Source organism: Marinobacter vulgaris (assembly GCF_003344045.1).
GTDB lineage: Bacteria > Pseudomonadota > Gammaproteobacteria > Pseudomonadales > Oleiphilaceae > Marinobacter > Marinobacter vulgaris.
Genome location: NZ_QFWX01000004.1, coordinates 1 through 57,671 on the forward strand (window position 1 = coordinate 1; position 57,671 = coordinate 57,671).

Sequence of the window (57,671 nt, forward strand, 5' to 3'; positions counted from 1 at the left end):
AGGCATGCCACCGGTGATTGCGGAAGAAAAACTTAAAATACTGTCCGGGATTAGTTGACCACTACAGGGGGAGTTCCGTTTAAGGAGGATTAACTTTCGCCGCGTTTCTTCTGTAAAACTTGCTTATCCACGGAAGCCACCACATCTTCCATCATCGAATGTACTACCTCAGACAACCGATCTTTCCCATTACAGTCATCGCAAGACACGCCAAATACAATCAGAGAGGCATCGCTCCGGGCATTTACAAAGCCTCGAACCTGAGCCAGCTTTGCCCTCAAATCGTCTGTCTCCCAAAACCCTTCAACATAATAGGTGTAGGCCAGATGAATCACGTCGCCTGTTATCCGATGGCGAAGGGTAATACCCTTCATGGGAGCGCCGTCGGGTCCGGACAAAGTGAAGAACGCTTCAGGATGCCATTCTTCGCGGTCGTAAACCCGATTCGAGTACTGAATAAGCTCGGCCGATTCTCGCTGGTAATCATAGCTGTAGACCGCTGCAAAAAGAGACTCATCAAAGCCCGACTGATCCGTGGCAAGACTCCTGTCGAAAAGTGTCTGGACATACACCCGGTCCGGATTCCGCACTCTTGGGCGCCAGCCTTCAAGATTCTTGGAAAAAAGCGGTGCGAAACGTTCACCGTCCAGCTCAATGTTCAGTGCCATAGGTTCTGACTTAACAGCGCCATCCGAAGATGGCAGAACAAACCAAACCATTAGTGGTAGAAGCGCAGTAATAGCAATGCCAACTTTCAGTCGCGCCGAGCTGCCACCCGAGTGAGCCTCGGACTCATTTACACCACCTTCAGCATCCGTAGCCCTCTCACCTTTTGAATTCTCAAGCCGACGGCCAATCAGAAACAGCGGCACCAGTGTTGCAGCAAATACCCACCAGCCAAAACTGTCATGATCTTCAATCAGGCCGGTTTGCATGTCGGTCTCGTAACCCATGTAAATGATCACGAATACCCTCACCCAGTTAGCAAAAAGCGCAAGGAATACACTCGTGGCAAACAGAATGACACGTGCACGAAGTGTGCGTAGATTCAGTTCGCCGTAAATGAGTGACAGTGACTGGCCCACCAGCAAGTACCGCAAACCTGAACAGCCATGAGCTATTTCAAAGGTTCCCACACCGATGAGATAAACAAACACACCCTCAACTTCAAACTCAATGTTGAACAGGCCGAGTAGCAGCTGATTAATCTCAACGGTTATCAGCTGCAGAGTCCAGGCCAGAAAATCCCATACCGGCATGGCGAAGAACACAAGCCCTACGGGCGCAATAAACCACCGCACCTGTTTCCATCCCAACAGAACGGCCAGAGCGCCTAGAATAAGAGGAACCACCATCAAGTGCTGCAGAGCCTGCACCCGCAACAGGTCACCAAGCCCATAAGCCAGCAGAGCCAGCATAAAAGGGACCAGCCAAAACGGGTAAAAACCAGGTACAGGAGTGCGCAGCCTTACAACACGAAACACCAGGACAACTGAAACCAGCAGCAAAAGAAAACCGTGGGAATAGGACTCATCAAACTTTAACCAGCGGCTAAAGATACCCTCAAGGGTAGGCCAAAGGAGAAAAATAAGCGAAGCAAAAACAATGACAAAAGGAAACCAGTCCCAGCCAATCCTACCGCTTCGAAGCTTTGTTTCGCCCATATTCACAATCCTTATGAGTTATGTAATTCCCCGATTATTGTGCCTGCATGTGGCGGTTTTTGCTACGCAGGCTCACAGACCGACCCGGCGGTTAAACGTTCTTGCCATTAGTGGTGGGCTGGCAGACTGAATAGCATACAGAAGCTTGAGGAAAGGACCACGAACAACCTGAAAAGTTGAAAAGTTCACAACCTCCCCGTGAAAATGAGACTTGTAGAACTGTTTTTTGCCAGTCCCCGCCAGCAGGTCGTAATTGCGGGTCGTCTTATCGCTGAAAGCCTCTTCAATGGCAAAGCCAAGATGAAGATAGCCGAGTGACACCTTCGCGTTGAAAGACTCATCGTACCCCGCCTGGAGATTGAAGCGGCAACCACCGACCACAATATCGTATAAAACCGATACACAACAGCCATTAAACCGAACAACACTTAAGACGGGTTTACCACCACACAGATGCAGTCTTTGCAGCAGTAACCGGTGGAATCTCAGTGCCTCTCTTTCGAAAGCCGCCTTCCCCCAGCGCCGGTGGTGAAAGGCGTTGAGAAGTTTAAAGAAATCCCCGTCACGATCAGTATCATGGACCGAGAAATTCAGTTCTCCGTGTTTATCCAGGTAGGTCCTGCGATTATAGGCTTTCAGGCGGGTATTTTTCCCAAGGGCGTTCAACCAGTCAGTAAAACGACCCGTGGTATCAACGCAAACACCTTCGTCGACGGTGCGCTGAATAATCCGGTAGCCAACGTGTTCATCGAGACCCGCGCGCCTGAAATGCTCCAGCTGCTTCGGCGGCACATCAGTAAAAATTAACTCATCCCAGCCCAGTTGTGCCAAAGCAGACAGGAGAATAGCGCCGACTGAATCTTCATATCCGCGGCGGGCAATAATACCGCAATATTCCGTCCTCACCGTGGGCGCAAGCCGCCACGCATTGCCCAGCATGTACATTCTTGTGACTCGAATCCCGGCCGACGTAACAAGTACCCGCCGGCTAAAGGGGCCAATGCCCACAAGCCCATCGTTTTCATCGAAGACAGCAAGCAGTACCAACTCCATACCCAACAGCTGTGACCAGGTCTGCCACCAGCTAAAAAGCCACGGCCAACTCATGAACAGTGGGTTGGCATCAGATTCCGCCAGGCAGGTATTCCAGTCCTCCGCCATGCTGGCAAAACGGGCTTCGGAAAAACGCTCAACCCTCATTATCAAGTACGCTCCAAAGTCGCTGCACCTGGCAAATTCTCAGCCGTGCAAAAATCACCAGCAGCCTGAAGAAATTCACCGTCGGAGTCACCTGCCATAATAAACCATGGCGAAGGTTGATCAGGGCTCGATTTACCCGCCTCATAAATATAAAAGCGCGGCCGGTCTCTCAGCTGGACAAAGCCCTCGGCAAGAAACGCACTGGCAAGTTCCGAATCTGAGGTCGCTGAAACCACCTGGTTGGCGTGGGGCCAGCACCGTAGGGCAGCACGAACAACAGCCCGCTTGAGTGGCAGATCCCGGGCTGGCCCGCAGTAATCTACAATGCGCAGAGTGCCCCGGCTGAACCTTACAACCAGTATCGCCGCCAGCACCTCACCACGCCATGCCAGGACGAACGCGTAGCGGCTCAAAGGATGTTGCTGAAAGCGCCAGTCAAGGTAGGCAAAGTCCCTTTGAACAACCCGGCCATACTCCGTATAGCAACGGTTCCAGAGCTCATCAACCAGCGTCCTTCCCGGCAATGCTGAACGTGCCTCAATTTTGACACCGGAAGAGCCAGGACCATAAAAAAAGCCTCGCCCAAAGCGATTCAACCATTGAAGCCCGGTCAACAACCAGCTGCGAATGCCTGAACGGCGGCGCAACATCCTGTAAGTTCTCACCGAATCATCCGGTACCCAGCCCAAGTGGCGAAGAACGTCACTCGCGCGATCGCTGATACCGAATGCCATTATTAACGGCGCCTTCTGATGAAGTTCGTGCTTTATCTCACTGCCAAGCCCCTGACCGCGCCACTGCTCAGCCAGGTAAAAATCACAGCTCCACAACGCAGGTATGTCTTTACCCTTGTCTGAAATACAAACAGCCATTACCCCGTTAAAACCGACAACCTTATCGGCGCCGTCAACGAGTACAACAGGCCTGAAGGGAAATCCAAACGGGTTGGATTCAAACTGCCAGTTCCACAATTGCTTTTTGTAGGGTACGTCTTTGAACAGTTCCAATACGCCATCGCGGTATTTTGTATCCCAGGGAACACAGCGAGGAGAACTACTACCGACAAAGGCCGGATCAGGCACGGTGGCATCAGTGGTCATTTGCGGGGCACCAGCACACGATACAGTGCTCTCCACACTACCGAATCCATCGGTGCATTCCGATAAGCCATGACAACAGAGCTCACAGCCTTTCTTCGTTCACCAACACTGGCAAAATACCGCGCCTTGCGGCAGTAAAACCGTGCCAAGCCCCAGCGCCGTTCAGCCGGGTCAATTACATCACCAAATTGTTCCAGAAACCGCTTGATAATGAGCTCATTTGCGGCGAATCGTCGGTGTTTATCGGAAGATATCTGGTCAGGCATTACGCGGTAAGAGGCAACAATGCCCGGCTCATAACGAAAGCGATACCGTGCCGAAAAGCGGAGCCAGAGATCGTAATCATCAGCCACACCAATTGAGGTATCGAAAACACCCATTTCATCAAAACACCTGCGCCTCACCAGGGCCGTCGTAATACTCACGCTGTTGTCAGCCAGCAGATGAGGCGAAATAAAGCCAGAGTAACGTTTCATATTTTTAGAACTGGTCACCCTGCCCTGCTCGTTAATGATCGCTTCATCGCCATGGACAATATCAGCCTCCGGTTCCGTGTCAAAAACAGCCAATTGCTTCTCCAGTTTCCAGGGAGACCATAGATCATCCGAATCCAGAAAGGCGATGAACTCTCCCTCGGCCAGGCCAAGCGCGATATTCCGTGCATGGCTCTGGCCCCTATTCTCCTGATGCAAATAACGAACACGTGAATCGACGAGAAAAGGCTCAATGACAGAGCAGGTGTCATCCGTGGAGCCGTCGTCAACCACTATCAACTCAAAATCAGAAAATGACTGACCGAGAACGCTGGAAATGGCGTCTGGAAGAAATTTTGCACGATTGTAGGTAGGAGTAATCACACTGACGCATGTCATAGTTACGGGACCTGGATACACTAAAAGCTTCCTGACACTCACCTGAGCTGCATGAAATCCTCAGCCCATGTCTTGACATGCAGCCCCGCCAGAGCCTGAACGGGGTCGTTGGAATCCAGGGACGTTTCCAGCAACTCAAAGGCCTCTGAACCTAGAAGCGACCTTAATGGGGTTTCGTGGGCCTGGATTCTTTGTTGGCGAAACTTATCTGATTGTACAACGTTCCTCCACACAGGCCAGGGTCCATCATTCACAACCCGAGCATTGAATCTCCGCTTTAATCCCCTCATTCGTTTTTTGAAATTCTCGATGCCCCACAAAAGAGGTCCATTAATGCGATACCCAAAATAAGGAAATGTTCCTTTAGAGTTTGGAATAGACCAGCATTTCAAAAAGCTCTCCTTAAAGGCGAGGTGAAAAACCCTTCTGTTCAACTTCCATCCAACTGGCGTCTGAACAGACCACTCGAATACGGAACCGTCAGCAAATGGTTCGAAGCTTGCAAAAAGCCTACGATTGATAAAAAAATTAGCAAAATTCGTGTTCATGGAGGCGGGGTACAAGGCATGATATTCCTGCCAGGACACGCCATATTTTTTCTTGGCATCCAGGTTATGGCGATGCCTTCTGGCAAACACCGGATCGTGAAAAGCACCTGTTTTTAGCAGATTTTTAGTGCCCCTGTATTGCCAGAACTCCTTGTCATAATCTTTTACAATACCAAAGCCGGACACCTTCCTTACCTTCGCTGCTTTGCAAAACGCATCAGCAGCCAGCCCGCCCATAAAGACTTTTCCGCTATCATCAAACTGTTCGAAGCCATTAAAATGAGCATGATAGAAAAAATTATGGGACTCGGAAACTCGAACGGAACTGAGAATGTTATCCATATAATGAGTGGGAGGTCTTTCGACCAATTCCCACTCACAACCCGCTTTATCACACACAGTCTTTGCAATACGGGCTTCGGCATTGAAGGAATCACACACGGTATATGCCCTTACTTTAGCCGGATCATCCAGCGTACACAGCAATGCCCGTGAGTCCTCCCCACCACTAAAGAGAATATTAAGACACCCACCGCTGTAGGAATAAATCCTGTCTTCCGCCTCTTTAACAAGGTTGAACAGATGATCGGCCGACTCCTCAATCGAGCTATACCTGCAAACATCCAGTTTTTGTACAGTAAAATCTTTCAGAATCTCAAAACCATCCGCCGTGACCCGCTTCCACGACGATGGATCTACCTGAAAAATATCTTTATAAAAGGTAAAAGGGAATGTGACAGTCTGAAACGCAAGGAAGTCCGCTACTGAAACGGCGTCAATGGCATTGTCGCTCGGCCATGACCTGGCAAGAACATCAACATGGGAAGAAAACCACAATTCATTAAAACCTGAATTGTCCGGATTTAGGTTAGAATAATATATAGGCACCAGCCCGACTTTATCATTAAAGATCGAGACACTATTACTTATCTTGTCAAATACAACTATCTGGAATCCGCCTAAAAATGCGTTCGGATCGTGATCATTTTCCGCTATCAAATAGTTTAAAGCCTGGGCCGTTAAGTCTGAACGGCGGAAGGATTTCAAATCGGATCGGTCCGCCCGCAATAACGGGGCACCCAGGACCAAAACAAAATAATTATCATCTTCAAAAGGTTCGAATCCCGGATATGGAGATCCGCCAAAAGCAACCCACCAACCACCAATTCTTTTTACAACAGTGTCTGTGTCACTATCTTTTGAATATTTTTTAAACGAATCTACCACCCTGCCTTCGTCAATCATTCCATTTGTAATCAGGTAATCCATCAAGGCGTCCTCTACATCAAAAGACTGTATATTTCTGATATCTTTTTGACATTTGCATCAATACTGAAGCTTTCATTGACCCGACGATAAGCATTTTTTGCCAGATAGCACCTCTTGTCGGTATCGTTAATAAGGTCAATCAGAGTTGAAGCCAGAACCTCTGGGTCTGAAGGCGCTATCAAGACACCCGTCACCTCGTGTTCCAGGATTTCACTCGCCCCCCCACCCCTGGTTGCTATCACCGGCTTTTCGAGCGCCATAGCCTCAATAATCACCCGGCCGAAAGGCTCCGGATCGGTAGAGGCATGAACAACAATATCCATATTGGCCATGTAATTTTTAACAAACGGCGTGTACCCGGTAAACAAGACACGATCTGAAAGCCCATAGTCTGAAATTTTTGCTTTCAGGCTTTCTTCGTAAACCGTATTCGACGTTTCAAAAGCGCCAACAAAGACACAGAAAACATCCTGATCTCTATCAACAATGGCTTTCAGTGCCTCGATAAGAATATGCTGACCTTTCCAGGGCTTTATATTACCAACAAGTCCTACAATCACTCTGCCTTCTTTGCGCTCCAGGCCAGTGCACTTACCCTTCTCGTACGCCCCGGCTCGAAAACTCTGAACATCTATTCCGTTGTAAACCAGTTCAAAGTTATTTCCCGCACATCCAGAGGATCTTAGAGAATCGCGTACATATTTCGATATGCACACCACCCTATCCACCGTATTCGCAAGATAAATCTCTGATCGATCCAGCCGGTTTCTTGCGCCCCTCTGGTGGGCTACACAGGGTATCCGGGCGCGCTTGGCAGCGGACACCCACTCGATCGAAAACGGATTATTATTGAGATGCACCAACGATATATCGTTTTTACAAAGCCATTTCTTGTACTTTGAGCCATCCAACACCAGGAATTTCAGTAGGGTCAAAAACGAATTGGTGAGCCTGAATATTGATGATTTTTTATACTTTGATCCGAAAAGCCTGACTTTTTTAGTGCGCCCGAAAAAGTGTACATCGCAACCAATTTTTTTCAGCTCCTCAGCCACATGATTTTGCTCGTAAAAAACGACAACTGGCTCGACCCCCTTCGACATCAGCCCGACGATCATTTGATACAATGAATGGTGAGAGCCCCCGATCGTCCCCTCCACGCTTCTTTCCACGAACAACACCCGCAGCGCTTTTGCCATTACTGGCGATACCCCTTATTGAAGTGTTCTCAGCCACTGCTGGAACATCAGAACCCCCCAGAGTTGAAAACTGTAATCTTCCCGCCCTGAAATATGCTCGCTCCAGAACCATCTGACTGTTTCCACGTTCCAGAATCCTTCCTCTTTTAATTTCGCCGGTTCCAACAATTCCTCCGCCCAATCCCGAAGAGCTCCCCGCAACCAGGCAGCAATCGGAACCGCAAAACCCTGCTTTGGTCTGTCAATCAGTTCTCTGGGCACGTGGCGGTATAGCACAGATCGCAGCACCTGCTTACCAACACCGTTATCCATATTCAGCGAAGTAGGCAGGCCCAGAGCAAACTCCACAACCCGGTGATCCAGCAAGGGCACCCGGGTTTCCAGGCTGCAGGCCATCGCCGCCCGGTCGACCTTGACCAATATATCATCGGGAAGATACCAGTTCAGATCTCGCCACATCAGTGTTTTAAGGGATTCATCGGGAATTGATGACGGCAAACTCGATGTAAGCGAGTAAGCGGGCTCGGCGCCCTTGATAAGAGCCGTTTCCGGAAATGACCAGAGGGACACCCTCTGCCGATAGAACTCCGACAACGAGCCAGCATCAGCAAGAGCTCCCAATGACTCCAGCCGCTTGCGAACAGCCATTGCACTTCGGCGCCTTTGCGAGGGAACCAGGGCGCGGGTGAGGTGCGATGTCGGAACCGAAGGAAGTTTTGAAAGAGAGTCTCTAACGCGCGCTTTCAGCGTATGGCGGTTCCGCCATGCTGAAAGCGTTGAGGGATAACGGGTATAACCACAAAACAATTCGTCTCCACCGTCTCCAGAGAGGGCGACGGTAACGTGTTCCCGGGTAATCTTGCTGACCAGGTACGTGGGAATCTGTGAAGAATCGGCAAAGGGTTCATCGTATATCTGTGCAAGCCGGGGAATGACCTCCAGAGCATCCTGTTCTGTGGCATAGAATTCCGTGTGCTCCGTGCCCAGGTGCCTTGCAACTGCCGCTGCATGCTCCGCTTCATTAAAACCCTCTTCCCGAAATCCGATGCTGAACGTGCGCACAGGTTGCTTAGACTGCTTTTGCATCAGCGCCACCACTGTGGACGAATCGATGCCACCTGACAGAAAAGCGCCAAGGGGAACGTCCGAAACCATCTGCTCCCCCACAACCTCGGTCAAGAGCGACTCGAGGCGCTCCGACGCGGAATCGAAGCTCCAGTCAGACGACTCCGCAAACTGATCTTCCAGCTTCCAGTACCTCTGCGGCACTGGCCAAACATCGGCTACAAGCCCATCCAGGTCAAACGTAACCATTGACGCGGGCTGTAACTTACGGATGCCCACATAGATAGAAAACGGCGCAGGGATCAGATTGTGTCGCAACAGAAAAGGTAGCGCATCCCGGTTTATCTCACCTTGCCAATCGGGATGATGTGCCAAAGGCTTTAACTCGGAACCAAAAAGCAGGGTTCCCCCCTGCCATCCGTAATACAGAGGTTTCTCACCCATCCTGTCCCGTGCCAAGATTAACTGTTTCTCGGCACGGTCAACGAGAGCAAAGGCGAACATTCCGGCGAACCGATCAAGTGAGCCGGCAATACCCCAGTATTCAAAAGCAGCGAGCATTACCTCAGTATCAGAATGCCCCACAAATTCTGCACCCAAGGCAAGTAATTCCAGCTTCAGAGATTCGAAATTATAGATTTCGCCGTTAAAGGCAATAACGTACCGCCCGCTGGACGAAAGCATGGGCTGGGCGCCTTGGGGAGAAAGGTCCTGAATAGCGAGGCGGCGGTGAACCAGCGCCACACCGACATCCTTATCTTGCCAAAACCCCTCTGCGTCTGGTCCCCGGTGATAAAGAGCATGAGACATCTCACCAAGTATCGCCTCTTTGCTATTGCAACATTCGACTTCCGTAACGAATCCAGAAAATCCACACAAACTACGAACTCCTGATACAAATAGATCTGGCGCCATCGGAGATGGTAGGCTCAAATCTCTGGTCCCTTAAGCCATAAGCATATAGGATATCACTGAGGAAGATAAGCCTGATTCTGGGCCTACAAGAAGTAACCAGGGATGATAAGACCACAAATGACGACCAAACCAAACCAATCGAGCTTGAACATCGGTATACTGCCATATGACATGCAAGCTAACCGCTACATCGAGAAAAACCGGTTGATTCTAGAAAAACTTGGAACCATCCTTCCGGTTCCTCATCCCGCCAAATTACTGAAAACCCTGTTACTGAATGTATTTCGTACAGGAAAACTAAAGCCTTTTGACGTTCTAATTTTAAACTGGCGAGAAAACGCTTTAAGATCAGAAAATAATTCCATAACTTTTAAAACTATATTCGAATATATCTCGACTATGGTACTGCACAGATTGTCGTGCAAAAAATTGATTTACGTTGCACATAACAGGTTTCCACATAATATAGATAAGAAACAACAGACCACTGCCAAAAAAATTATTAAATTTGGTTATAGTCTATCCGACTTAATTGTTGTTCACTCCTTCCCAGAGGCTGATCCAGGAAAAAAGATTCACTACGTACCACACCCATTATACGACATTAACCACGATAACGAGATCCTAAACCCACCTCTGTTTATGGGCGAATTTTATGTCATTATTGGGCGCATTCAACAATACAAAAATCTCGAAAAGGTTATTATAAATTGGCCAAAAAATAAATCACTTTTAATACTTGGACCATGCGATAATAAAAATTACCTTAAATATATTAAAAATCTCATCAAAAATAAAGATATAATTATTGAGGCTAAATTTCATAGTGAAAATTATCTTAAAAAATGTATCGAAAAATCGAAAGGTGTCATAGTAAGCAATGACAATGAAAGTATGTATGTCAGTGGCAGTTTCTTTTTCGCGATTTCTTGTCACTCCAAAGTTTTTGCGCTTGACTCACCATTCTATCGCTGGATAAATGACACCCCGCTATCGCCTTGTATCTTTTCTTTTTCAAGCATTGATAAATTAATAAAAGCCATTGAAAACCAGCCTGAATTGGCTAAGGGACAATGTGAATGCATACACCAGCTAGCTTCACCATTATTCGGTGATGACATAATCGAAGATTCGTGGCGCAGAATAATTTACAATTAATAGTAACGGATATTTAAAATAGGTGGTATCGTAATGTATCGAAAAAAACTCTCTGGCTTTATAGAACAACTATATTACTTAGTATCAATATGTTGGGGATATTTTTTAAAAAATAATGATCGAAAAACTCATGCAATCATACTTCCGCCAGCTGGTTCCGGCAGTCTGGGAGATCAAGCTATGGTCAATGCCTTAACGAGCAACTTAATTGAAAATGGATTTCAGTCACTTCAGGTCGTTCGCTTTTCCGAACATGACAACTGGGGTAGAGCTGAGATTTTTTTTGACAAAGAGCTAACCTGGCCAAGACGTAATATTTTTACTTGGATGACTTTCGCTAGAAACCTCTCGAAAAGTTCTCATTTTATTACAGTAGGTGCCGATATTCTCGACGGGAAATATGGCGCTATAAAACCCCGACGAATGCTGAAGTTGAACAGCCTTGCCCGTAAGCTTGGCCTTGATGCCAGAATTTGTGGCTTCAGTTTTAACGAAAACCCAAATCAATCGATTATTGATGGCTTCGTTAAAATGGATAAATCTGTGTTGTGTTTTCTAAGAGATCCTATATCATCCTCTCGATTTGAAAAGCTTACACATAGAAAAGCGGAAGAATGCGCTGATCTAGCTTTTTTACTCCAGCCAACTAGAACTGCAATAACAGACAAGGTCAGTAAGTGGATTCTGAATGAAAGAGAGGCGGGACGAACTGTCATGGCAGTCAATTTAAATTATCTACCATTCAGTTTCTGTGAAAACTCCGATCTTGAAGAATTCGTTATTTTGGATAAAATTTCTCTAAACATTAATGAATTACTCAAAAACTTTGAAGACCTGTCCATAGTATTCGTTCCCCACGACTATCGCGGAAAAAATAGTGACCTTTGGTTTGCATCGGAAATTTATTCTCGACTGTCTCCACATTTAATCAACCGGTCATTTTTGCTGCAAGATACAATTGATGCATCAGAAATAAAGTCGATTGCAGGTATGGTTGATTGCGCTGTAACTGGACGAATGCACTTTTTAATTGCTTTACTTGGACAGAAGACCCCCGCGATTAGTCTCACCTATCAAGGTAAGTTCGACGGACTCTATAAGTATTTTGATCTCGAAGGCCTTACAATGGATATTAGAAAATCGCTAGAGCCCGATTACTTTTTGGAATCCGTTAACAATTTATTGGAACATCGCCTATTTTATAAGGAAAAGATCCAATCACATCTTCCTAATGTACTGAACTTAAGCAGTAGCCAACTGCCTAATACCATAAATTAACAGTAGTGGTACCTATATAAAACCATGTGTTTTTTATGTAGAAACTTTTCTTATTTATTTTTATTTAAAAGCTACCTGATAATTTTCTTGACTACCATTATATAATAGGAAAATGGCTCAAGTATTGGTTGTCTCTGCTTTAGAAAAATTAAAAATATTTTAATAAACTTAAAACATCCCAAGCTTAGTGCTCTTTTTAGAATAGATAGTCCGCCCATTCTTTTATCCCCAAGCTTTCTTTCCTGAAGAAAAGAATTATAACGGATGTGGTTTTCCAATCTTATATTGTAATGAACCTCGTCCCGCTTAGAACTCAAGCTACCTGGCCGACCTTGTCGAACGATGTACACTGTTTCATCACAAGCATCAATACGATCAGCGCATAAACCAAGTCTCAGTGAACAAACAAGGTCATTGGCTACGATTGTTTCATCGAATTCGATCTGGTGCTCTACAAACAAGGATCTACGAATCATCTTGCTCCAGGGAGAATGAAATCGATATCTGATCCAGTCGGATTTATAGTCCAGAAAGCTATCAACTAATTTTTCATAAGATTTGTGGCGAGTACCCGCCTGATCATTCCAATCGTGCTTGCTCTTAGGGCGGAAATAAATAATGTCAGATCGGCTATCAAAAAATCTTTCGAAGACACAGAAAGCATTTCCAGTGAACCAGTCATCCGAATCAGCGAATACCAACCATTCTCCCCGCGACTTCGATACACCGATGTTACGAGCTGTACCTGGCCCGTCACCTGGACGATCATTTCTATAGATTTTCAGATTTCTTTTATAACACTCATTCTCGTTAAACGGTTTCTCGCTGCGATCATCGATCAGAATAATTTCATATTCAGGAGTGTCAGGAATCGTACCCAGCAATTCAAGCAGAGTTTCTCCCGAATCTTTGTAAGGGATTATTATTGACAGTTTAATCATTTTCTATCGATTGGTAATGGTAAATTCAATGACTCTTATTATTGAGATTGTTTGTTTTAATTTTCTCTTGTTGCTCACAGCATCCCGGCTTTCAGTGCTTCTTCTGAAGAAGCTTATAATCTTTACGCAACTGCACCAGTCTCTTCGGACTTCCAACACCAGCAGGGTGCCCGCCCAGCCTCGTATTTATCTGCCACCCCAATGGGTATTTTATCACCTCTTTTGAACCTTCTGTTTTATGAGCATCTTCTGTCGAGGTTTCCCGGCTCAAGATCTGCCCAAAGGCTATGGCAAGGCCGCCAAAGAGGTACCAATAGTACTGGGAAAGCCCCCAGTAGTTGAGACTGTATACCGCATACATCCAAAATAAAGCGATAAGGGCCCGATTCAGATTCCAGTAAAATCGAGTACTGACTTCAGTCGCCATATCCCTGAGCAATTGCTGATTTCGCTTGAACCGTTGATAGATTTTTATGATAAATCTCAAAAACAAGACGAAACCTATTAGACCTATCTCTATCAGCAGCTCGCCATACATATTATGGCTGGCCTGGGTACTTCCCCACGTGTTTGCCTTTACTTCCGGTGTTGTGCCGACACCATGCCCAACAATAGGCCTCTTCATGCCAAGTTTGAACTCAGCTATCGTCCCATCAATTCGACCTTGAGTAGTAGCACCACCAGCAGTATCTGAGGAAAATATAGAGATATATCGATCTTTTTGAATAGGTTCCATAACAGACCAGCCGGCAAAACCTATTCCGATAGCTACCAATATCAATACAAATTTATGTGATGAGTCTTTAAAGATGATCCAGCCAACAACGAGTAGCGCAAGAAATGCCCCTCTCGACATTGTCAGAATAAGAGCGTAGAGCAGTAAGGGCACCAAAATTAAGTATAATACTTTTGCGTACCATCGCCCCGTAAATAACAGATAGTGTAAAAAAGGAGCCGCTGTAGCAATTACGAATCCCAATTCATTGGGGTTGATAACGTCTGTTGGCGCCCCAGCTAGTCTACCAGCAAATTCCCCACCGCCTATGTAGGTAGAGTCTCCCCAGTAACCCTGGGTGATGTTCAGGTACAAGGGCTCAAGCACACGGATAACCTGGCAGCCTACGAACACCCAAAGGAACAGCACCAGGCGCCTTCTGGAATCAATAATCAGGGCGGTAAAAAACAGGAACACAATTGCCTTGATGAATTCGGGGAGATTGTGCCTTATAACGCTGCCCTGGTATTCAACCAGGGGCCATGAAAGCACCATGTATCCAAGCAACACCAAAACAGCCTGAAATATAGGATCACGGGTTTTACCCTTCAACCTTTCACGCTGGACAAACAAAAGGCCAGCAATCAACGCAACCAACAACAATGTCGGGCGAATTGCGCCATAGCCGGGTATCCGGTTAGAGAGATGGAGAAAGAAATTGACGAGAAAGAAAAGATAAACCCAAAATACACCATCAGTAACACCAACGGAGCTTTGGGTTCCGTAGTTCGAATTCGGGACTGATTGCTGCTGCCGAGACATCAGTAATGCACCCTTGCCTGACCACGTAGGTAATGGCCGATCAACTCTACTCCGGAAACAGCCTTGCAGAACTGGAACCAATTATTCCCACTGGAGTGCCTGCGTAAAGCAAATCGGTGTTTCATGCCTGCAGCGTCCGAGAAGGCAGCCACGGCACAACGAAATCCGTTCTTCTCAACCTGTTTCATCAAATCTGCAGAAAAATCGTCTGGCATGCCGTTTGGATAACAGAAAGAGAAAGGTTCCCGTCCAAGCTCCTCTGCCAGCCGCGCCCGGCAATCTCTGATTTCCAGCTCAGCGTGGGAGCTATTGACCTGCCCCAACGTGGGATGGGTCACGGTATGCCCGCCAATCTCGATACCGGCCGCCTGCAGTTCCCGGAGTTGCTCCCAGGTACAGGCGGCAAAACGTTCTGGCGCATTTTCAGGTAATTCCAGGCCCCAGGCGTCCGCCAGCGCCGCAATCACTTCGTGCTTTTCAGCGTCTGGTACTGCAAGCAGAAAACTAATAAGCCGCTTCCAGATCTTGGGAGAATTTGTTTTCAGTTCATTTTCTTCAATTCGTAACCCTTGCCACTGAAACACAGAATTATTCTCGCCGGCATGTTCCAGAATCCAGCTTATTTTGTCTGGCCACAACCAGAGGTCACCGCTTACAAAGCCTGTTGTAACAAACAGAGTGGCCGGTACCGAATGTTCGCGAAGAACGGGCCATGCGATATCGTAGAAATCCCGGTAGCCATCATCTACGGTGATCACTATGGCATTGCGGGGAACTCGTTGTTCGGACTCAAGGTAGCCACACAAGGTCTCCAGAGTCATCGGCTGGTAATAACGCCTGATATGAGCCACCTGCTTTCTGAAGTTTTCCCGTGAGGCTTCCCCCCCTGCCGGTGCTTCCGTAAAGCGGTGATACATCAGGATCCGGGGCTGCCTGGCTGTCAGCAACCGTGCCGCACTGTAAAGTCCATACTTCCCGGCTGCTCTGACAACTTTTGATGCAGTACTCATCCAATACTCTCCCCGGTGGTCTCATTCTCAAACCACCCTGATCGCCGGGCAAGTATGCCGCGATACAGTGACTCGTGCGCCTCTATCATTTTTGCCATGCTGAAGTCTTTTTCAGCATTGCACCTGGCTCGCTCGCCCATGGACTTCCTCAGCTCCGGATCCTCAGCCAGTTTCCTTACGGCCATGGCGAGGGACTGCGTGTCTCCGACTGGATAAACAAACCCATCTTCGCCGTGGGTGACCGCTTCCGGATTTCCCCCAACCCCGCTACACACCACCGGCAGTCCGGCACGTTTATACTCTACGATTGCATTGGAGAACCCTTCGGATTCTGAACACAGTATAGCGATATCCAGAGAGGCAAGGCAGCCAGCTACGTTATCAGTGCTGCCCACAAGGTGAAGGCGCCCCTCAACACCCTTTTCCCTGGCCCTGCGGCCCAACTCTGCTCCGTCGCCTGCCCCAATCACCACTAGATTCAAATCCGGAACAGCATCGCGCAGCAATGCCAGGCAATCTACTGCGTCTTCAATGCGCTTGATGGGCCTTATGTTGGCAACCAGCCCCATCAGCAAACACCCCTCCCTTTGAAGTCTTTCAAGCTCAGTGGCTTGGGGACTCATAACGGGGCTGGCTGATCCCGGTTCAGGAAAGCCGTTGTAAATAACGTGGACATCCTGTTCGGCAAAGCCTTCTGCCGCTGCTGTAACTGCCCGCACGGCTCGACTGTTTGTAACAACACCTTCGGTAAAGCGCCCGGTCAGACGCAACGTGCGTTTCAGCGTGGGCGTGTACCAGTACCCCATATCCCGGCGCGACAAAAGCGTGCGAATACCGAACAGACGGAAAACCGGTGGACAGATAATAGAGGGATCATTGAAAAATACGTGGGCGAGGCGGTATCCGCGCTGGCGAAAACGGCGGGCAAGCCGCATCAATGCCAGCCAGGTGGCAGGTGAAGCCAGTGATCGACGCCCCAGGACCGTATATTCGCAGGGAAAACCGTGTTCCCGGAGCCAGGGTGAATCTTCAAACACCAACAGATGGGGCGCAAATTCGGACCGATTCAGCCCCCCTACGAGGGCATGAAGCTGACCTTCCGTCCCCGCGTGGGGATTACGGAAATAATCGATCACATATAACAACGGGGTAACGCTCATCCATGAATCCCTGTTTTCAACAACTATTGGATGTAATTAATCAGTGGACCGGTTCCCGGCCCATTAAAACTCCGATTGCCCTTGCCGGGTCACTCACCCCGGCTATCAGCAAGTACCTTAACGCCTTCAGGTGTTGGTGCTGCTTCAGGTAAATCCTGCCAAGGCGATAATTGAGCACTGCCCTGCGCCGCCTTATGGTGGCCCTTTTGTAGGGGAACCGGGCGGCAGCCCTGTGTAAAATCTCAAACCCGTTCTGCCACCTCGTCATCTCACCGTTGGCACTGATGGTGGCGTCGTGCTTCCGGTAATAAAAGCAGGTATGGCCCGAATACACCATACGGGTCTGCTCTACCACCCGCAGAAGGAAGTCGTGGTCCTGTGCCGCACGAAACGTCTCCTCGAGAGCGCCAGCCTGCTCTACAACACTGCGCCTGAACATACATAGTCCCGGAGATACCACGTAACAGTCCAGCAGAAGCCTGTCCGGCTCACTATACTCCACGTGGTCTTCATCAAACAGTGGGTACAGTTCCCTCCCGTTTATATCAATGGCGTGCCCCTGACCGTACACAATACCCACTGAGGCATCCGCATCCATGATTTCTGCGTGGTGCTCAAGAGCCCCGGGGGCGAGCAGATCGTCGCTATCAATGATAACAATATAGTCCCCCCGGGCTTCGCTGAGGCCGAGATTGACCGAGGCGGCCTGTCCCTTGTTCGCGTTGCCGGGATGAGCCAACAGCCGCAACCGGGGATCACTGTGGCTGGCAAGCCATTCCCGGGTGCCATCCTCAGACCCATCATCCACGACAAGGTATTCAATATCCGCGAGACTCTGATCCAGCACAGATGCAACTGTTATTGGAATCAGGTCCTTACGGTTATATGCAGGCGTTATTATCGAAACCTTTGGTTTCATGGCGTATCCTTCAATCCTTTGACGAGCTGATCAAATAACAAGGTAGCATGATGAGACGTGAAGTTTTGAAAATACTACCAAATTTATATGATAGTCTCACAAGTCAAAGGATCACTTCGCCGCTTTAATGCCTTACGCTAATTTCAAGCAACATCGGCGCTACACGGATGGACACTCATGGTACAAGCACCGGCCCCTGAATCCACTACAAACGACCTGGTTATTTACATATTTTCATTCAACCGGGGGAGGTTTTTGGACAATTGCCTCAAATCAGTTGCTGCCTGTGCTGAGGGAATACCGGTTACGGTCATCGATGATAAGAGCGACGACCGGAATACCCGGGGAATACTTGCAAAGTATCGTTCCCGGCTGAAGGTAATCACCGCCGGCGAAGCCGAGATTTCAGAGCACAAAACCGGCGGGCTCTATAATAATATGCGCTTCGCGTTCCAGGACGCCCGGGAATCAGGCAAACGTTTTGTACTGTTTCTGCAGGATGACATGCAGCTGGTGCGCCCTATCTTGCCCAGGGACATTACGGGGGCAGCGGCCTTTTTCGAAGCCAACCCCAATACAGCAGAGCTTCATACCTGTTTCATGAAGCGGTTTTTTGCAAACCGGGATGAGCAACTGGCCGAGCTGGACGCCACTGGAGAAGCGTACCTCAGGCCATCAAACTATCCAGGCTTCTCGGGATTCTCCGCTGTCGGGCTATTCGACATCGAACGGGTCAGGCAACTGTTCGGGGAGCTCCAGCAGGGTGAGTACGCCAACAACGAGTTTGCCCAGAAAAACGGCATACAAATGGGCATTTCCACGCGGCCCTTCATGATGTGGCTGCCGTACCCAATTTCGCATCGGGGGAAGACGCGCAACCTCCCACTGCAGCTCGTAGAGTCATTTGCTGGCTGTGGCTTTTATCCCTATGAGATCATGACCGACACAGCTGTTGACGAACTTCTCGAACGCCCTTTGGAGCAGCACCCCTATGCTGAAGACTGGCTGGACTGCGGGCCGTTGAAACAGACTCCTGTGTGGAGCTTTGCCGGGGGATTGTCCAACCTGATCGCCCGCGGTGGCCTGCGAGGGCGGCTGGGTCAGTGGCTTTACCGCTTAAGACACCAGGGATCATAGGGCTCAGGCAGAGGGCTCGCCCGACGCCATGGCGCTGAACTCAGCATTGTCCCGAACCAGTTCGTCGAATCGGCCCTCGCCGACCACTTGACCATCCGACATCAGGTAAATTCGATCACATTCCCGCACCGTTGAGAGCCTGTGGGCAATCAGCACAATTGTTTTCTGGCTTGCCAGCTTATCGACCGCTTCCATCACCGCTTTTTCTGTCTGGTTGTCCAGGGCACTTGTGGCCTCGTCCAGTATCAATACGTCGGGGTCATGATAGAGCGCCCTGGCGATTCCTATCCGCTGGCGCTGACCTCCGGAGAGGCGCACCCCACGTTCACCCACTTCCGTGTCGTATCCCTCAGGCAATCGTGTTGTAATAAAATCATGGAGGTTGGCCAACCTGGCCGCACGAATAACCGAATCACGGTCAATCTCATTCGGTTTTAGACCAAAGGCAATGTTGGCTGCAATGGTTTCGTCGGCAAGAAAGATGTGCTGGGGCACATAACCGATGGAGCGCTGCCACTGTCGCACGTTCTCCGGAGTAATTTTCACACCGTCTACAAACATGTTGCCAGAAGTTGGCGCAAGCAGCCCAAGTATCACATCAACAGTTGTGGTCTTCCCAGACCCGCTGGATCCAACCAGACCAATACGCTCTTTGGCGCCTATAGTCACTGAAACCCCTTTGAGCGCCATTTCAGAGGCGGCCGGATAGCCATATTCGATGCCCTTTAGCTTTATGCATTGCTTGAGTTCCGGAAAACGACTCCTGGGCTCCTGAAGACGGCTGTCTGAAACGGACTCCAGCGAGCGTATTTCAGCAATCAGGCCATCCAGTGCCGCGCTGTTTGACCTCATGGAGGTAATGTGCCGGAAGATCTGTTGCAGTGCCGGCAACAGACGGTAGGCTGCAAAGGCAAAGGCAGACAAAACGGGCAGCGCCCCGGACATGGAACCATAAGCCTGCTTCAGGTATAGAAGAACACCCACCACACCGCCAAATACCACCGCCTGCATGAAATGTCCCGGGAGCATATTGACCACCGACGCTTTAATCTCCTCATTGGCAGTTTTGAATGAGGACGGCATAAAGCGTTCCAGCATATTCTGCTCAAGGCAGCCGACTTTCACTTCCTTGACGCCACCCAGCGTTTCCTGTGTTACCCGGTAACGCTCGAGATTAGCGAGATACCGGCGCCTGCCAAAGCGGTAAAGAGGACGACGAACAACCATGTAGATAACCACATAGGCGCCAACCAATACCGCCGTCGACGAAACCGCCAAAACCGGGTCGATAATCAGCAGCACGACAATCAGGGCAGTTACCACGATTGTCTGGGCCACCAATTGGATCGCGGGAAGAAGGGATTTGGAAATAACCTGATTAACTTCAGAAAGTATGGTCGTCGCTAGCTTCGACGTGTGACGGCTCAAAAACCACTCATAGGGCTGCGAGAGATACCCTTTGAGCAGTCGGCTGCCGACGGAGTGCACGCGCATTTTAGAAAAGCGAATCTGGACCCACTGATTCAATGCTTTCAACACCAGGGAGGTAAAAAACACCCCCAAAAAGAGGAAGCCCATTGCAATGGTGAAAGCTTCAACACTCTCCATACCCGACCAGGCGTAAGCTCTCGCCAGCCAGACGTTTTCATTAACCACGGAGGGGTCGGACAGGACAGATATGAACGGAATGATAGAGGCAACACCACCCGCCTCAAAAAATGCCCCGATAACAATGAGAACAAACATCCAGAATGAGGTTCTTCGTTCCCGTGAAGAGAGAATACTGAAAAGTTTTCGAAACGTACTTCGCATTCGACCATCCCTGAATCTGAATCTTTGCAAATTTTCCGCTCTGTATGGCCCGGCAGTAGCACGCCATTAGCCCACATTCACTTACGAGCCCTACATAAGCTTCCCATCATACACGTGCTGGTACAGGTTCCGAAGTTCTGAGGCAGGACGGGAGATTTGAAAACATTCAACGGCGTGTTCTTGAAAAGCAATGAATTCGGCTTTGCGAGTCTTTAGATTTTTAAGATCGTCAGCAATTGCCTTGGCCAGCGAACCACTATCGCTGGGAGCGACAACTGAAGCAGGCGTTCCCTCCAATACCTCTCGCAGACCAACGCAATGCGTACCCACCATCGGCACACCAGCTGCAAGGGCTTCCATTGCCAACAGACCACAGGCCTCCCAACGCGAAGGCATAGCAACCAAATCTACTCCTTTAAACGCAGCAGGCATGTTGTGCGTTTGAGGCAGTTGGTGAAAATAATGATCGAGGCCTTCTTTCTCAAGATACGCGTAGTCCTCTCTTATGAAGCCACCCCAACCAAACGTAACAACATGCGGGAGGGGCTCAACGAGTCTTTTTTCAACAATAGCCTGCATGGCATCGACAAGAGTCCGGAAACCTTTTTGCCCCATAAAGCGGCCAAAAAAACCTATCAAGGGCGTCTCTGGCTGCAATCCCAATTCACTCTTCAGATTTCTTGTTTCGCCGTCCCTGAAATACTCTGTATCAACCCCGTGAAGAATGCTGTGTACCCTTTCATCCTGAATTTCCGGGAAGAATTCCAGCAAATTAGCCCGTGCATCATCAGTAACCGTATGAATGGCGCTGATGCGGCGAAAAACACTGCTCATGACCCGGCGCTTTAGGCTTCCCTTCCAACCCGAAAACTGCGATGCCAGAAAAACATCGTGGGCTGTCATCAAATGAGATACTGGTAAGCCGGCCCTGGCAATCTCGGTGAGAACTCCGGCAGAAAATCCATGGGAGTGCACGAAATCAAAACGGCCAGATTTCAGTAACGCACGGACCTGCCGTACGAATCCAACGTGTCCAGAAGCGGCCTCAATCAACGTAAGCCTCCCCGGCGGTAAATAATCCTCGATAAACTGATCCAGGCCTTCGGCAGGGGCTACCAATGTCAGTGAACAATCCTGAAAATACGGCTGGCCGTATATATATCTGAAAAACGAGCGAATGCCTCCCCCTGGCTGGAGTGCGGTCATTAAGATTTTCATTGAGTTTTCCCTAGGGAAGGTCTGAATAATCGCTAATTTTTGCCGATATTGGTTTGAGCCGGCAAAAATTCGAAATTTCAGACACTATTCTCCCTTTATTTGTGTGTTTTTTACCCGTTTCCCGCCAGTTTATCGGAAAACAGGCGCACTAGCCCTACGCCAGCATGTATTTTTTCACCAATCAGCAGGTTGCTGAACGCGGCTAGCAAATGCAGCCGGTTATTGTTCTTTACAAGGCCGTGATAGCGGACCTTGCTATAACCGAAGACCTGCTTAATGTACCGGAAGGGATGCTCTACTTTGGCACGTACACTGGCTTTGATTTTCTCGGCTTTCAGCTTATCGGCATCCAGCTTTTTCCAGGTGCCAGGTCGTTTGGCAATGAACCAGGAGACGTCTTCGCGGTGCTTATGCTCATCCCGCATTTGAATGCCAAGGTACCCGGCATCGCCGAAAACCCGCTGCTCCTCTCCATGCAGCAGCTTGTCAGTGGGCACGATGTCGTGAACGTTGGCAGCGGTGGTATCGATGCTATGAATCAGTCGCAATGTGTTGTCTACACCGATGTCCATCTTCATGCCGAAGTGCCACTCGTTGCCTTTCCAAGTCTGGTGCATTTCCGGCGGTCCGCCGATGTGGTCGCGCTTGCCAGTTTGGTTCTTGGTGGAGCTGGGAGCAGGGATAATGGTGGCATCAACAATGCTGCCTTCGCGCAGCATCAGGCCGTTTTTCTCCAGATGTTTGTTCAGCTCTTTAAACAGCGCCTTGCCAAGACCGTGCTGCTCCAGGAAATGTCGGAAGTCGAGAATGGTGGTTTCGTCCGGCAAGCGGTCCAGCTTCAGACCGGCGAAGTGCCGCATGGATTCGATCTCGTACAGAGCATCTTCCATCGCCGGGTCGCTCAGGTTATAGAACTGCATGCAGTGAACTCGCAGCATGGCAGACAACGGATAGGGAACACGGCCATTCTGGCCCTTAGGGCAATAACGGGCTACCTTCTTCTCCAACTGCTTCCAGGCAATCAGCTTGTCCATCCGTTCCAGAAAGATCTCGCGGCGTGTCTTGCGTTTCTTGTTTTGGTACTCGGCTACGGAGAAGGTGATCTGATCCATGGCGGCAATGAATCCTATGCAGTTGGCGATGGCAATATTGTCGCTGATTTCGAGACTTATTCAGAGTCTCCCTAGTAAATTAAATAAAAATAATTTTATAATTAATACACAAAATTTAAGTGTATAATTTATATTAGCTAGCTTCATCATGCAGGACTCGATGATTGTGTTCTGACTAAACAGTTACCTATGATAGAGTCCGGCCTTAGATATCTATCATAGTATTCAATGTTTTTTTTCGACATGATCGAGGCAAACTCCGGTTGATTCAATAGCCTACTGCAGGCATCTATACACTCATGGATCGATTCATATTCTAAATAGTGATGTCCGGAAGAGAAGTCACCGGGAAGCTCAGCACTAATTTTAGATGAAACTATACATTTACCCGCAGCAATATATTCAGCAAATTTCCACCCCATCGAATTTAACAGGCCTGGAGAATTAATCACAACTAGAGATTTTTTCATTACCTCTATGTAAGATTTTCGCCTACTAGGCAACGAAGTTATTAAATCAGGATAAAGCTCAACTGCTTCTTTTGTTGGCTGAAGACCACCTATAAATTTATTTCCAAATTCTTTTTTTAAAGCGCTAATTAAATCAACGCGCTCTTTATTAACATTTTTAAAATCCTGTTTGTTTTCCGACGCAATGTATTTTTCAGGCCATAGTCGACACTGAAAAAGTATGCTTGGCTCCGCAGCCCTATCTGGTTCTGCCTCGATATTTGGAAAAGGAACATAGTTATTTCTTTTTTTAAAATACTCATATTTCAACAAATCAAAAATATTTTCAGCATGAAAGCGATTTTTTTTATAAAAAGGATTAAACGGCCTGCTAATAAACTCTAATAATACTCTCTCGAGAACTCTATTTCCGTTACATAGCAAAGCTTGATAATTTAAACCAAATGGAAGAACCCTTTCTCGATATTTTAGTGGAAGCTCTGCAATAAAATCCTTTTGAAAACTTCTCTTAAAATAAAAATCGATTTCATTAAAGCTTTCCAATAGTGAAATTTTTGGTGAGTCTTGCATATCAAATATACAACGCTTGTATTTATTATCCAAAAAACTTCGAACATCTAGTGCGAGAAACTGTCTATTGCCACGAGTTTTTGTCGTGCTTCGCCCAGTTCTTAGCTTCAGATCTATTTCTCCATACGTATGTAAAAGGAATAACCCACTGTATATCTGATGTAAATGTGTGCCATTAGAGTCTACATAGACAACGACTTCATATTTCATAGATTTTTCTTCCCCTTTAAAAAGGTGCTTAGTCTATTAACGACGTCTTTTCACACGTCACCGCTGAAAACCTATGGCTATTTCTTCAATAACTAAGTTTATCGATCAACCTTAGTTTAAGGCAAACGTGCCGGCAACCACTGAAGTGGTCTCGAAATTTGGACAGGTGCCTAAGCTCTAATTCATCATCTCCAAAATAAGCTCTGATTCATCATCTCCACAAGGAGGAGATTCATGAGCAAAAAACGCAAACAGTACAGCGCATCGTTCAAGTCCAAAGTCGCCCTGGCTGCCCTCAAAGGGGACGAGACCACCTCTGAGATTGCTGCCCGGTTCCAGATTCACCCGACCATGGTCAGTACCTGGAAGCGCGAGCTGCTGGACAATGCTACCGACCTTTTCGAGGGGAAGAGAAAGTCCGCCAAGCAATCTGACGAGCCCAATACTGATGAACTCTACCGCGAGATCGGCAAGCTGACGGTGGAACGCGATTTTTTGTCGCGCAAGCTCGATCAGTAAGCCGTCAACGCCGGTTGGCGATGATCGAGCGAGGTCATCCCCAGGTCAGTATCGCGCGCCAGTGTGAGCTACTCGAAGTGAGTCGCTCATCGTTTTATTACATTCCTCGTGAACGGTGTCAGGAGGATCTGGAGCTGATGTATCTGATTGACCAGCAGCATCTGGAAACGCCGTACTACGGCTCTCGCAAGATGCGAGTCCATTTGCAGCACAAGGGTCACCCGGTAAACCGCAAGCGGGTTCAACGCATGATGCGCACTATGGGCATTCAAGCCGTGTACCCGCGCCCCAGAACCAGCATTCCGGGCGATGGGCACAAGATCTATCCGTACCTGCTCAAAGGGCTGCGAATCGATCGGCCTAACCACGTCTGGGCAACTGATATCACCTATCTTCCGCTGGCCCGAGGCTTCATGTATCTAGTCGCTATCATCGACTGGCATAGCCGCAAGGTGCTGTCCTGGCGAGTCTCAAACACCATGGACACGGATTTCTGTGTCGATGCCCTGGAAGAGGCTCTTCAGCGCCATGGAACGCCGGAAATCTTTAATACTGACCAGGGCGTCCAGTTCACCAGTGAGGCCTTCACAGGCGTTCTCAAAGAACAGAGCATCCGGATCAGCATGGACGGCAAGGGCTGCTACCATGACAACATCTTTGTCGAACGGCTCTGGCGGAGCGTCAAATACGAGTGTGTCTACCTCACAGCCTTCGAGAATGGACACCACTTAAAACAGGCGCTCAACCGGTACTTCCGGCACTACAACCAGACCCGGTACCACCAACGCTTCCAGGGCAGGCCAAGATTGCTAAAAGGTAATATTTTGTTACTTTTCGTAGGAAGAGACCCTCTTCGCGTTATAAAAATCCCTCGAGGTTTATTGTCCTATCGTACTTTTCTATGCATACTTGGACGCTACTGTGAAATAACGAAAGTATTTTTTTTATTTACGTTATATGCAATCTGACGAGATGAGTGAATGATAAATACTGTTACACAAATCGCCAATTCACTGGCAGCTAATTTTACTAATCAATACTTAGAACCAGATGACTTTAAGATATCCGATTATTTGGAGTGCATACTATGAAACGTAGTGCTATTTTATCTTTTGGACTTACCTATTTAGTCGCCACTTCAGCTTGGGCCAACCCAGCGATCCATACTCATTCCATTTCAAATGATGGCAAGATCACGCTATTTGGTATGGGTTTTGGTGCGGGACCAGACGTCGTGCTTTATGATGATATGCGCAATGCGAATGTGTCATCGTCCAGTGTTGAATTATCGCCCTTGAAAGGCAATTGGTTTGAAGTAAAAAAAGCCAAAGCTAGTGAGATCGTTGAAGGACCATTTGGCCCAGACAGCCAAGCCATCATTGTTGCAGAGACTGGCAGCGCCAATGGGGCCAGACCAATTTTCGGTGAGCCTGACCCTACAGGAATTCATGGACTTAAACATTTCCAAGAGATTTATTACAGCTTCGCTTTGCAGGATCTAGGTTCCTTCCCTCACGGAACGGAGGATGAGTTTGCCACAATTTCAGCTTCGAAAGATTCATGGTTAATGTTCGGAGATAGAGGAGACAGCACCAGATACTCAGTTGAAAAGCTCGGGGAGCCATCTGGCCATGACCTAGCAGTCCCAACATGGATTGGTGGCGTATTCTCAATAGGCGGGAATAATACTCGAATGAACCCACTATACCGACAGCAGTCTCTTCGAGATAATTGGGTTTTCGGAGGTTGGGTAACTTACATGTTTCACGCTAAACTCAACCCAGATGACCCATATGGAAATGCTGAAGGTTTCTTCGCCTATTTAAATGAAAAAGCTTATGACAAAAATACACGCACTGGAAATTTTATGACAGACCAAACTGAAGAGGGTGTCCCTTATCCATACTGGGACCGAGTCAGATTTAATGCATGGGTACGGCACAGCTCAGAGACCCAGATCAGGCGCGCAATGTCTAATTTCTATGTCGCTATTGGAGATAATGCAAACGCAAGAGTTCTGCTAACAAACGGTGAGACGCTCGGGACCTCAACACGCGTACAACATTTATTACCAGAGACTTGGTCGGATGACCAGATCAGGGCTACTCTTCCAAAAGACTGGGCTTCTGATAATTTATTTGTACATATAGCCGACTCTGACAATAATTATTCGCAAGGTTACCGTATTGAATGCGGGGAGTGCACTCCTCCAGATACCATAAAATTAAATATTGAATAGAAAAACCATCAAAATAGCTCGGCACCAAATTTTGCCGAGCATTTTTACAATCCAAATAGAGCTTTATTACTAATAATTAACATACAGGTTACTTTGGTTACTTAATAAATTCTATTTTCTATTGACATTTCTCAAAATTAAGCTCGTAACTGGCTTTGTAATTTTCGTAACTGGAATTGCAATAAGTAGCGACCCAAAAAGAACAAATGAAACTTTGAATATTGCACGCAACGGATCTGAGGCTACATTTTCCCATCCGAATTCGACTTCCGAATAATGAATCAAAAATGAATGTATTATGAAAACACCATAGGCATGCTTGCTATACAAACCTACAAATTTATCTATAATTTTAATTTTTTCAAAAATTAATTGTATGACGGGCTTCAAAAGTAACACTAAAAATATTACCGCAAAGCTTAGTGAAATATAATAAAGATTTGGAGAGAATGTGTGATTTGCCATATTTAAGTCTAGGTCGAAATATTTGAACGATGCGTAGGATAAAAAAAGTGAAATTAAAAATAGTAAAGACAATTTTTTCGAGCTAAAGTTTTCAGCTGCAGCATAATAATATGCACCAAAAAAAAAGAAGCCCATATTTACAATAGGCTGGTAAAAATTAAAAAAACCAATATAAAATATCGAACTTATATTCCAAACTAATTCACTAGCCGATAATATTATTGATATAAAAATAGGAATTGCGAGAATTTTTAAACTTACCCTCGCAAAAAGAAATAGCGGAATGGAAATTAAAATTATAATAATTAAAGCTCTTAAAAACCAAATTTGTCCTAGGTTAAACGGCATCATCTCAGTTGCCGGGCTTACAAGAAACCATCGAGCCAAAGTGTAAGGACTAAGCTCTTCAAAGGACGCAAAAAATAAATAATATATACTTACAATGAATCCAACAATCAAGTAATAAGGAATAATTATGGAAAGCAATCGTTTAAATGAGTAATAGCGAATGCTCTCAGCTCGCAGATAAACAGGATATGAAATCGCACCACTTACGAAGAAAAGTATTGGTAAAAATACATGAATGAACTGAGAGTAAGGAGTAAGGAACCATGAGAGACCAAGATGAACCAGCACAACTCGTATAATGGATAGTCCTCTCAGCCTATCTATAAAGATCCGATCGTCGGAACTAATAACAGACATTACTTTAGTCATCAATAATATCCAAGATGAGATTTTTTTACTTTACTTAAAAGATGATGGTGAAAAAACAACAACCAAAAATACGTTAAACATAATTAAGTCATCTCAAGCCTAGATGACTAAAAATAAAATCTAAATATTTACGTTTTTTCGGAATACTCGTTTTCTAAACATGTACATAAACGACGGATTGTATTTCTCTAAAGCTCTGTATCGTTTAATTGTTTGCTTGGACATTATAACTCTATCTTTATAAACTTTAGGGGTTCCAAGAAAACCATCCTTAATACCTTTTGCCCAGTAGGTAACGAATCCATCCCTGACGGCGTAAACGAATAGGGCCGAGAGGTCAATGAATAGCCTCTTTAGAGTCAACTGGATAGGATAGCAACGAGCTGCAAGCCAAATAATATTTCTACTGTCATAATAGTACCGACGCCAACTTGGGCGACCTTCCGGAGCATGCGCATGCCTTACAACAATATCCGGTACGTATAAAATATCATAGTCTATATTCATCATACGAATAGCAAGATCTGGCCCCTCGTGGCTTATAAAGAAATAGTCAGGATAGGCCCCAGCTTTTGTGAACGCTAAGCGCTTAAAAGCAACCGCTCCTTCGCTAATTTCATAAGTTGAGAACGTAACATCACACCAATCTTCTATCTTCCGGTGGTGGCACCAATTAATCTGTTCTTCGGTTTCATCATCGATGACCTTGAAATTTATTGCGCCCAGCTTATTTCTTTTATTAAAAAGTCTGAGAATTTTTCGAATATCTCTATCGGTTAGGCCGAAAACATCATCATCTAAAGTGATCACGATATCCGCATTGGCTTCTGAAACTCCGATATTTCGACCGGCAACTCCAACATTTTCTTCTAATCTGATTATCCTTACGCCATCAAACCCACTCAAAATCTCAGTTACAGGAACATCTGAGCAATTATCAACAACTATTAATTCGACTTCCTCAATGGAAATATCTAATATTTCACGAACGTTGCGAATGATTGAATCAGGGCGATTATAAGTAAGAATTACTATCGATATATTTGGATTTTGCATCTCGAAAACTCAATTAATCTGATGGCCGTAAATTTTTATGTGTGACAGATCGATAAACATCCTCATAGGCCATGACCATTTTCTCAAGAGAATACCTTTCATTTACGGCCTTGAAAGCCCATTCGATACGTCTGGTTTCTTCTTCGGGCTCGGAGAGAAAGTCTTGGATTGCTGAAGCAATGTCGTCAGCATAAGGGCGGTCAATAATTACCCCGCCTTTTCCGAAACCTACTACGTTACCCATTTCGCCAACATCAGTTACAACAACTCCAGTTTTTAGCGCCATGGCTTCGAGCAACGTAATAGGAAGTCCTTCTGAAATAGAGGGTATAGCTAAGACTGAAGCAGTCCGAATTAGAGGATGGATATTATTTATATAACCCGGAAAAAGCACGTTTTCGAATAAACCACTCTCTCTTGCCTGTTTAGATGCCTCCCCTAAGAGTGGGCCATCGCCAGCCAAAATCAGACCAATGTTTTTATATTGCTTCTTCAAGAGAGACACGCTTTTTATTAACTCAGCAAAGTTTTTTTCTCTTGAAAATCGCCCCACTCCCAAAACTACCGGGCTGTGATTATCCAAAAAGTCGGTTATTTCCATGTTGATTTTTTGACGTGCACAAATTTCAACTTTATGAACATCAATACCGTTGGTGATCATGGTTATTGCATTTGAGTTCTTAATAAAGAAAGGCAGCTTCGGTATAATCTTTGAAGAGACAACAACAATCCTCGACGCTCGAGTCAGAGCTAATTTGTCAAAAACTTCGTAAAGCCGTCCTTTCGAAAACGGTCTAGAATACGTATATCCATGGAGCGTTGATACTAGCGGAAGCTTTCGGTAGCTATTGGGGAGCATGCCTAGCAGAACATTAAATTTGTACCCATGACTATGGAGGATATCGAAACCTTCCCTTTGAGCCCACCTTAAAATTGCTATCGCCCCCTTAAGATTAAATCCTGGCTTCATTCGCCATGCTTGCACAGAGATTCCCCGGGCCGCACCCTCCTCTTCGATACTTTTAATTCCCTCACCAGGCACTCCCGCACTAAGAATCACGGCATTAAGACCTTTTTCCTTTTGCTTCGTTGCAAGATCCAAAAGCATTTTCTCGGCACCATAAAGCCCGCCGCTATCGATTAAGTGCAGTACCTTGAACTCCATTGCAGTCTTAACCCTTCCTTGGATTCCATATGATTTTTTTCTCCCCTTTCATAAACGCTTTTACAGCCTTCAGGGAGGCAATATTGAGCAGTATAAAGTAGTAAGGTACCGCGTAGATGATAAGCAGATGCCGGCCGGCTGCCTCCTGGCTGTGGCCAACCCAGGCAAAAGCGTATAAGAATATCAGGCCAATGGCGGCAAGCAGATAAATATCGCCTTTTGGTGAAAGGAGTAACGACGCGATGGTTAATAGCGCCAGCGGTACAAATGCGAAGTACCGAAGCAACTTGTGTGACGTCAGCTGAATTGCATACATGCCATGGGTTGCCGGATTCATCAGATGCTTCATGTCTTTTAACGCCCACAGGGCGCGGAGACTCACCCGGACTCGCATGCTTAGTTCGCTGCTGCTGTCGTGCAGGGCCTCCTCTTTCAACAGGGCTTGAGGCTCATAGACGACACGATATCCCTGCTCTACTACTTTCAAAGGCTGTACGAAATCCGGTAGCTGGTCGGCCCTGAGAGGCTGGTAGAGGGTCTTTCGCATGGCGTCTATGCCGCCGTCTACGCCCACAACAGAACCCAATGCTGTCTCCTGTTCCCGCAACCAGTTTTCATATTTCATGTAGGCACTGCAACCGTCACCTATCAGGGAACCGTCGTCGTTCACATAGACCATCTTTCCCGTGACATACCCTATCTCAGGGTCAGCGAAGTTGCTGCACAGGTATTTAATGGCCTGTCTGTCCCACTGGGAGTTGGCGTCTGAAAAAAGAAGGATATCGCCGGTGGATTCCCGCACCAGGGTGTTCAGGCCGGCAGTTTTGCCCTGCCTTGGTACCTGGCGGAACAGGCGGATCGGAAAAGGTGCAGAGCTTGCGACACGATCGATTATTTCATCGGTGCCGTCATCGGATTCATCCGAGACCACCAGCACTTCCAGTTTCTCTGCCGGATAGTCCTGCGCCAGTTTGTTATGGAGGGTCGCTTCAATGTCCTTGGCCTCGTTGTAGGCGGCAATAAGGATGGACACCTTTGGCTGGTAACCAATATCGGCTTTCACAGGCTTCGGCCATAACCTGGCAAACGCACTCGCCAACAGCGGGTAACCGAAATAGATGTAGAAAAGCAGTAACAGAGACAGCCAGAACATCGGTACTAGCATGACGATGTGAATTCCATACTCGCTTGGCTGACAGTCTCCGGCGGCTCGTGGGCAAGCAACTGCTGGTCTCTTAATACGTCACTCATGGCAGTAAACCGGAACTGACCCAGCAGCTGGTCCAGCCTTTGCTCGCACACATCCAGATTGTTGTAATGCCGGAAGCGGGAGAACCATTTTACGTTCAGCCGTGGCTGCTCCGGATCTACTTCCCATGGGTGGAGATAGAACACGAATGGCTGACCCTGTCGGTTTATACTGCCAAGCCCCCAGCGGCTGAACCAGTACGGAAACAACCGGAAATAACCGCCGCCTGCGATGGGCAGCGTATAACCTGGAAGCTTCAGGGTACTCAGGGGAAACTCCGCCAATTCATGCCCTTTGTCAGTTGTCAGCCGGTGGGGCCAGCGGGGTGTGCCCGGCATGCCGTACCTGTCGTGGTGAACCGGAAATATGGATGAGTCCCAGACAAAGCCTTCTTCGGCCAGTATATCCAGAGCCCAGCGCGACTGGTTGGTGATGGAGTAACTGGCGGCACGGTATCCGGTAACGGGTTCGCCGGTGATGTCCTCGAGGATCTGTTTCGAGCGCCGCGTTTCTTCGCGGAAAACTTCCGGGGTCTGGTTATAGATCAGCTGGTGGCTATAACCATGGCTGGCCACTTCATGGCCGGCTTTCTGTATATCGCGAACCAGCTTGGGCGATTTCTCCGCCACCCAGCCCAGGGTAAAGAAGGTTGCCCGGGTATTGTGCCGAGCAAGTAATTCCAGCAGCCTGTGAGTGTTGGCCTCAACGCGGTACTCCATGGAATGCCAGTCTTCCCGTTTTACGGCCTCGGCCAGGGCAGCTACCTGGAAATAGTCTTCTACATCAATGGTTAGTGCGTTTGCTATCCGACTATTATTGGTATTCATTAGCGCGCTTCCCTACTCAGAAAAATTGATAATTGAGGGAAACCCTAACCCAGTTTTCATCATATTCCCTGGATTGAATGTCGCTGGTCTTTTTCTGGTGCCCGATGGCAGAACTGATCCCCATTCTGGTCGTCAGCTGATAGTCCAGCCCGAGGGACAGCCCGAGTAGATCATCTTCGGTATCATCCTCTTCAAAGCTCCGCCGCTCGTAGCCGGCATCGGTAAACCATGAAAGCAGCTCCGTTACCGGCCTGGAGTAACGGGCGTCAATTCCGATCCGCTCTTCGCGGTTGTCGGTCCGGATGAAGTCACTGCGGCTGGCTGTCAGCCCCGTGCTAAAGGAAGATCCGTCACTGAACCGCGTATTGTAACCAGCGCTTACCACTGTGACTTCCACGGCGGACGTTTCCGTCAGGTTGAAATTGAAGTCCTCGAACTGAAAACCCAGCGTCGATGTCTGATCCGTTAGCCGGCGGTTGGCATTCAGCGTGAAAGTACTGGTCGGGTTAATGGTTCGCACGATGTTCAGACTGCCAGTTATGCCATCGCTGGACACCTCCTGGCTGCCCAAGCGAGTCTCAAGCTGATTTACGCCAATGGAGCCACTTATCCGGGTGGTTGCCCAGGTTTTACTGAATGTTGCGCTAACTGATTCCCTGTCCAGTTCTTCTTCAGTATCCAGTTCCGTGCGCTCTGCACTGGCCGACAGGCCTCCCTGCAGGGTTTCACTGAAACTGTGGTTATAGGCAGCTGTGGCGGTTACGCGATCGCTGTCTGGCTCTTCCGGCTCTTCAAACTCGGTGTTTTCGTAAGCAGCAGAGAACTGCAACTGGTCGACCTGAGTTAATCGCATTGTGTAGACCGGGCCCGTGCTGAAAACGTTTTTCCGGGTCTGGTTGTCGCGGGTGGTGGCCTGGCGGGTGTCCTGTGTGACCTGGCTGATTCTGTTTGAAGCCTGCCACACCAGACCATCGGTGAGTTCGCATTGTCCGCTCAGACTACCATTTGTATAAACTTCCGGGTCGAAGGTGTCTTCATGCCAGTAGCCATAGCCGAGCCCCATATCTACCGAAGATGTGCACCGCCCCGGGTCGCTCAGATACTGGTAATTCAGGTTTACCCGGGTTTCCAGATCGCTTTCGGGATTACTTTCAACGCGGCGCGAGTTATCAGAGTAGCGGTTATCAATACCGCCAGACAGGCTGCTGGTAGCCCCGATAGCTGGCCCGCTTCCCAACAGCAACAGGCCTGCGCCGACAGAGATGATCCATCGAATCTTCCCTGATCGATAACGCTCATCCATTGATGACAGCTCCTACAAACTTTTCCGGGTCAAATGCCTGAGCGGCGTTATCTACGGCAGCCGCTGTTATCTGACCGTGTGGCACTACCAACATCGAATAATCGCACAGATCACCAAGAATACGGGCATCCGGCGAATCACTGATCGGTGCCGTGTCAAGCACAATGAAGCGGTCCGGATAGCGGCGGCGAATTGCCAGGAGGAATTGCTTCATCCGAAAGGACGTAAAGAATTCTGCCGCGTTCTCTCTACGGCTGCCTGCAGGCACAAGCCGCAAGCGGGGAATGCCTGTCGGGTAAATGATCTTTCCGATGTCGTAATCGGAATCTTCCAGAAAATCTGTCAGGCCGGCTTCGGCCGCAAGATCCAGTTGAGAATGAAGTGTCGGATGTCGCAGATTACAGTCAATAATGAGCGCTGTTTTTGACTGATCAAACGCAAATGCTGCTGCGAGGTTCAGAGCCATGAAGGATGCGCCCGCCCCCTCCTTTGCTCCGCTGACTACCAGGGTGAAGTTATTTCCCCCTGAAAGCTCGAGCAGTTTTGTCCTCAGATGACGGAACCGGTTGACCAGGTCACGGTTTCTTGACTCAGGATAGATGATGCGTCGTTCGTCCAGATCATCGGGCGTGAGCCTGCGAGGCTCCTGCATTTTGACGATCTGTTTGCTAATGACGTATTTGTCGACAGCGCCGGGACCAAGTTCAAGAGAACTGGGCACCAACATTCGGGAATCGTCCCACTCGGAGTAAGCGGAGCCGTTTCGCGGTGACTGGTCTGAGCCGTTGGCATCCTGTCGGCGTAGGTTTTTTTGATTGTCAGCCTCCCTGTTATCTGAGTTCTTGTTATCTGAGATCCGATCGTCACTTTGCCCGCGACGCTCGTCTTCAAATGTTGCATCAAACTTTGCACTTTCGACATCTTCCGAAGAGCCAGAGGCACCCTGCCTATATTTCGCCATCAAATAACTCCCATCAGCGCAGCGCCCGCAATGACAATGTATGCAACTACCGATATTACGGCAAACACGGAAATAGTGACGGTAACCAAGCGGTCCCGGCGTTTCTCATAAGGTGTCCTTACGGGAGGCATTTCCGCAAGCACTGGTAAACCGATGCTAGCTTCAAGCTGTTGGCGCGCCCGAACTCGCGGATCGATCTGGAGTAACCCGGCGATAGCGCCAAAAGGCGCGAGGGCACCCAAAAACAGCCCTGCAAACGCAAAGGTTGAAAACTTCATATCCGAGGGTGATGTAGGGAATTGAGCTGATTCATAAATTTCGTAATTAAGGCCCTGACCCTCGATGTCCAGGTGCATGGACACCCGCGCCCTTTCCCGGCGCTTCAGCAAATCGTTATAGATTTGAGTATTCACATCCATGTCCCGGGTAATCTCTGCGTACTGGGTCTTGTTTTCCTGGATTCGATCCATTCGCTGTTCCTGTTCGGCAATCAGCTGGTTTAGCGAGTTGATGCGAGTTATGAGGGTCTGCAAATCGGCCCGAGTTCTGGACAAAGAGGAGCGAATGTCCTGATAGATAGGATTGACAACATCCTCTCCAGAAACAACCTGGTCTCCCTCCTCTCCCTGCTCAATAGCTCTTTGCCGCTGCTTGCGAAGCTCCGCGATCTGCTCTTTCAGGATCACAATGTCAGGATAGGAGTCCAGGTATCGCAAACGCAGGTCGTCAAGCTGTGACTCCATGGAACTGATTCTCTGTTGAAAGGCATCAGCCGTTCTGCCCTGGCGGAGTGTCGGATCGATGCTACTTAACTGGTTTTCCAGAGACCGGACTCTCGACTCCACCTCAGTCTTTTCCATTTCGGCAAGCTCAAGCTGCGACTTCAGACTGTTCATTCGTGAACTTGCCTCGCCCTCCGTTCCTTCTTTGTTCTCAGACAAAAAGTCCTGCAGCCTTTTTTCTACATCGGCCAACTGGCGCTCATAGCTTTTCACCTGCTTGTCGATAAAATTGTAGGCGCTCCTGCTCTCACTACGCTTTCTATCGGAACTTTCCGCTATAAATAATTGGCCAAGTTTCTGGGCAATACGAAATGCCTCAATTGGCGACTCTGAACTATAACCAATTGAAAAATAGCTGCCGCCAACGTGCCTGACACTCATATTACTCCGTAATGCCAGTATTCTTGCCTCAAGCGCTTCGTCGTCTATGTTGCGAGCGTCCGGCCCATATATATCGGGATCTTTGGCCAACTGCCCAACCACGTCCCTGTTGGAGAGGGTTTGTCTGGCCGAAGAGGTCTGTTCACTTATTTTCGTTGTAACTGCGCTGCCTTCCATCAGTGGGCCAATAATATTTTGATCATCCACAAAGATGATAACTTCCGACCTGTACTGGTAAGGCCAGACAAAGCCGGTAGCAAGTACAGCGAAGCTCACAACCGCAAAAGCGATGAGCACCAGCCATTTGCGGGCGCGGACTTCCCTCAGAATTTCAACCGGTAAACTAGATAGTGGAAGTGCCATTTCGAATATCCAAAGTGTTAGTCAGCAATTAGCGCAGCGTCGTTGATCTGATGAGACAATCAGAAGCTTCGTTCTGGTACGGCGAGTATGTCACCGGGCCGCATTGAATAGTTCGTTGCTATGTCACCTTTGGTCAGGATATCGTCCAGTCTTACGGGAATTGCTACAACCTCACCCTCCACGGGCCTGTAAAGCATCGCGTTATTGGGAGCTGCAAAAGGATTTGCACCGCCGGCACTGAGGAACATATCAAGTACCGTCATGCCAGCACGATGAGGCACTGACACAGGACTCTGCACAGCCCCCGTTACCCGTACTCGGTCAATATACTCATGGCTGCCCATGTTGGTTACAACAACGCTTACCTGCGGCTCTCTTATAAAGCCGGCAAGGTTGGATTCTATGTCGTCTGCGAGGTCTTCCGGTGTTCGCCCTGTGGCCTGTACATCTCCAACCAGAGGAACAGAAATCTTGCCGTCCGGACGCACTGGCACCGAGATGCTCAAGTCGTCATTCCGCCAGACTGAAACCCGCACAACGTCGGTTGCACCCAGGATGTACTGATCAACACTATTGACCGTATCCAGTTGAAGTGCCTGCTGGACCTTAGCGTCTGAGGATGGAGAATTGGATGCGCAGCCGGTAATGAATGCAACCGCCGCCAGGGGCAGCAAAAGTGCCCGGATTGAATACTTCGATGACATTGTCTTTCCTCTCTGATTCCGTTTCTGATTCCATGTCTCGGGGAGAGCTTGTCCCGAAACTACCTTGATCCTTTCTTGAACAATACCACTTCTACTGTCTGAATTATAATCAATACGTCCAGTAACAGACTCTGATTCTTGATGTAGTAAAGGTCATACCGGAGTTTTTCCCGGGTATCTTCTTCGTTATCGGCATAAGCAAAGCAGAGCTGAGCCCAGCCAGTCAAACCGGGCTTGACCCGATGCCGCTCGCTGTAAAACGGAATTTTTTCGGACAACTTTTCCACAAATACCGGCCGTTCAGGACGTGGGCCAACAAAGGCCATGGTGCCGTTCAGAACGTTAAAAATTTGTGGCAGCTCGTCTATCCGTACCTTGCGGATAAATTCCCCGACTTTGGTGACCCGGGCGTCATTCTTGCTCGCCCAGACCGCGCCGTTCTTCTCGGCATCGATGGACATTGAGCGGAACTTGTGAACCTTGAACACGCTGCCACTCAACCCTACCCGTTCCTGGCTGTAGAAAATGGGGGCCTTGAGGCCGTCTTCAATCTTGATGGCAATGGCGGTCAGTAACATTAGCGGCAGGCCGACCAGAAACAGGGTACCGGCTGCCAAAATGTCCAGGGAACGTTTACCGAACCCATACACAGAAGAAACGGTAAATCCATCGGAAAACACTAACCAGCCGCGGGTGACCATTTCCAGTGCTACTTTGCGGGACTCCCGTTCATAGAAGCTGACGCCGTCTACAATCCGGACCCCCTCCATTTTACATTCCAGCAGATCTTCCATCGGCAAGCCATTACGGCGATCGTCAACAGCCACCACGATTTCATGAACAGGGTGCTTGATGATGTAATGGTGCAATGTGTCGGGTATCTTCAGCAGGTATTCTTCACTGACTTCCAGGGGTTCGCCAGGAAGAGGCACGAAGCCGGTGAGGATAAAACCCTTGCGGTTAAATGGCGTTCTGAGGTCCTCGTGTATCTGCCTGGCACGCAAACCTGCTCCCAACACCAACACTTTTCGTTTAAAGGTTTCCTTACCCACCGTGGCAAAAAAGAGTGAGCGAATAATGCCCAGCAGGAAAAACCCGAAAACGGACGCGGTGGTCAGTACGCTGCTGGCCCCCATGTACCAAAGCCAGTCGGAGGCAAGCAGATAGGCAAAACCGCACAACGGAACACTGATAATCAGGGTGATGATAGTACGCAGCATCATTCCCGACATGCCTTCTTCCAGGCGAGACTGGTGGACGCCAAGCGCTATCATCACCAACAAGTTCACGGCTGAGAAAACGAAAGCCGACGGTAGCAGGAAGCCGAGGTTTTCAAGGAAAAAGGCTAGATCACCGAAGTAGCGAAAAAATACGGCCAGAGCGAAGCCAAACGTCAGCACCAAAAAATCAATCAGGCCGAGGATGACATAGGGCAGGTGGATATAATGTTTAAACAATCTGACGTGGGCCACGCCAACTCCTTTTTGCTGCTCACAACAATGAAACAACGCATCCCGTGCGTTACATACAGCGTTATATGACCAGCAGTGTACTGTAAATTTTTGTAACTGCAATCGCTAACGAGCAAACTGGCGTGCGGAAGTGCAAAAAAAACTGACGCTCCCAACACACCTGTAATTTTTCGGTATCACCTTCAAATCACAAAAAGACCAACAAACTCGTGCACCGGCGTTCCTTCCAGTGTCTTCTGATTTTTACAGAGCTCGGAGATCTCGTCACAGCGCTGCCCCGGAAAACGCGTAGCCAGGTTGTTGTTGAACTTATCTTCCAGCAGGGGAATGCCCTCTTTTCTGCGGCGGCGATGACCGATAGGATATTCGACCGCAACGATATCCGTGCTGCTGCCATCCTTGAAAAACACCTGAATGGCATTGGCGATTGAGCGTTTGTCCTCCTCCAGATACTCACGGCTATATCGCTCATCTTCCACCACTTCCATTTTTTCACGGACCCTGTCGATGATCGGATTGGCCTCGTGGAAACTGTCTTCGTAATGTTCAGCGGTCAGGTTGCCGAAGATCAACGGTACCGCCGTCATGTACTGCAGACAGTGATCCCTGTCCGCCGCATTCGCCAGCTTGCCCTGTTTGGAAATAATGCGAATGGCGGATTCATGGGTTGTGATAACAATGCGATCGATTTCCTCTATCCGGTCTTTCACCTGCGGGTGCAAAGTCACCGCTGCTTCGGCCGCTGTCTGGGCATGAAATTCTGCCGGGAACGAAATTTTGAACAGTATGTTCTCCATCACGTAGGATCCGAAGTCCTGGGGTAAAGAAAACTGACGCTTGTCTTCAGGTTTAAGCTTCTGATCCTTGTTGGTCTTACTGAACAGCACATCGTAAAAGCCCCACTGGGGAGCTGTTAGCGCGCTTGGAATGCCCATTTCGCCTCTCATGGCGATGCCTGCCAGCCGGACAGCGCGAGAAGTCGCATCCCCCGCTGCCCAGGATTTTCGGGAGCCTGCATTGGGTGCGTGGCGGTACGTGCGCAACGACTGGCCATCCACCCAGGCGTGGGACAGCGCCGAACACATTTGTTTCCGGTTTGCGCCCATCAGTTTTGCAGTGACCGCGGTCGATGCGACTTTCACCAGTACCACGTGGTCCAGCCCTACCCGGTTAAAGGAATTCTCCAGTGCCAGCACACCCTGAATTTCGTGGGCCATGATCATGGCTTCAAGAACATCTTTCATAGTCAGCGGTTCTTTGCCTTCCGCCACCCGTTTCTGGGAAAGATGGTCCGCTACCGCAAGAATGCCCCCTAGGTTATCGGACGGATGGCCCCACTCGGCCGCAAGCCAAGTGTCGTTATAGTCCAGCCAGCGAATGATACAGCCAATATCCCAGGCAGCTTTTACCGGATCCAGCCGGAATGGCGTTCCGGGAACGCGCGCGCCGTGGGGCACCACCGTGCCCTCAACCATCGGGCCAAGGTGTTTTGTGCATTCAGGGAACCGCAGTGCCAACAAGCCGCAGCCGAGCGTGTCCATCAGACAGTTACGGGCCGTGTTCCAGGCTTCTTTGCTTTTTATGCGGTAACTGAGGGTGTAATCGGCAATGGTTTGAATGAGGTCATCGTAGTCGGGGCGTTCGTTGAGATCGAAGGTCGCGGACATGGCATCGCTCCAGAATATTTAACGCTAAATTCTTTAAGCCTAGCTCAAGGTTAATTGTAGACAACTTGAATTCCAGCGTAATAACCAAGAGGCTGAATGAACTACATGTCAGAAATATTTACACATTTGGACCTTTAAAACACAAACGGTGGTTAGGCCCTTGAACCTTAAACATTATTTTAATGGCGCGATATTTGCTAATCTAGATTTAAGCCAATGTCGGCTCTCCCGCAGTAAAGAATTAGGAGAAAACATAAAACACTCATTATGGGAGTTAGTCTCGCGGCAGCTCTCGCAGTATCCCGCTCAGCCACCGCAGCATTGATCGATTTTACGGATGGCGGATGGACAGCCAATAACCCGCGGTCATTCGGAAGCCTATCGGTAACGCTTGAAGGTTTGGCACAGATGGGATTCTGACCGGCTTCACGTGGAATGGGTGGCAACCTTCAGCGGTTTACGCACGACATGCTAAAATTTAACCACCTCATGGAAAGAGACGCCTTCTATGCCCGAAATAACGACTCTCTTATGGACCGGCGGCTGGGACTCAACATTCCGCCTTCTTCAGCTTTTGCTTGTCGAGAAAAGAAGTGTACAACCTATCTATGTTATTGATAGCACACGTTCCAGCACACTGCGTGAACTCGAGAGTATGGATCTTATTTCCAAAATGGTGAGACAACGTCTCAGTCCAGGCGTCACCTTATATCCGAAAAATATTTTTTTAAGATCAGATTTTCTGGATAATCATGAACTTAAAGAACGATTCGATTTTCTAAAGAGGCAAACCCGTATTGGTAGCCAATATTATTGGCTCGCCCTGATTGCTGAAAATCAGAAATGGGATTCGGTAGAGCTGAGCCTGGAGAGGTTCCAGTGCCCAAGCGTGCTACAAAAATTGATTTTTAAAGATATAGAAGGTGAGCGTCCCACCCTGAATAATTCCTGGGAAGCAGAGCTGTTCAAGTACTGGTCATTTCCCCTCATAACGACCACCAAGACCCAGATGAAGCAAATCGCAAAAGATCATGACTTTTACGATATTCTGCTGAAAAGGTGGTTTTGCTTCAATCCGGTCAAAGGAAAATGCTGCGGGACTTGTAAGCCTTGTGAACTGGCCATGGAAGAGGGTGCTACGGAGGGCGTAGAGTTCATTCACCCCACTGAAATGGTTGTAAGAAAGCTTGGAGCCAGAACCAGAAATAAGTTGAACAGAATGTTTTCGTAGTAGCTACAGCACCGAAATAAATATATAGGAGTATTTTTGCGACGCATTTGTATGTCGTTTATTAAGATACTTATTTATGGTGGGTATATCGCTTTTAACGACCCATTGGTGGTTTTAACAGGTTCGGTTCATGTGAAATTAATGTACTTTAATGTAAAGTGGTTGTTTACATTTGTTTAAACTAAACACAACTTCTTGTTTGCCTTTGATTTATTTAAGGGGGCTCGTTTTCGAAGTCGTAATGCTACAACATAGTTTTCCATGCCATACCTCAACTATACTCTTTGCGTCATTAGTGCACACGCCATTAACAAACTTTGTCGCCATATCGAAAAGTCTTCATAACCCATGGAAAAGCCAGTGAATAGCACCTCAATCGAGTCTGCAATTACCGAATGGGTCACTATCCTGGGCGATTCAGGGGTGGTAGCCGCCAGCGAAGCAGATTTTGGCGCATCCACCATAGGTACGAAACGTTCCATTCCGGCTGTCGTTCGCCCGGAAACTCAGGCGCAGGTCGCGTTGGTGCTTCAGGTGGCGCAGCGATGGCAAGTCGCCGTTTATCCTGTGAGCACGGGTAATAATTGGGGGTATGGTAGTGCCAATCCGATTGAGGACAACTGCGTTATCCTGGATCTTAGCAGGCTTGACCGAATTTCGGATTTTGATCCTGAGCTAGGCGTTGTCACTGTGGGGCCCGGCGTAACCCAGGGCGCGCTCAGGGAGTTTCTGGACAGCCATGAGGGTGATTATCTTGTTCCCGTGACAGGTGCAGGCCCCACCTGCAGCATTCTTGGTAACGCGCTTGAGCGTGGTTACGGCATCACACCGATTACTGATCATTTTGCAGCGGTAACGAAGATAGAAGCGATCTTGCCAGACGGGACGCTCTACAAGACACCGCTCAGTGAAATTGGCGGAGCGGAGGTCGACGGGCTGTTCAAATGGGGACTCGGCCCCTATCTCGACGGACTTTTCAGCCAAGGGAATTTCGGCGTGGTGGTAAACATTACTATTGCACTTGCGCCGGCTCCAGAAACCGTTACCGCATTTTTCTTTTCTATAAAAGACGACGCCAAACTGGAAGCGCTGGTACCTACCGTACGGGCTGTGTTGCGATCGCTCGGCGGTTCAGTTGTAGCTATTAACCTGCTCAACAGCCAGCGCATGCTTTCAATGATGACGGCTTTCCCCGAAAGCAGAGCCGTTGACGGTGTTCTGCCTGCTCATGAAGTTGACACTCTCGCTAACAGCCACGGCGTTCCGGCGTGGAGCGGGGTTGGAGCAATTTATGCCTCAAGAGAAGTGGCCCGAGCAGCTAGACGCACCTTGCAGCGGCTTCTCGGCCCCGTGACTGACCGCCTCATCTTTATAAACCGCCGCAAAGTGAGCTTGGCAAGGACTGTCGCCCGGGCACTTCCTGGGAGATTCGCAACGCGAGTCAAGGGCATGGCAGACACCCTCTCGGGAGCACTGGAAATCATGCATGGAACGCCCAATGATGTCGCGCTATCGCTGGCTTATTGGCGCTCGGGCACGCTACCCGAAACCGGGAAACCCAAAAATCCTGCGAGAGATGGCTGTGGGCTTATATGGTTCGCGCCGCTGGTTCCAATTCGGGGAGACGATGTGCGCCGCTACATCGATATGATTGAAAGCATCTGTCCCCAATACGGCGTCAATCCGCTGATCACTTTAACGACTGTCAATGATCGCTGCTTCGACTCGACTGTCCCCCTGCTTTTTGATCGCAGGGACGCGGATGCTACTGCGAGGGCCAACAGCTGTTATCGCGCACTTTTTGAGGCAGGCCAAAAAGAAGGCTTCCTGCCCTATCGTCTTAATATCGACGCCATGGGTGTTCTGAACACAGATAGCTCTTCTTTTTCCAGACTTGCCAGTCGACTGAAAGCAGCAGTCGACCCTAATTTCATCCTGGCGCCCGGACGTTATGTTCCCAGGATCAAGAGTTCCGAGGTCTGATGAGCTGTAACCTCGATACACCCGTAGTACGCCGGCAAAAGGAGTTACGACGGCGCTTTTTCTCACTGCGACTATCGCACTAACAGCTCCCTGAACGGGGAAGAATGAGGGCCTGAAAATGATGAACACAGGGTTTGCACTTCACCAAGAAACAGAAAATAAGAAAGACCAACAAAATCAAGAAGACGTCAGCACCATTTTTAACTCGGTATTCAATGTCGAGTTAGCAATGTCTCCTGAAGCGATAAACGAAGTCTTCGAAGTTCGATACCAAGTTTATTGCATTGATCGGCCTTTCGAGGACCCGGACTGCTTCGTCGATAAACGCGAGCACGATGCCTACGATCCGCGGTCCGCGCACGCTCTGATCCGACACCGGATAACGAGAGACAGCGTTGCAACCGTTCGCCTCGTCATGACCGGCGATAATCCAGAACAGGATGAGTTTCCCATGGAAGCTCCCTGTATTCCCCGGATGGATCAGCATGCACGGGCTGCATTTGAAGGAGCTCGCCGCGATCAGATCGCGGAAATATCGCGAATGGCGGTCAGCCGGGAGTTCCGGCGTCGTCTCAATGAGGATGAATCTTCCACGGGCGCGAGCGATTTTGTCCGCTATAGCGATTTGGAAAATGGCAAACGCGCCATGCCCTATATCAGCTTGGGGCTTTTTGCCGCAATTCTTCAGATGTCGGTCAGACACAATATAACTCACTGGATGGCGATCATGGAGCCAGCACAGCTTCGACTGTTAAAGCGATTTGGCGTCGAGTTTGATCACGTCGGACCTGTGATGGAATACCACGGTCGCCGTCGCCCTGCATTTACCGAAGCAGCGTCCCTGATTGATGGCATTAAGAAGCGCCGTCCGGATGTTTGGTCGCTAATTACTGAGGATGGGCGCTACTTGCCGGCGAAACCGGATACCAGAGGCTACAAGGCAAATGAGAGAGAGGTTGCCTGACCAACACCTAAGCGATTCTGAACTGACTTGAGTGCTGTTGGCTCGGCGAAATTTCATAATTAAAAGCCCCCGATTTTCAGCGGGGGCTTCTTTTTCAGCATTGCTATCTGAGCGTTATGGTCGTTCAGGCGTTATACGTTTGCTGCTTTTTTCCTGCGCGACAGACCAAGTCCGGCGAGACCAAGGCCCAACAGCGCCAGGGTGCCTGGCTCAGGTACCTGTACTTCTCTGGAAGTAATACTGAAAGAGGACTGGAAGTTGTTAGTACCATCCTCTGGAGTCAAAAGACCAACACATCCAATATTGGCACCAGCCGCTATACAGGCACTGTTAGGCAACGTCTCTAGATTAGCCAACTCAAGAAACACGGTGTAGATGTAATCTCCCTGTTGGAACTCCTGTCCCGGGAGTTCTCCACCCGTAAAGTCTCCTAAGCCCTCAATGCTCACAATGGTGAAAATGTCACCGCAAGGCGTTGAGCCTCCATCGGCACAGGGTGTCGAGTTATTCGGTGTCTCTGTGAATCTGGTGTTAAAGGTAATAGGAGGCAGAAACTCGGTATCGCCTGGGTCGTTTGGAAACAGTGTCAGCGTGGAGGTCAGATCAAACGATAACAGCGTATCATAGCTTGCGCTGATGATATTATTGGTATGGGTAAATACCCCAGTATTAACTGCAGCCCCGTTAGTGAACACAGGACCGGCAGCTGGATCTATGTCGTTGATTCCAACTGATGACCGATCGCCAGCATCATCACCGCCCCATGAAATCAGCTGGTCACTAACAGACTGGGTGCCGCGGTCAACGCCAACAACCACAGGTTTTGTGGTGAATGTCGCATTGTGCAAATCATTGTCGACCGTATAGTTCCAGGATGCAATCGGTTGCGCCATGGCAGACGCCGCGCCTAGTGCAAGAGGTGCAACAAGCGTTGATAGCAATGTTCTTTTAAGTGCAGTGTTCATAATTATCTCTCCTTGATTGTGAACGCTGGCAGCCCGACTTCAAACAAGCCAATCAGCGGTATTGGAATGAAAGCATCACTCATACCAAGTCTTAATTTTTTATATTTTCTAGTTACTTAGGAATACGCGTCGATACATTCGAATTAAAGGGTGTAAGTATCTTCGACAACGGAAAAGAGTAAATGCATCGCATTATACGCCATGTGTTTTTTTGCGCGGCATTTTAGTAACGACGATCAAATCACAGCAACTCGAATTGATCGACTTATAACTAACATGGATACTAAAATGGCATTTTAATGCAAGAACGGATACTGATTCCGTAAATTATACTGACACCAGCAGGGGACTCGATTTATAACGTTTACCGTAGTTGATCCTCTCCGAACAGTTGAACTCTGAAAAGAGCCTGAAATCCTCAATTTGTCGTCCTCATGTCGGGAATATTTACACTTCTGATATCTTGCTGAAATGAATTGTCTCCAGTTCGGTCGGAGTCAGGTGCTGACTATGCGCATGGTAGCCTGGCGCATAACCTGTTACTTACTAACCGGCTTCAGATTGGGAAAGATATGTCATCTTTCTTTACACAATCGTGCGGTGAGAACATCTAAATAATCGTATGCATCTGATAAATATATTTTTTATTGTTCTGGCATGACACGTGCTATTTACTCCTCGTTCGAAACACAACCTGAGCAGTAAACGGAGTAAACCATGAACAAATGTAGTCAAATTGTTGCTGGTGCAGCAGTCAGTCTGTTTGCAGGCGCGGCCTCTGCGTCGCTGATCATCGATAATTCCACATCGGGTTACTACAACGATAGCCTGGGCGACCTTGCTAGCACTTACGGACCGAATTCACTCTTTTTTCCAGGTGCTAACGTTTCCGAAGGTGACCCGACCCAGAATCCGATTGCCGAACCCACCTTGGACCAAACGTCTGAGCTTGGCGGCTGGCTTAGTGGTGATTTCACCAATTCCGAGTGGCAGGGCCCAAGAGCTATTCCACCCACCTGGGCTGTGAATACGGAAACTGCAGTCGCTTATGAATTTACGCTGAGCGAGTCGTCTTATGTAAACGTCAATGTTGGCGTCGATAATGGCATTTACGCCTGGTTCAATGGCGACTACGCCTTCGGTGCGATGCGCAGTGGAGGTGCATTTGCCAACGAATACAGCTTTGGCACAACGCTTTCTGCAGGCACTCATTATCTGCAGCTACTCAGAGAGGACCATGGCGGCAGCACGGGTTACATAATTTCTGCTACAGCCGTACCTGAGCCTGCAACATTGGCGCTAATGAGTCTTGGACTGCTTGGTCTTGGTTTCTCTCGCCGCAAGGCCTGATTGATATAGCACAAATGAAAAAAACCGGGGCATCTGCTCCGGTTTTTTCTTTTTGAATATTATGCAGTGGCTACTTTTTTCCTACGTGAGAGCGCGAACCCGGCAAGACCGAGGCCCATCAGCGCAAGTGTACCCGGCTCAGGAACGCTTACTGGCGACGAGGCAATACGGAAGCGGGTCTGAAAAGCATTTTCCTGATCTTCGATTGTCTGAAGGCCAACGCAGTCAGATGGGGCACCAGCCACCTCACAGGTTTCCCCTAGAGCGAACAGGCTTTCCAACTCAAGGAAAACCGTGTAGCTGTAGTCGTCGATAGTGAATGATGGTGACGCGATCTCAAACCAACCGTCTACGTTCTTGGAACCGCCCAACTCGTCGATATTATCAATGGTGAAAATGTCATCACAGGCTTTCGGCGACGAGCCTGCAAAACAGCTGCCGGCATTGTTCTGCGTTTCAATAAACGACGTCTTGAACGTAAGATCATCCAGCCTCTGGACGTCACCGGTGTCCGGCGTTGCCGCATTCAGCGTCAGGGATGAAATAAGATCGAAGCTGGTCAGCGTCGTGTAGCTGGCCCCAATGATATTGTTGGTATGAGTGAAGGTTCCACCATTAACGTAACCACCATTAGTGATCAGGCCACCTGTGGCCGATACGTCTTCGATTGCAACCGATGACCGATCACCGGTATTAGCGAGATCCGTATTGCCCCAAGACAGGTTATGGTCTTCTTCGACGGTTGTGCCGCCTGAGCCGCCACCATTGAATTGCGCGTTGGTCAGGGTGTTGTCGACGTTATAACCCCACTCGGTAATCTCGGCTGCGTTGACAGATTGCACACCCAGTGCAAAAGGCACAACAAGCGTCGATAAGAGCGTTCTTTTAAGTGCAATATTCATATTAATCTTTCCTTGATTATGGGTGCTGACAAAGTTTTAAATTATGCGCGTCAACGACTACAAGGATAAGCACAATATATGCCATTAATTTTTAAATGTTATATTTCATGAAATTATAGATTTTATTATTAAGATATATATACGTGTGTAATTATATTCGACGAATATTACTTATAGACGGGCATATTTAGTCGTTATGTACTTTAAGGCGGGATATAATATTTTTTATTTTTTAAATAAATCGCTATAATAATCTGTTTTATTATTTTACTTGAATTAGCAATGCTTTATAAAAAATAATTACTGAGAAATGCGTAAATTATATCGACGATATTAAAAAAACGGGGGAATATCACTGATATTCCCCCGTTTTCTTGAAGGACGTTTACATTGACACTTCCATCAGAAACTGTCGCCGGGCACCCTTACCCAACCCTCCATAAGCACTCGCGCACTGCGGCTCATAATCGCTTTGGTGGCGGTCCACTGACCGTTAACCTGGCTGGCCTCTGCACCCACCTGCAGGGTGCCGGATGGGTGGCCGAAGGTTACCGACGCCCGATCGCCACCGCCTGCTGCCTGGTTGACCAACGTGCCGGGTACCGCCGCGGCAGTGGCAATCGCTACGGCGGCTGTGCCCATCATGGCGTGGTGGAGCTTGCCCATGGACAGGGCCCGCACCAGTACGTCCACATCCCCTGCCCCGATGGTTTTTCCGCTTGAGGACACGTATTCCGAAGGCTTGGCCACAAAGGCGACCTTGGGGGTGTGCTGGCGGCTGGCTGCCTCTTCGAGGTTCTGGATCAGGCCCATTTTAAGGGCGCCATGGGCGCGGATGATTTCGAACATGGTCAGAGCTTCAGGATTGCTATTGATATAATCCTGCAGCTCTGTGCCCTTGTAACCGATGTCTTCGGCATTCAGGAATATGGTGGGAATACCGGCGTTGATCATGGTGGCCTTAAGCGTGCCTATGTCCGGCACTTCCAGGTCGTCTACCAGGTTGCCGGTGGGGAACATGGCACCCTCGCCGTCAGCGGGATCCATGAACTCCACCTGCACTTCGGCAGCCGGGAAGGTCACACCATCAAGCTCGAAATCACCGGTTTCCTGCACTTCGCCGTTGGTGATGGGAACCCGTGCGATGATGGTTTTTTTGATGTTGGCCTGCCAGATGCGAACGGTGGCGGTGCCGTTTTCCGGGATGCGATCTTTGGCAACAAAGCCTCCATTGATGGCGAACGCGCCTACCGCCGCGGTGAGGTTCCCGCAGTTGCCGCTCCAGTCGACAAAGGGTTTGTCGATGGAAACCTGACCGAACAGGTAATCCACATCGTGGTCCGGCTGCGTGGGTGCGGCCAGGATGACGGTTTTGCTGGTGCTGGAAGTAGCGCCTCCCATGCCGTCGATCTGTTTCTGGTATGGATCGGGGCTGCCAATGACACGCAGCAGAAGCTTGTCCCGGGCTTCACCCGGGGTTTGGCAGGATTCCGGGAGATCCTGCAGGCGGAAGAACACGCCTTTGCTGGTGCCGCCACGCATGTAGGTGGCGGGGATTTTGATTTGAGGTTTGTGTGTCATGCCGCACCCTCGGACTGCAGGAAATCCTCGGCAAACCGCTGCAGAACCCCACCGGCACTGTAGATGGACACCTCTTCCGCGGTGTCCAGCCTGCAAATCACCGGTACACGTTCGGTATCGCCGTTCTTGCGGTGAATGACCAGCGTGAGTTCGGCGCGGGGCGAAGGCGTGCCCTCCACATCGAAGGTTTCGGTGCCGTCAATGTCCAGCGTTTTGCGGGTGGTGCCTTCTTCGAACTGCAGCGGCATCACGCCCATGCCCACCAGGTTGGTGCGGTGGATGCGCTCAAAGCCTTCAGCGACAATTGCTTCCACGCCGGCCAGGGCGACACCTTTGGCGGCCCAGTCGCGGGAGGAGCCCTGGCCGTAATCGGCGCCGGCAATGATGATCAGCGGCTGCTTGCGTTCCATATAGGTTTCAATGGCTTCCCACATGCGGGTGACCTTGCCTTCCGGCTCGATCCGCGCCAGGGAACCCTGCTTCACGTTGCCGTTTTCGTCCCGGACCATTTCGTTGAACAGTTTCGGGTTGGCGAAGGTGGCACGCTGCGCCGTGAGGTGATCGCCACGGTGTGTGGCGTAAGAATTGAAGTCTTCCTCCGGCACGCCCATTTTGTGCAGGTACTCACCGGAGGCGCTATCCATCAGGATGGCATTGGATGGCGACAGGTGGTCCGTGGTGATGTTGTCCGGCAGCACGGCCAGCGGGCGCATGCCCTTGAGGGTCTTCTCACCCACCATGCCACCTTCCCAGTAGGGCGGGCGACGGATGTAGGTGCTCTGGGGGCGCCAGTCGTAGTTCGGGTTGGTGTTGGCCTGTGCGTCCCGGGTGATGTCGAACATCGGAATGTAGGTGCTGCGGAACTGCTCCGGCTTGACGCTGGATTTGACGATGGCGTCGATTTCGGCGTCATCCGGCCAGATGTCCTTCAGGGTGACGGGATTGCCGTCTTTGTCGTAGCCGAGGGCATCTTTTTCGATGTCGAAGCGGATGGTGCCGGCAATGGCGTAGGCGACCACCAGCGGCGGTGATGCCAGGAACGCCTGCTTGGCGTATGGATGGATCCGCCCGTCAAAGTTCCGGTTACCGGACAGCACGGCGGTGGAGTAGAGGTCGCGATCCATGATTTCCTTCGAGATTTCCGGATCCAGGGCGCCGCTCATACCGTTACAGGTGGTGCAGGCAAAGGCCACGACGCCAAAGCCGAGCTGTTCCAGTTCCGGCAGCAGCTTGGCTTCTTCCAGATACATTTTCACCGTCTTGGAACCCGGCGCCAGGGAGGTTTTCACCCAGGGCTTGCGGGTCAGGCCCAGCTTGTTGGCGTTGCGGGCAATCAGGCCGGCCGCGACCATGTTGCGGGGGTTGCTGGTGTTGGTGCAGCTGGTAATCGCGGCGATAATGCAGGCGCCGTCCGGCATCTTGCCTTCTTCCTTCTCCCACTTGCCGGCAATGCCACGCTCGGTCAGCTCGGAGGTGGGCAGATGGGCATGAGGGTTGGAAGGGCCAGCCAGGGTACGGGTGACCTTCGACAGGTCAAACGTCAGCACACGCTCATACTCGGCGTTTTTCATGCTGTCGGCCCACAGGCCGGTTTCCTTGGCATAGGTCTCAACCAGGGCAATCTGATCGTCTTCACGGCCGGTCAGCTTGAGATAGTCGATGGTCTGGCCATCGATGTAGAACATGGCCGCCGTGGCGCCGTATTCCGGGGTCATGTTGGAGATGGTCGCACGGTCGCCCACGGTGAGACTGTCGGCGCCTTCGCCGTAGAATTCCAGATAGGCACCGACCACCCTTTCCTTGCGCAGGAATTCGGTGATGGCCAGGACCATATCGGTACTGGTGATGCCCGGCTGCAGCTTACCGGTCAGCTCCACACCCACAATGTCCGGCAGGCGCATCATTGACGCACGGCCCAGCATCACGCTTTCGGCTTCCAGACCACCAACGCCCACGGAGATAACACCCAACGCGTCCACCATCGGCGTGTGGCTGTCGGTGCCCACGCAGGTGTCCGGGAAGGCAACGCCGTCACGCGCCTGAACCACCGGCGACATCTTCTCCAGGTTGATCTGGTGCATGATGCCGTTGCCCGGAGGAATCACATCCACATTCTTGAACGCGGTCTTGGTCCAGTTGATGAAGTGGAAACGGTCGTCGTTACGGCGGTCTTCGATTTCGCGGTTCTTTTCAAAGGCGTCCTTCTCGAAACCGGCGTGCTCGACGGCCAGGGAGTGGTCGACGATCAGCTGGGTTGGAACAACCGGGTTAACCTTCGCCGGGTCGCCGCCCTTCTCCTTGATGGCGTCCCGCAGGCCGGCCAGGTCTACCAGGGCCGTCTGGCCGAGGATGTCATGGCAGACAACCCGTGCCGGATACCAGGGGAAGTCCAGATCACGCTTGCGTTCGATCAGCTGTTTCAGGGAGTTCGTCAGCATCTGCGGATCGCAACGGCGAACCAGCTGCTCCGCCAGGATTTTGGAGGTGTACGGAAGCTTGTCGTAGGCGCCGGGCTGGATGTCTTCCACAGCCTGGCGGGTGTCGAAATAGTCCAGGTCGGTGCCTGGAAGGGGTTTGCGGTAATTTGTGTTCATGTGCGCTCCTCGATCGGCACCCACTGTGAGTGCTCAGGGCCGTTGTAATCGGCGCTGGGGCGGATGATGCGGTTGTTTTCACGCTGCTCTTTCACGTGGGCGGTCCAGCCGGATACCCGGGACATCACGAAGATGGGGGTAAACAGTTCGGTTGGGATGCCCATGAAGTGGTAGGCGGACGCGTGGAAGAAGTCGGCGTTGCAGAACAGCTTCTTCTCGCGCCACATGACTTCCTCGCAGCGCACCGAGACCGGATACAACACGGTGTCACCAACTTCTTTGGCAAGCTTTTCCGACCACTTCTTGATGATGGCGTTGCGTGGGTCAGACTCGCTGTAGACGGCGTGGCCGAAGCCCATGATCTTCTCTTTGCGCTCCAGCATGCCCATCAGGCCTTCTTCGGCTTCGTCCGGGGTCTTGAACTTCTGGATCAGCGCCATGGCGGCTTCGTTGGCGCCCCCGTGAAGCGGGCCGCGCAAGGTACCAATGGCCCCGGTCACACAGCTGTGGATATCAGACAGCGTGGAGGCGCAGACACGGGCGCTGAAGGTGGAGGCGTTGAATTCGTGCTCTGCGTAGAGAATCAGGGACACGTTCATGACCCGCTCATGCAGCTCATTGGGTTTCTTGCCATGAAGCAGCTCGAGGAAATGCCCCCCGATGGAATCCACGTCGCTGGCGGTATCGATGCGCACGCCTTCGTGGGCAAAGCGGTACCAGTAAGTGATGATGGCCGGGAACAGGGCAAGCATGCGGTCGATCTTGTCGTCCTGCTGGCTGAAGTCGGTCTCTGTTTCCAGGTTACCCAACATCGAGCAGCCGGTACGCATGACATCCATGGGATGGGCGTTTTTAGGAATATGCTCAAGTACGGTTTTCAGGGCGTAGGGCAGCTCGCGCAGGCCAACGAGCTTTTTCTTGTAGGCGTCCAGTTCCTGCCGGTTGGGCAGTTTGCCGCGCAGCAACAGGTAGGCCACTTCTTCAAACTGGGCGTTTTCGGCCAGATCGCTGATGTCATAACCGCGATAGGTCAGTCCCGTGCCCGACTGACCCACGGTGCATAGTGCGGTGACGCCGGCCACCTGCCCGCGAAGCCCAGCGCCTCCGAGTTTTTTTGCTTCAGCCATGGTGTTACTCCCCCTCATTCTGATTCGGTTGTCGGATTATGCTTCGCTACTCCGACCTATGTTTTTTGCACCCCTCTCCTCTAGAGGGAGAGGGGAAAGTGATTAGCCTTTTTTCTGCTGGAACAACTCATCCAGCTTCTGCTCGAAGTCGTGGTAGTTCAGGAAGTCATAAAGCTCCATCCGCGTCTGCATGAGGTCAACCACGTCTTTCTGATCGCCCTTCTCCAGGATGTTTTCGTACACCATCAGCGCGGCTTTGTTCATGGCGCGGAAAGCGCTCAGCGGGTACAGCACCATGCCGGCGCCGGCTTCAGCCAGCTCCTTGCGGTTGTACAGAGGCGTGGCGCCGAATTCGGTGATGTTGGCCAGTACCGGAACATCGAGGGCTTCGGAGAAGGCCTTGTAGTGCTCCAGTTCGGTGACGGCTTCTGCAAAGATGCCGTCGGCACCGGCTTCAATGCAAGCTTTGGCACGCTCGATGGCGGGCTCCAGACCTTCTTTCTGGAACGCATCGGTGCGGGCCATAATGAAGAAGTCGTCGTCTTCACGGGCATCCACCGCGGCCTTGATGCGGTCGACCATTTCTTCCTGGGAGACGATTTCCTTGTTGGGGCGGTGGCCACAGCGCTTCTGGGCGACCTGGTCTTCAATGTGTACTGCCGCCGCACCGGCGCGTTCCATCTCCTTGATGGTGCGGGCAATATTGAAGGCGCCACCCCAGCCCGTGTCGATGTCCACCAGCAGCGGTACGTCAGTGGCAGCGGTAATGCGGCGAACGTCCTCAACCACGTCGTTCATGGTGGTAATGCCCAGATCCGGCAGGCCGTAGGAGGCGTTGGCAACGCCGCCGCCCGACAGGTAGATGGCCTGGTGGCCGACTTTCTCGGCCATCATGGCGGTGTAGGCGTTGATGGTGCCTACGATCTGCAGGGGATGGTTTTCTTTGAGGGCCTTGCGGAAGCGGGCGCCTGGGGATAGTTTTTTGGACATGGTGTTGGCCTCGTTCGTTGTCGGTTTGTTAGATGGTTAAGCTGCCATTCTGGATCTTTGTTTCTATGTTGTTTCGGGCGGCGTTGATGTGTCGTTTCATCAGGAACTCCGCCAGTTCGCCGTCGCGCTGAGCGATGGCTTCTGCAATTCTGCGGTGCTCTCCGAGCGCCATATGGGGCCGACCGGAGGAGGTACTCAGGCGATAACGGTACATCCGGACCATATAGTAAAGATCCCCCAGCAACATTTGCGCGAGCTTTGTGTTGCGGCTGCCGGTGGCGATGCGGTGATGGAAGTCGTAGTCGCCCTCAGCCTGATAATACGCCTGGCCCTGGGCCTGTTCGATCATCCTTTCGTGGGTATCAAGGGTAGCCTGGAGATCGACAATCTCCTCGTCGGTCATGCGCTCGGCGGCCTGTCTTGCAGCCAGACCTTCCATGGTTTCGCGAATGCGGTAGAGTTCCAGGAGTTCCTCGGCGCTGACGGACACAACTTTCACCCCGGCGTGGGGGCGGCGAACCAGTAAGCCACGGGATTCGAGGCGGCCGAGAGCTTCTCTCAAAGGGCCGCGGGTAAGGTTGAAACGGGAGCAAAGTTCCACTTCGCCGATTTTCTCACCGGGAACCAGATCGCCCTTTACGATTGCCGTTTGCAGACAATCGAAGGCTTCATCGGCGCGAGTATAAGTCTGGATTGCGGCTTCTGACATGGTTTGTCAACAATAGTTGCTGTAATAGCCAGAAATTTACGCCCGAGACCGCGCATTGTCAACAATCTATATACTAAAGAATGCTCAATTGTTGACATGACACCATCATTTGCCCAATAACTCCCCCACCGCCCGTAAATTGGTGACGTGGTCACACAGGGTTTTGATGATCATCAGCATCGGGGTTGCGATGATCAGCCCCACCGGACCCCAGAGCCAACCCCAGAATAGCAGGCCGATAAAGATCGCTATTTCGTTGAGGCTGGAGACGCGACTGGTGAGCATGGGCAGCAGCAGATTCCCCTGGATGCTGGTTATCACCAGCGATACAAGAGCGATTACGATGCCCATTTCGATAGAGCTGAACTGGATGAACGCAGCCACACCGGCACCCACCAGCACCAGAAATGGCCCCAGATAAGGCGCGACACTAGCCAGACCCGCAACCACGCCCCAGAAAACAGCCTGCTCCATGCCAAGCAGAAGAAACGACAGCCAGGTGAAAAATCCCACGAACACCGCACCCAGCAGCATCACGAACAGGAAGCGCCGTACCTGGCCATGGAACTCGTTCATTATTCGCGCCGCCTTGCGCATACGATGGAATGAAGGCCCCGACAGTTTTACCACTTTGCGCTTATAAAGCCTCCCCGCCGCCAACATGAAGTACACCAGCAGCAGTGCGGAAAAAACCTGGGAAACAACGACCAGTATTGTCGATGATCCCTCCATCAGGAATTTTCGGAAATTGAAAGGCCTGTCCACAACCCTGACTCGCATTACGTCAGGCTCGTCGGCCTCCTCTTCCTCATCCTCAGCACTCTCCTCGATTTTCTTGGCCACATCCTGGGCCTTTTCCACGACGCCTTCCTCGTCCGGAGTCGAGCGCGCTTCAGCCCGCTGGAACTGCTCGATTGCCCAGGGCGCCTTGTCCAGTATGGCAATGGTTTCACGCTTCAGTGGAATACTCGCGCCGGCAATTGTGATCACCAGTATGGTCAATACAAGTGCGGCGCCGAGCGGACGCGGAATGTGGAATTTTTCCAGCCAGGACACCAGTGGATCGAGGGCGTAACTGATGAGAATGGCGCCCACCAGCGGCACCAATACGGCCTGCGCCCAGGAGATGAAATACAGCACCGCCACGGAGGTGAGCAGGATCATGGCGGTATTGCGAACATCCACCCTCTGTATCAGGCTGTGTTCAGACACACCCTCTGGTTCCAGTTCACGCTTTTCCATGACTATGCCCTCTCTTGCTGCGGCGGTGGTGTGTACTGGTACAGCCAGGTTTCCGTCAGTATCTGGCCGCCCAGCCGCAGTTGCAGTCGCAGGTCGATGGGCTCCAGGGAGTCATCGGGCACAACATCGAACATGGCCCGATAACCGTTTATGGACGCCAGCGGACGGGCTGAGGTGATTTCCACCCGGCCGCGACTGGCGGAGATCACCGGTTCTATATCCGCATCGTCCGCAAGCATCGGCAGGGGTCCGCCGGCGAAATCCACCGCAAAACGCCAGGAAAAATAGGTTCTCTCCTGACCGATAACGCCACCGATTCCGGTGCGAGTTGCCTGTACGGTCCCCAACGCGTCTGGCCGGCGGGGCGGCTCTGCACCCCAGGTCAGCGTGTAGGCAAAGAGGTGCTCATTCCCGGGCTCCAGTGGCTGTTCCGGGTTCCAGAAGGCGACGATGTTGTCAAAGGTTTCGTCCTGGGTAGGAATTTCAACCAGCATCACGCTGCCGGAGCCCCAATCCCCCTGTGGCTCTACCCAGGCACTGGGTCGCTTGTCATAAAACACGCCATCATCCTGGTAGTTGCTGAAATCACGGTCACGCTGAAGCAGGCCAAACCCCCTCGGGTTTTTGTCGACAAAACTGTTTACCCGCAGTGACCGGGGATTGACCAGCGGCCGCCAGAGCCACTCACCCTGGCCGTTATGCACCGACAGCCCGTCAGAATCATGGATCTCCGGGCGCCAGTCGTTGGCCATCCGACGGTGGTTCTCACCGGCCTGGTACATGCTGGTCAGCGGCGCTATCCCTACACGCTCCATGAATTTGCGGGGGTAAAGCGCCACATCCACTTTCATGACCATGTCCGGTCCCGGGGTCATGGTGAATGCGTAGGCGCCGGTGGTGCTGGGGGAATCCAGCAAGGCGTACACCACCAGCTGGTGACTGCCCGGTATCGGTTTTTCCAGCCAGAAGGCAGTGAACTCCGGGAACTCTTCTCCGCTATTCAGTGCCGTGTCGATGGCCAGTCCCCTTGCGGACAGACCATATTGCATATCCGACCCCACCGCGCGGAAATAGCTGGCGCCCAGAAACGCGGCGAGATCCCGTTCGTAATCGGTGTGGAAATGAACCCGGAATCCGGCGTAGCCAAGATCCTCGGGCAGTTCGCCGAGAGACTCTTCGCCCTCGTAACGAAAGTAGTCTGGTTGATAGGCCACTTCCCGGGCCTGGCCGTCTACCACCTCGTGGATCCTCACCGGGGACTGAAAATACAGGCCGAGGTGGAATAACTGGACCTGGAAGGCGGTGTCGGTATCACGCCAGAGCGCTTCTTCAGGGCGAAAACGAATAGCCTGGTAATCGTCCCAGGACAGGTTTTTCAGTGAGTCCGGCAAGGTTCCCTCCCCGGATTGCCAGGGCTCCTCTGCCAAGGATCGGGCGTGCCCCTTGAGCCAGGCATAGCTGAACGACCGGGCCTCGCTTAGCGTCTCGGCCTGTGCCTGCCGGCTGGCCATCAGCGCGGACAGGGGCAATGCCTGGATACCTGCAAGGGCAATAAAGGTCTTGATCAGTTGGCGTCTGTCCATGGTGCGCTCCGTTTCCTGCGTTTTCTTCCTTTTCGGCTCAGCATGGTAATACGCCGGTCCCAGAAACTGTCGGGGGGTGCCTGCCAGGCAAGCTGGTGCAGCTCCCTCAGCGACTGCCTGTCACGGAATATCTGGCTGAGTTCGCTGCGGGACAGTCTGCCCGGCCCCTCCGTACCGCATCGCTCCACCAGTGGCCCCAGCAACTCCGCCCTCTTG

Annotated in this window: 44 protein-coding genes and 2 pseudogenes (1 of these 46 running past the window's edge); 9 read left to right on the top strand and 37 right to left on the bottom strand. The window is 50.1% G+C overall.

The window, feature by feature from the left end:
* Positions 1-89: 89 nt before the first annotated feature.
* The 7 genes from xrt to asnB all read right to left on the bottom strand — a co-directional run bounded on the left by xrt (position 90) and on the right by asnB (position 9,796).
* Positions 90-1,664, bottom strand: coding sequence for an exosortase (xrt, locus tag DIT71_RS09180; RefSeq protein ID WP_114612934.1), 1,575 nt, complete (start codon positions 1,662-1,664; stop codon positions 90-92).
* Positions 1,665-1,736: 72 nt separating this feature from the next.
* Positions 1,737-2,864, bottom strand: coding sequence for a GNAT family N-acetyltransferase (locus DIT71_RS09185; RefSeq protein WP_114612935.1), 1,128 nt, complete (start codon positions 2,862-2,864; stop codon positions 1,737-1,739).
* A gap of 2 nt (positions 2,865-2,866) precedes the next feature.
* Entirely contained in the window at positions 2,867-3,964 is a 1,098-nt protein-coding gene (locus tag DIT71_RS09190) for a hypothetical protein (RefSeq protein WP_114612936.1), read from the bottom strand.
* Positions 3,961-4,821: a glycosyltransferase gene (locus DIT71_RS09195; RefSeq protein WP_244311991.1), complete on the bottom strand. Its 861-nt coding sequence runs from the start codon at positions 4,819-4,821 to the stop codon at positions 3,961-3,963. The genes DIT71_RS09190 and DIT71_RS09195 overlap by 4 nt, the downstream gene beginning before the upstream one ends.
* 53 nt (positions 4,822-4,874) lie before the next feature.
* Positions 4,875-6,653, bottom strand: a complete 1,779-nt coding sequence (locus DIT71_RS09200) for an asparagine synthetase B family protein (RefSeq protein ID WP_114612938.1) — start codon at positions 6,651-6,653, stop codon at positions 4,875-4,877.
* An 11-nt stretch (positions 6,654-6,664) separates the two neighbouring features.
* Complete coding sequence (locus DIT71_RS09205; RefSeq protein ID WP_114612939.1) at positions 6,665-7,852, bottom strand: glycosyltransferase family 4 protein; 1,188 nt, start codon at positions 7,850-7,852, stop codon at positions 6,665-6,667.
* Positions 7,853-7,867: 15 nt separating this feature from the next.
* Positions 7,868-9,796: an asparagine synthase (glutamine-hydrolyzing) gene (gene asnB / locus DIT71_RS09210; RefSeq protein WP_114612940.1), complete on the bottom strand. Its 1,929-nt coding sequence runs from the start codon at positions 9,794-9,796 to the stop codon at positions 7,868-7,870.
* Between the two features lie 153 nt (positions 9,797-9,949).
* On the opposite strand from asnB, the gene DIT71_RS09215 reads away from it, so the two are divergent.
* Both DIT71_RS09215 and DIT71_RS09220 read left to right on the top strand, forming a co-directional pair.
* Positions 9,950-10,990, top strand: coding sequence for a glycosyltransferase (locus DIT71_RS09215; protein ID WP_144114490.1), 1,041 nt, complete (start codon positions 9,950-9,952; stop codon positions 10,988-10,990).
* A gap of 33 nt (positions 10,991-11,023) precedes the next feature.
* Positions 11,024-12,268: a polysaccharide pyruvyl transferase family protein gene (locus tag DIT71_RS09220; protein ID WP_114612942.1), complete on the top strand. Its 1,245-nt coding sequence runs from the start codon at positions 11,024-11,026 to the stop codon at positions 12,266-12,268.
* A 71-nt stretch (positions 12,269-12,339) separates the two neighbouring features.
* Here DIT71_RS09220 and DIT71_RS09225 read toward each other — a convergent pair whose 3' ends face one another.
* From DIT71_RS09225 to DIT71_RS09245, 5 genes and pseudogenes are all read right to left on the bottom strand, one after another.
* The gene (locus tag DIT71_RS09225) at positions 12,340-13,209 is read right to left on the bottom strand and encodes a glycosyltransferase family 2 protein (protein ID WP_114612943.1); all 870 of its coding nucleotides are present in this window, start codon (positions 13,207-13,209) and stop codon (positions 12,340-12,342) included.
* Between the two features lie 91 nt (positions 13,210-13,300).
* On the bottom strand, positions 13,301-14,746 hold the full coding sequence (locus DIT71_RS09230; RefSeq protein WP_114612944.1) for an O-antigen ligase family protein: 1,446 nt from the start codon (positions 14,744-14,746) through the stop codon (positions 13,301-13,303).
* Positions 14,746-15,756: a polysaccharide deacetylase family protein gene (locus DIT71_RS09235; RefSeq protein WP_114612945.1), complete on the bottom strand. Its 1,011-nt coding sequence runs from the start codon at positions 15,754-15,756 to the stop codon at positions 14,746-14,748. Before DIT71_RS09235 ends, DIT71_RS09230 begins: the two co-directional genes overlap by 1 nt.
* Positions 15,753-16,916 (bottom strand): glycosyltransferase, encoded by a 1,164-nt coding sequence (locus tag DIT71_RS09240; protein ID WP_114612946.1) that lies wholly within the window; start codon positions 16,914-16,916, stop codon positions 15,753-15,755. Before DIT71_RS09240 ends, DIT71_RS09235 begins: the two co-directional genes overlap by 4 nt.
* Before the next feature lie 262 nt (positions 16,917-17,178).
* Positions 17,179-17,835: pseudogene (locus tag DIT71_RS09245) on the bottom strand (glycosyltransferase); the annotation flags it as partial.
* Between the two features lie 177 nt (positions 17,836-18,012).
* Between DIT71_RS09245 and DIT71_RS09250 the strand changes: the two are divergent.
* Positions 18,013-18,972 (top strand): glycosyltransferase family A protein, encoded by a 960-nt coding sequence (locus tag DIT71_RS09250; RefSeq protein ID WP_114612948.1) that lies wholly within the window; start codon positions 18,013-18,015, stop codon positions 18,970-18,972.
* Between the two features lie 3 nt (positions 18,973-18,975).
* Here the strand turns inward: DIT71_RS09250 and DIT71_RS09255 are convergent, their stop codons facing one another.
* From DIT71_RS09255 to DIT71_RS17865, 4 genes are all read right to left on the bottom strand, one after another.
* Positions 18,976-20,784: an ABC transporter ATP-binding protein gene (locus tag DIT71_RS09255; RefSeq protein WP_114612949.1), complete on the bottom strand. Its 1,809-nt coding sequence runs from the start codon at positions 20,782-20,784 to the stop codon at positions 18,976-18,978.
* A gap of 90 nt (positions 20,785-20,874) precedes the next feature.
* Positions 20,875-22,002, bottom strand: a complete 1,128-nt coding sequence (locus DIT71_RS09260; RefSeq protein WP_114612950.1) for a glycosyltransferase family 4 protein — start codon at positions 22,000-22,002, stop codon at positions 20,875-20,877.
* A gap of 110 nt (positions 22,003-22,112) precedes the next feature.
* Positions 22,113-23,114: an IS5 family transposase gene (locus DIT71_RS09265; protein ID WP_114612951.1), complete on the bottom strand. Its 1,002-nt coding sequence runs from the start codon at positions 23,112-23,114 to the stop codon at positions 22,113-22,115.
* Positions 23,115-23,260: 146 nt separating this feature from the next.
* Positions 23,261-24,364, bottom strand: a complete 1,104-nt coding sequence (locus tag DIT71_RS17865; protein ID WP_144114489.1) for a glycosyltransferase — start codon at positions 24,362-24,364, stop codon at positions 23,261-23,263.
* A 234-nt stretch (positions 24,365-24,598) separates the two neighbouring features.
* On the opposite strand from DIT71_RS17865, the pseudogene DIT71_RS09275 reads away from it, so the two are divergent.
* Together DIT71_RS09275 and DIT71_RS17870 are read left to right on the top strand one after the other, a co-directional pair.
* A pseudogene (locus tag DIT71_RS09275) lies at positions 24,599-25,683 on the top strand (IS3 family transposase); the annotation flags it as partial.
* Positions 25,684-25,970: 287 nt separating this feature from the next.
* Positions 25,971-27,122 (top strand): hypothetical protein, encoded by a 1,152-nt coding sequence (locus DIT71_RS17870; protein ID WP_144114488.1) that lies wholly within the window; start codon positions 25,971-25,973, stop codon positions 27,120-27,122.
* 111 nt (positions 27,123-27,233) lie between these two features.
* On the opposite strand, the gene DIT71_RS09280 is transcribed toward DIT71_RS17870, so the two are convergent.
* The 11 genes from DIT71_RS09280 to prpD all read right to left on the bottom strand — a co-directional run bounded on the left by DIT71_RS09280 (position 27,234) and on the right by prpD (position 40,234).
* A complete protein-coding gene (locus DIT71_RS09280; RefSeq protein ID WP_114612954.1) occupies positions 27,234-28,304 on the bottom strand; it encodes an acyltransferase family protein in 1,071 nt (356 codons plus the stop codon).
* Between the two features lie 120 nt (positions 28,305-28,424).
* Positions 28,425-29,360 (bottom strand): glycosyltransferase family 2 protein, encoded by a 936-nt coding sequence (locus tag DIT71_RS09285; protein ID WP_114612955.1) that lies wholly within the window; start codon positions 29,358-29,360, stop codon positions 28,425-28,427.
* A gap of 13 nt (positions 29,361-29,373) precedes the next feature.
* Positions 29,374-30,525, bottom strand: coding sequence for a glycosyltransferase (locus DIT71_RS09290; protein ID WP_114612956.1), 1,152 nt, complete (start codon positions 30,523-30,525; stop codon positions 29,374-29,376).
* Between the two features lie 7 nt (positions 30,526-30,532).
* A complete protein-coding gene (locus tag DIT71_RS09295) occupies positions 30,533-31,690 on the bottom strand; it encodes a glycosyltransferase (RefSeq protein WP_114612957.1) in 1,158 nt (385 codons plus the stop codon).
* Positions 31,684-32,601, bottom strand: coding sequence for an XrtA system polysaccharide deacetylase (locus DIT71_RS09300; RefSeq protein WP_114612958.1), 918 nt, complete (start codon positions 32,599-32,601; stop codon positions 31,684-31,686). The genes DIT71_RS09295 and DIT71_RS09300 overlap by 7 nt, the downstream gene beginning before the upstream one ends.
* Before the next feature lie 16 nt (positions 32,602-32,617).
* Positions 32,618-33,904, bottom strand: coding sequence for an outer membrane beta-barrel protein (locus DIT71_RS09305; RefSeq protein WP_114612959.1), 1,287 nt, complete (start codon positions 33,902-33,904; stop codon positions 32,618-32,620).
* Positions 33,897-34,865, bottom strand: a complete 969-nt coding sequence (locus DIT71_RS09310) for a P-loop NTPase family protein (protein ID WP_227538039.1) — start codon at positions 34,863-34,865, stop codon at positions 33,897-33,899. The genes DIT71_RS09305 and DIT71_RS09310 overlap by 8 nt, the downstream gene beginning before the upstream one ends.
* Positions 34,865-36,391 carry an XrtA system polysaccharide chain length determinant gene (locus DIT71_RS09315; protein WP_114612960.1) on the bottom strand — a complete coding sequence of 509 codons (1,527 nt, stop codon included), beginning with the start codon at positions 36,389-36,391 and terminating at the stop codon, positions 34,865-34,867. Before DIT71_RS09315 ends, DIT71_RS09310 begins: the two co-directional genes overlap by 1 nt.
* 59 nt (positions 36,392-36,450) lie before the next feature.
* The gene (locus DIT71_RS09320) at positions 36,451-37,095 is read right to left on the bottom strand and encodes an XrtA/PEP-CTERM system exopolysaccharide export protein (protein ID WP_114612961.1); all 645 of its coding nucleotides are present in this window, start codon (positions 37,093-37,095) and stop codon (positions 36,451-36,453) included.
* A gap of 59 nt (positions 37,096-37,154) precedes the next feature.
* The gene (locus DIT71_RS09325) at positions 37,155-38,567 is read right to left on the bottom strand and encodes a TIGR03013 family XrtA/PEP-CTERM system glycosyltransferase (protein WP_114612962.1); all 1,413 of its coding nucleotides are present in this window, start codon (positions 38,565-38,567) and stop codon (positions 37,155-37,157) included.
* A gap of 182 nt (positions 38,568-38,749) precedes the next feature.
* Entirely contained in the window at positions 38,750-40,234 is a 1,485-nt protein-coding gene (prpD, locus tag DIT71_RS09330) for a 2-methylcitrate dehydratase (protein WP_114612963.1), read from the bottom strand.
* A gap of 508 nt (positions 40,235-40,742) precedes the next feature.
* Between prpD and DIT71_RS09335 the strand changes: the two genes are divergently transcribed.
* The 3 genes from DIT71_RS09335 (at position 40,743) to DIT71_RS09345 (ending at position 44,412) form a co-directional block, all read left to right on the top strand.
* The gene (locus tag DIT71_RS09335) at positions 40,743-41,465 is read left to right on the top strand and encodes a hypothetical protein (protein ID WP_114612964.1); all 723 of its coding nucleotides are present in this window, start codon (positions 40,743-40,745) and stop codon (positions 41,463-41,465) included.
* Positions 41,466-41,825: 360 nt separating this feature from the next.
* Positions 41,826-43,448 carry an FAD-binding oxidoreductase gene (locus DIT71_RS09340; RefSeq protein WP_114612965.1) on the top strand — a complete coding sequence of 541 codons (1,623 nt, stop codon included), beginning with the start codon at positions 41,826-41,828 and terminating at the stop codon, positions 43,446-43,448.
* A 118-nt stretch (positions 43,449-43,566) separates the two neighbouring features.
* On the top strand, positions 43,567-44,412 hold the full coding sequence (locus tag DIT71_RS09345) for a PEP-CTERM/exosortase system-associated acyltransferase (RefSeq protein WP_227538040.1): 846 nt from the start codon (positions 43,567-43,569) through the stop codon (positions 44,410-44,412).
* A 131-nt stretch (positions 44,413-44,543) separates the two neighbouring features.
* On the opposite strand, the gene DIT71_RS09350 is transcribed toward DIT71_RS09345, so the two are convergent.
* Positions 44,544-45,377, bottom strand: coding sequence for a THxN family PEP-CTERM protein (locus DIT71_RS09350; protein ID WP_114612966.1), 834 nt, complete (start codon positions 45,375-45,377; stop codon positions 44,544-44,546).
* Between the two features lie 717 nt (positions 45,378-46,094).
* Between DIT71_RS09350 and DIT71_RS09355 the strand changes: the two genes are divergently transcribed.
* Entirely contained in the window at positions 46,095-46,727 is a 633-nt protein-coding gene (locus DIT71_RS09355; protein WP_114612967.1) for a PEP-CTERM sorting domain-containing protein, read from the top strand.
* Positions 46,728-46,786: 59 nt separating this feature from the next.
* Here DIT71_RS09355 and DIT71_RS09360 read toward each other — a convergent pair whose 3' ends face one another.
* From DIT71_RS09360 to mdoH, 9 genes are all read right to left on the bottom strand, one after another.
* Positions 46,787-47,629 carry a THxN family PEP-CTERM protein gene (locus tag DIT71_RS09360; protein ID WP_114612968.1) on the bottom strand — a complete coding sequence of 281 codons (843 nt, stop codon included), beginning with the start codon at positions 47,627-47,629 and terminating at the stop codon, positions 46,787-46,789.
* A 402-nt stretch (positions 47,630-48,031) separates the two neighbouring features.
* On the bottom strand, positions 48,032-49,210 hold the full coding sequence (gene prpF / locus DIT71_RS09365) for a 2-methylaconitate cis-trans isomerase PrpF (RefSeq protein WP_114612969.1): 1,179 nt from the start codon (positions 49,208-49,210) through the stop codon (positions 48,032-48,034).
* On the bottom strand, positions 49,207-51,804 hold the full coding sequence (acnD, locus tag DIT71_RS09370; protein WP_114612970.1) for a Fe/S-dependent 2-methylisocitrate dehydratase AcnD: 2,598 nt from the start codon (positions 51,802-51,804) through the stop codon (positions 49,207-49,209). Before acnD ends, prpF begins: the two co-directional genes overlap by 4 nt.
* Positions 51,801-52,931 (bottom strand): bifunctional 2-methylcitrate synthase/citrate synthase, encoded by a 1,131-nt coding sequence (prpC, locus tag DIT71_RS09375; protein ID WP_114612971.1) that lies wholly within the window; start codon positions 52,929-52,931, stop codon positions 51,801-51,803. The genes acnD and prpC overlap by 4 nt, the downstream gene beginning before the upstream one ends.
* A 102-nt stretch (positions 52,932-53,033) precedes the next feature.
* Positions 53,034-53,921 carry a methylisocitrate lyase gene (gene prpB / locus DIT71_RS09380; protein WP_114612972.1) on the bottom strand — a complete coding sequence of 296 codons (888 nt, stop codon included), beginning with the start codon at positions 53,919-53,921 and terminating at the stop codon, positions 53,034-53,036.
* Between the two features lie 28 nt (positions 53,922-53,949).
* Positions 53,950-54,630, bottom strand: a complete 681-nt coding sequence (locus tag DIT71_RS09385) for a GntR family transcriptional regulator (RefSeq protein WP_114612973.1) — start codon at positions 54,628-54,630, stop codon at positions 53,950-53,952.
* 105 nt (positions 54,631-54,735) lie between these two features.
* On the bottom strand, positions 54,736-55,872 hold the full coding sequence (locus tag DIT71_RS09390; RefSeq protein WP_114612974.1) for an AI-2E family transporter: 1,137 nt from the start codon (positions 55,870-55,872) through the stop codon (positions 54,736-54,738).
* A gap of 2 nt (positions 55,873-55,874) precedes the next feature.
* The gene (locus tag DIT71_RS09395) at positions 55,875-57,455 is read right to left on the bottom strand and encodes a glucan biosynthesis protein (RefSeq protein ID WP_114612975.1); all 1,581 of its coding nucleotides are present in this window, start codon (positions 57,453-57,455) and stop codon (positions 55,875-55,877) included.
* On the bottom strand, positions 57,437-57,671 hold the end of the coding sequence (gene mdoH / locus DIT71_RS09400; protein WP_114613307.1) for a glucans biosynthesis glucosyltransferase MdoH. The gene runs 1,910 nt beyond the window's last position; the window shows 235 of its 2,145 coding nt (coding positions 1,911-2,145); the start codon falls outside the window, past its right edge; it ends in the stop codon at positions 57,437-57,439. Before mdoH ends, DIT71_RS09395 begins: the two co-directional genes overlap by 19 nt.

Coding starts and splice junctions, on each gene's coding strand:
- xrt (WP_114612934.1), bottom strand. CDS start 1,664: ATGGGCGAAACAAAGCTTCGAAGCGGTAGGATTGGCTGGGACTGGTTT.
- DIT71_RS09185 (WP_114612935.1), bottom strand. CDS start 2,864: ATGAGGGTTGAGCGTTTTTCCGAAGCCCGTTTTGCCAGCATGGCGGAG.
- DIT71_RS09190 (WP_114612936.1), bottom strand. CDS start 3,964: ATGACCACTGATGCCACCGTGCCTGATCCGGCCTTTGTCGGTAGTAGT.
- DIT71_RS09200 (WP_114612938.1), bottom strand. CDS start 6,653: ATGGATTACCTGATTACAAATGGAATGATTGACGAAGGCAGGGTGGTA.
- DIT71_RS09205 (WP_114612939.1), bottom strand. CDS start 7,852: ATGGCAAAAGCGCTGCGGGTGTTGTTCGTGGAAAGAAGCGTGGAGGGG.
- DIT71_RS09215 (WP_144114490.1), top strand. CDS start 9,950: ATGACGACCAAACCAAACCAATCGAGCTTGAACATCGGTATACTGCCA.
- DIT71_RS09220 (WP_114612942.1), top strand. CDS start 11,024: ATGTATCGAAAAAAACTCTCTGGCTTTATAGAACAACTATATTACTTA.
- DIT71_RS09225 (WP_114612943.1), bottom strand. CDS start 13,209: ATGATTAAACTGTCAATAATAATCCCTTACAAAGATTCGGGAGAAACT.
- DIT71_RS09230 (WP_114612944.1), bottom strand. CDS start 14,746: ATGTCTCGGCAGCAGCAATCAGTCCCGAATTCGAACTACGGAACCCAA.
- DIT71_RS09235 (WP_114612945.1), bottom strand. CDS start 15,756: ATGAGTACTGCATCAAAAGTTGTCAGAGCAGCCGGGAAGTATGGACTT.
- DIT71_RS09240 (WP_114612946.1), bottom strand. CDS start 16,916: ATGAGCGTTACCCCGTTGTTATATGTGATCGATTATTTCCGTAATCCC.
- DIT71_RS09250 (WP_114612948.1), top strand. CDS start 18,013: ATGGTACAAGCACCGGCCCCTGAATCCACTACAAACGACCTGGTTATT.
- DIT71_RS09255 (WP_114612949.1), bottom strand. CDS start 20,784: ATGCGAAGTACGTTTCGAAAACTTTTCAGTATTCTCTCTTCACGGGAA.
- DIT71_RS09260 (WP_114612950.1), bottom strand. CDS start 22,002: ATGAAAATCTTAATGACCGCACTCCAGCCAGGGGGAGGCATTCGCTCG.
- DIT71_RS09265 (WP_114612951.1), bottom strand. CDS start 23,114: ATGGATCAGATCACCTTCTCCGTAGCCGAGTACCAAAACAAGAAACGC.
- DIT71_RS17865 (WP_144114489.1), bottom strand. CDS start 24,364: ATGAAATATGAAGTCGTTGTCTATGTAGACTCTAATGGCACACATTTA.
- DIT71_RS17870 (WP_144114488.1), top strand. CDS start 25,971: ATGAAACGTAGTGCTATTTTATCTTTTGGACTTACCTATTTAGTCGCC.
- DIT71_RS09280 (WP_114612954.1), bottom strand. CDS start 28,304: ATGACTAAAGTAATGTCTGTTATTAGTTCCGACGATCGGATCTTTATA.
- DIT71_RS09285 (WP_114612955.1), bottom strand. CDS start 29,360: ATGCAAAATCCAAATATATCGATAGTAATTCTTACTTATAATCGCCCT.
- DIT71_RS09290 (WP_114612956.1), bottom strand. CDS start 30,525: ATGGAGTTCAAGGTACTGCACTTAATCGATAGCGGCGGGCTTTATGGT.
- DIT71_RS09295 (WP_114612957.1), bottom strand. CDS start 31,690: ATGCTAGTACCGATGTTCTGGCTGTCTCTGTTACTGCTTTTCTACATC.
- DIT71_RS09300 (WP_114612958.1), bottom strand. CDS start 32,601: ATGAATACCAATAATAGTCGGATAGCAAACGCACTAACCATTGATGTA.
- DIT71_RS09305 (WP_114612959.1), bottom strand. CDS start 33,904: ATGGATGAGCGTTATCGATCAGGGAAGATTCGATGGATCATCTCTGTC.
- DIT71_RS09310 (WP_227538039.1), bottom strand. CDS start 34,865: ATGGCGAAATATAGGCAGGGTGCCTCTGGCTCTTCGGAAGATGTCGAA.
- DIT71_RS09315 (WP_114612960.1), bottom strand. CDS start 36,391: ATGGCACTTCCACTATCTAGTTTACCGGTTGAAATTCTGAGGGAAGTC.
- DIT71_RS09320 (WP_114612961.1), bottom strand. CDS start 37,095: ATGTCATCGAAGTATTCAATCCGGGCACTTTTGCTGCCCCTGGCGGCG.
- prpD (WP_114612963.1), bottom strand. CDS start 40,234: ATGTCCGCGACCTTCGATCTCAACGAACGCCCCGACTACGATGACCTC.
- DIT71_RS09335 (WP_114612964.1), top strand. CDS start 40,743: ATGCCCGAAATAACGACTCTCTTATGGACCGGCGGCTGGGACTCAACA.
- DIT71_RS09345 (WP_227538040.1), top strand. CDS start 43,567: ATGATGAACACAGGGTTTGCACTTCACCAAGAAACAGAAAATAAGAAA.
- DIT71_RS09350 (WP_114612966.1), bottom strand. CDS start 45,377: ATGAACACTGCACTTAAAAGAACATTGCTATCAACGCTTGTTGCACCT.
- DIT71_RS09355 (WP_114612967.1), top strand. CDS start 46,095: ATGAACAAATGTAGTCAAATTGTTGCTGGTGCAGCAGTCAGTCTGTTT.
- DIT71_RS09360 (WP_114612968.1), bottom strand. CDS start 47,629: ATGAATATTGCACTTAAAAGAACGCTCTTATCGACGCTTGTTGTGCCT.
- prpF (WP_114612969.1), bottom strand. CDS start 49,210: ATGACACACAAACCTCAAATCAAAATCCCCGCCACCTACATGCGTGGC.
- acnD (WP_114612970.1), bottom strand. CDS start 51,804: ATGAACACAAATTACCGCAAACCCCTTCCAGGCACCGACCTGGACTAT.
- prpC (WP_114612971.1), bottom strand. CDS start 52,931: ATGGCTGAAGCAAAAAAACTCGGAGGCGCTGGGCTTCGCGGGCAGGTG.
- prpB (WP_114612972.1), bottom strand. CDS start 53,921: ATGTCCAAAAAACTATCCCCAGGCGCCCGCTTCCGCAAGGCCCTCAAA.
- DIT71_RS09385 (WP_114612973.1), bottom strand. CDS start 54,630: ATGTCAGAAGCCGCAATCCAGACTTATACTCGCGCCGATGAAGCCTTC.
- DIT71_RS09390 (WP_114612974.1), bottom strand. CDS start 55,872: ATGGAAAAGCGTGAACTGGAACCAGAGGGTGTGTCTGAACACAGCCTG.
- DIT71_RS09395 (WP_114612975.1), bottom strand. CDS start 57,455: ATGGACAGACGCCAACTGATCAAGACCTTTATTGCCCTTGCAGGTATC.